Source organism: Streptomyces sp. CB01580, from assembly GCF_001905795.1.
Classification (GTDB): Bacteria; Actinomycetota; Actinomycetes; order Streptomycetales; family Streptomycetaceae; genus Streptomyces.
The window spans coordinates 1-57671 of the sequence record NZ_LIXJ01000039.1; the positions used below are offsets into that span (position 1 = coordinate 1).

A 57671-nucleotide genomic window follows, 5' to 3' on the forward strand; every position below is an offset into this window, starting at 1 on the left:
AGGACCCGGGCCCGGCCTCCGGCCGGACGACGGCGGTGCGGGGAGCAGGACCTAGTGCCGTGACCGGCAAGGTTTGCCCGGAAGGAGCGGCGTCCGGTGCGTGCGATCGCAAGGCGGCCGAAAGCCTTCGTAGCGGGCTACGTGGGCTTTCGGCCAACGCCGCGAGCGTGCGTGCCGGGCGGTGCGACGGGGCAAACCTTGCCGGGAGCGGCACTAGCTACGCAGCTGACATGCAAAGAAACAGTCGCTACCACGGGGCTGTAGGAGGCGTTGATCTGCGGTCCTTCCCAGCGGCTCAGCTCAGCGACCGTGGCTGCCCTTCGCTTGCTGGTCACTACGTAAACGGCTACCGAGCGCCCAAAGCTCGCAGGCCGACCAGAGAGACAGCGACTCAGCCTGCACGGCACCCCGCAGCCGTACGGGAGGAAGAAGCCCTCAGAACTTGCTTTCAATCCGTCCTTTCCGTCCACGTGGGGATGCCCATCAGATGAAGAGGGTGGGACTGTCAGACGTGAGCGCTAGCGTGCGCGGATATGGCTGACATCTTTGAACTCATGCTCACGCTGGACCTGCGCGACGAATTGTCAGAGGAGGAGCTCGCGCGACGTTCCGGCGTGTTGTGTCCCCCAGGGGGACAGCTCTCCCCCTGTTCGCGACGCCGGACCGCTCGCGGAACGCCGTCGCGAATGTCAGCCTGGCTGACGTTTCGCGCCAAAACTGTCGGCCTGGCGGGTCCGTCTCGGCCTCCAGGCGCTCGATGTGCTTGCGGGGCACTTTCAGGTGTCCTTCCCGGGCGTGGAACGGGCGGGCGGCAGCGAGGTTCGCGGCCCACTTCGCGTCCTGCCCCCGCGGCACCGGCCGTCGCACCTCCTCAGCCGGTGCGAGCCCGAGGTGTTCTCCAGCAGCCACTGCTGCGCGGCCACGAGCTGCCGTGCCGCTGCGCGGTCACCCACCGGCGAGGTCCTCGCCCTGAACGGCCGCCGCCCCGCGATCACCGGGGGAGCGCCGCCAGCCTGGACGTGGTTGTGGACGAGGCGGTAGCAGCGCTGCCAGGCGGTGTCCCAGGCCGGGCAGCACCTCGGATCGATCGCGTCGAGCTCGTCCTGCCGTGCCTGGGGCATCGCCCCGGCCGCCGACGGGACGGCGCTACCCGCCGCGCGGACTTCCTCGTTCTCCCGCGCCCGCCGCGCCGCGGCCCGGGTGTTCTTCACCCACTGTCCCGTCTCAAGTGATCTGGCTCCGGGGCGAGCTTGTGACCTGCGGCGACCAGTTCAGCTGAGACGTGGCGATACCGGGAGGCTCAGGTGGTCTGGTCTCGGTCGGATGGACGCTGGGTGTTGTCCCAGCTGATCTGGTTCGGCTCCACTCGCCGCTGATGCGGTCCGAGGCGACCTGGATCAGCGTGTTGCCGCGCGGCTCGGCACGGCCGCGCGCCTCCTTGTCGTAGGTGAAGTGCACCGTCCGGCGCTGGAAGTCGGCCACGGTGGTGTTGTCCAGCTTCATGGGCCGCTACTCGTCCGCTGCCCGGACGGCGGCGTCACGTGCAGCCGGTGCGCTGTCGCTGGTCGGGGCGGCCGGGGGCCCGACCCGGTGGTCGGCAGCCGCCCGGTTCTGGCTGGGGCGCTACAGCTTGCTTGCTTCCCGAACGGTGTGGAGGTGGATCAGGACGTCGTAGGCCCGGCCGATGGCGATCTCGGGCGTGTTGTCGTTCGGGTACTGCGTGCCGAAGCTGTATGTCGAGCGCGGGATGCCCAGCCAGCTGCGGGCGGCGACAGGGGCCTTGCGCAGGTCGGCGTAGTAGTCGCGGTACCGGACCTGGTCGAGCGTGTACTCGTTCGTGCCGGGACCGGCCGGGCCGACGGTGAACTTCTTCCACTCGCCGCCGAGCGCTTGGTCCTTGGAGAGGAAGGAGCCCCGCTCGAAAGTGGTGCCGACGGCCACGTAGTCCGCGCCCAGGATGTCGTGGAGGAACGAGCCCTGGGTCTTCGGGTAGGTCGTGGGATCGGAGGCCGCGTAGCCTGCGTGGTCGTTGTGGGCCGACAGCAGGATCCTGCCGCCGGTGCGCCGCTGCCACCATGCCGTGGTCTCGGCCATCACCTGGTCGCGGTAGCGCTGCATGGCGGTCAACGATCCCTGGTCGCCGGGGTTGACGCTCAGGAAGGTGTAGGTCTGGGCGATGTTGCGTGCGTTCTGCAGAACGAACTCGACGTCCTCGCCGCCCCCGGACCTCTGACGTTGCACAAGGTCCAGCACTTGCTGTGCCTTGGCCGCATTCTGCTGCCGCTCCGCGAGCGGCCGCTCCAGGTAGGCGATGGCGTCGTCGAGCGGGCGCAGACCGGTGAGGAGCTCGTTCAGGCGCGGCATCGACTCCGGATGGGTCCGCCGGACGTAGTCGGTGACGCTGTCGAAGACCCGCTCGTCGAGCCTGGGCGCGCTGATGTCGTCGCCCAGGAAGTGGACCGGGCGGTCGGGGTGTTGGCGGTTGTGGTCGCGCATCCACTGGACGAGGGCCGCGAACTCCTTACGGTCCCAGGGAGATCCGGCCATCACCTCGTGCACGACCTGCCGCGCGTCGCGGTCACCGTCGCCGCGCTGGAGGTAGTCATCGAGGTGATCGGCGAGCTTGAACGACGTGTACTGGCTGTCGGCATCGGAGTGGTGGATCAGCTGCCCAGGGGTGTGCGGGCGTCCCTCGCGGTCGCGCTGCCACAGGGCCATCTCAGTGCATCCAGGACGAGTTGGGTCTCCTTGGAGGTGGAGGCCGACCAGCCGGCGATGTGCGCCGGGAGAAGGTGTCCACAATGAAGGCGACGTAGCCGACCCCGTGGGGGTTGCTGAAGCACGGCGCCGAACACGAATGAAACGAAGATTCCGTGTCTGGCACTCTTGACCATGCATGAAAGATTTGTAACTCTCAATGTCCCTGCGGCCCGCCCGCGCCCCCGCAGCACCCCGCGGCACGGAGACGCGGCCCGATCGAAGAGGTAGACATGAGTTCTTCATCCACGGTGTTCGTGGCGACCAACGACCTGTCCGGATTCACCCGCGGGCGTGCCGCGCCGGGCAACGCGGCCGACGGCGTGCTGCGCCGCGGTGTGGGATGGGTCCCGGCCGATCTCGCGGTGACGGCATTCGGGGAGATCGCGCCGAACCCGTTCGGCGCGACGGGCGACCTGAAGCTGCTGCCGGCCGAGTCCAGCGGCGTGGACATCCCCGCCCGTGGCGATGTGCCGGGGGTACGTCTGTATCTCGCCGACCAGGTGCTGCCGGACGGCACCCCGTGGGACAACTGCCCGCGCACGTTCGCCCGCAGGGCCCTCGACGACTTCCGGCGTGCCACCGGGCTGGAGGTGGTGGCCACCTTCGAGCACGAGTTCATGATCCCCGGACTCGACAGCGGCGCCCCGTTCTCCTTCACCCGGTTCCGGTCCGCCGAGCCGTTCGGCGGCGAACTGGTGGCGCTGCTGGACCGGATGGGACTCGAACCGGAGACGTGGCTGCCGGAGTTCGGCACCGATCAGTTCGAGATCACCCTGCGCCCGGCCGACGGCCTGACCGCCGCGGACCGCGCGGTCGTCCTGCGGGAAGTGGTCCGCGACCTGGCGTCCCGGCACGGACACCGAGCCACGTTCGCGCCGCTGCTGGATCCCGACGGCAGCGGCAACGGCGTGCACGTCCACCTCTCCCTGCGCGACGCGGCGACCGGGCGCCCGGCCCTCTTCGACGCGTCCCGTCCCGGCGGGCTCTCCGAGCTGGGCGGGCGGTTCAGCGCGGGGATCCTCCGGCACGCCCGGGCGCTGCTCTCGTTCACGGCGGGCAGCCCCAGTTCGTATCTGCGGCTGGCGCCCGAGCGCTGGAGCTCCGCCGGGGTCTTCCTGGCCGAGCGCAACCGGGAGGCTCTGCTGCGGATCTGCCCGACGAGCAGTTTGGGCGGTGGCGTCGCGGCCGACCAGTTCAACCTGGAGTACCGTGCCGCGGACGCGACCGCCAACCCGTGGCTGGTTCTCGGAGTACTGGTACGGGCCGGACTGCAGGGAGTGGAGGCGGACTACGCGCAGCCGCGGGTATGGCCCGAGGAGGCCGGGGAAGCGGACCTCGCGGATGTGCCCTCCCTGCCCCGCGGCCTCGCGGAGGCCCTCCTCGAACTCGACAAGGACGACGTGGTGTCCGGCTGGTTCTCCGACGAGCTGCTGGAGACCCACCGCTCGGTGAAGCGGTCGGAACTGGCCGCGGTCTCCGGTCTGGACGAGCGGGACGTGTGCGGGCGGGTCGCCGATGTCTACTGAGCTGCGCCGCCACATCGCCGACCTGCCGCTGGTCGACCACCACGTCCACGCCTCGCTCGCCTCGCCGGTGTCCCGCGGGCAGTTCGAGACGCTGATCACCGAGTCCGACCGCCCCCTCCCGGCCGAGGTCACCCAGTTCGACTCCCAGATCGGGTTCGCGATACGCCGCCACTGCGCACCGCTGCTCGGTCTGCCCCCGCACGCGTCGGCGGACACGTACTGGGCCGCGCGGTCCGAGCGCACCCCGGAGCAGTTGTCGGACCTCTTCCTCGCCGCGGCCGGCGTCTCCGACTGGTTGTTGGACACCGGTTTCAAGAGCGATGAGCTGCTGTCGCCCGGCACGCTCGCCGAGCGCCTGCCCTCCCGGTTCTCCGAGATCGTGCGCTTGGAGACCGTTCTCGAGGACGTCGCTCCGAGGAGCAGCGCCGCGAGCCTCGCCGACGACTTCCGGACGGCGCTCGCCGAGGCCACTGCATCGGCGGTCGGTCTGAAGTCGATCATCGCCTACCGCTACGGCTTCGACTTCGCTCCCGCCCGCCCCTCAGTCCAGGAGGTGGAACGGGCGGCCGGTGCCTGGCTGCGCGATCTGGCGGCGGGTGCCCCCGTCCGCGTGAGCGACCCGGTGCTGCTGCGCATGGCCCTGTGGACGGGCGTGGACACCGGTCTGCCCCTGCAACTGCATGCCGGGTACGGCGACCCCGACCTGGATCTGCGACGGTGCGACCCGCTGCTGCTGATGCCCTGGCTCAAGGAGATCGAGGGCGCCGGAACGGATGTCGTGCTGCTGCACTGCTACCCGTTCCACCGCAACGCGGGGTTCCTCGCCCAGGTGTTTCCCCACGTCTACTTCGACGTCGGTCTCGCGGTGAACTACACCGGTGCCGCGTCCACCTCCGTCGTCGCCGAGAGTCTCGAACTGGCCCCCTTCACCAAGGTGCTGTACTCCTCCGACGCCTGGGGGCCGCCCGAACTCCATCACCTGGGCGCCGTGCTCTGGCGGCGCGGCATGTCCCGGGCGCTCGGCGACTGGGTGGAGGAGGGCGAGTGGGCCGAGGCCGACGCCGCCCGCGTCGCCACGATGATCGGACGTACCAACGCACAGCGTCTCTACGGACTGCCCTATGCCTGACCCGACCACGTACGAAGCCCTGTGGTCCGCCCTGGGCCGGCACCTCCCCGCGGCGCTCGACCTCAGACGCCGACTGCACCGCGAGCCCGACCTGTCCGGTGACGAGGCATCGACCCGGGACATGGTGCTGGCCGCGCTGCCGGGTGCCGGTGCGGCGGTGAAGGCGGCCGAGACCGGTGCCGTGCTGCGCATCGGTGGGCCGGGACCGGCGATCGGTGTGCGCGGGGAGATGGACGCGCTGCCCGTCACCGAGGACACCGATGTCGCATGGGCATCGGCCCGGCCGGGTGTCATGCACGCGTGCGGTCATGACGCCCACCTCGCCGCGCTCGTAGCCGTGGCGGGAGCGCTGGCCGAGACCGGGCCTCCGGTCCCCCTGCTCGCCGTGCTGCAGCCGCGCGAGGAGACCTACCCGTCCGGGGCACGGGACATCGCCACCAGCGGCGTCCTGGACTCCGAGCAGTGCGCCGCGATGGTGGGCGTCCACGTCCAGCCCCTGCTCACCCCGGGCGAGGTGGCATGCACGCCGGGCGGCGTCAACGGTTCGTCCGACGAGTTCGAGATCGTCGTGCGGGGCAGATCCGGACACGCCGCCTATCCCCATCTGACGAACGACGCCCTGCTGGCGATGTCCGAGATCGTTGTCGCGCTCCAGAGCGTGGTGAGCCGGTCCGTCGACCCGATGGCTCCCGCCGTTGTGGGAGTGTCGTCGTTCTCGGCGGGCAACGCCGCGAACGTGATCGCCGGCACGGCGCGGGCGACCGGCACCGTCCGGGCGCTGGCCTCCTCGACCCGGGAACTGATTCACCGGCGGATCACGGAGGTCGCCGAATCCGTCGCACGCGCGCACGCCTGCACCGCGTCGGTGACCATCACCCACGGGGAACCCGTGCTCGACAACGACCCGGCTCTGGTGCGGAGTATTGCGCACGAACTGGACCGCCGGGGGCTTTCGGTCTCCCAGAACCTGCGCTCCCTGGGCTCGGACGACTTCTCGTACTTCTGCGAGCGCGTGCCCTCGGCCATGCTGTTCGTCGGCACGAAGACGTCCGAGCCGTTGCACTCCTCGCGCTTTTTGCCCGATGACGCGGACGTCCATGCCCTCGCCACGGCCTTGATGGCGGGATACCTCGGAACGGCTGCCGCCCTGGAGGACCACGCCGGTGCCCCCGGTGCCCCGGGAGCACCGGCCGGATAGCGGCCCACCAGTGCCACGGCCCCGGGGGCCGGCCGCCGCTGCTGCGCGGACCGGCCCCCGGGCCGTTCGCAGGGTCCGGAAACAGGGAGTGCACGGACCGGGACAGTGAATCCGGCCGTGCCGTTCAGGCGTGGTCGGTCGCCGTCTCGAACCGTTCCATGCGCTCCCTGCCCGCCGCGCCCACGGCGTCCGTCACCGCTGCCACCAGACTCTCGCTCAGGGCCATCGCGGCCACGAGGGAGTCGAACGGCGAGGCGGACTCCACACGTGCCGGGAGGACGACCTTGGCCAGCTTGGCGATGGGAGAGAGCCAGTTGTCCGTCATCAGGCACACGGTGGCGCCCCGGGCCGCCATCCCCTCGCTGAAACGGAGGCTGGACTCGCTGTAGCGGCGGTAGTCGAGGACGAGGAGGACCGTGTTGGCGTCGGCGTCGGCGAGTGCCCTGCGACGCTCCATCTCCTCCTGGCCGATCACGTCGACGTCCTCGCGCAGTTGCCACAGGTGGATGACCAGGTACTCGGCCAGCAGCCGGCTGAACCGGCCCCCGGCCACGCGCACGCTCCGGGCCGGGTCGCCGAGAAGCTTGACGAGGGTGGCGAACTCCGACTCCGGCAGCTCCGCGTACGTGGCCTCCAGCAACTGCGCGAAGGCCCGGTGCGTCTCCGGAAGCACCCCCTTCGCGGAGGCCGGCGCCTTCTCGGCGTACTGCTTCAACGGGGAGCCCAGTTCCCCGTTCAGCTCGTGGACCAGAGAACGCTGGAAAGCCGGGAATCCGGCGAAGCCGAGCCGGGTGACGAACCGGACCACCGTCGCCGAGCTCACACCGGCACCGGCGGCCAGGTCCGCGACGGTGGTGAGGCCGGCCGTGGGGTACTGGGCCAGCACCGCGCGGGCGACCTTGCGTTCGCCGTTGCTGAGTCCGTCCATGGCGGAGAGCAGCAGCTTCCGCACCGACGCGTAACCGCCCGGTATCGTCTCCATTTTTCAAGGCTACCAAGGCAGGGTGCGCTGAAACATTCGTTACATTCAGACCGTGCCGAGGCTGGGACGGCGCACGGGCCGCCCCACGGCGACCACTCATGTAATGGAGGCGGGCCCGCAGGGCGCGTTCTCATGCCCCGGGCCCGCGAGAAGACACCCCCCCACGCAGGAGGCCGGGCCGACGCGTCGTCAGCTCCGCGCCTCATCAAGAACACCGGCCAGGGCGTCCACGAGCACATCGATCTCGTCCTCGGTCGCCACCAGCGGAGGGGCGAACCGCACTGTCGAGCCGTGGGTGTCCTTGGCCAGTACGCCGCGCCGCATGAGGTCCTCGCACGCCTCGCGTCCGGTCATCAGCCCGGGGTCGATGTCGGCACCGGCCCACAGCCCCCTGACCCGCACGGCCAGCAGCCCGGCGCCGATCAGCTCCCGAAGGCGGGCGTCCAGCCGCTTGCCCAGGACGCGGGCGCGCTCCTGGTACTCGCCCGTCGACAGCATCGCGACCACTTCGTGGCCGATCGCGGCCGCCAGGGGATTCCCGCCGAATGTCGAGCCATGGGTGCCGGGGGTGATGACGCCGAGCACGTCGTCGTCGGCGGCCACGGCGGAGACCGGGTAGAGACCGCCGCCCAGGGCCTTGCCGAGGACATAGATGTCCGGGACGACGTCCTCGTGGTCGCAGGCGAAGGTGCGGCCGGTACGGGCCAGGCCGGACTGGATCTCGTCGGCCACCATCAGAACGTTGCGGCGCGTGCACAGCTCGCGCAGGTCCTTCAGGAATCCGGGTGGCGGGAGGACCACGCCGCCCTCGCCCTGCACGGGTTCGAAGAGGACCGCGACCACCGTGTCGTCGATCGCGTCGGCGACCGCCCGGACGTCGCCGTAGGGCACCCGCACGAACCCGGGCGTGAACGGCCCGTAGTGGTCGGTGGCGACCGGGTCGTCGGAGAAGCTGACGACCGTGGTCGTCCGCCCGTGGAAGTTGCCGCTCATCGTGATGACGGTGGCCCGGTCGGCCTCCACCCCCTTCACGACGTAGCCCCACTTGCGGCTCACCTTGATGGCCGTCTCGACCGCCTCGGCGCCGCTGTTCATCGGCAGGACCCGGTCCTTCCCGGTGAGCTGGGCGAGCGCCTCGGCGAACGGGCCGAGCTGGTCGTTGTAGAAGGCCCGGCTGGTCAGGGCGAGCCGGTCGAGCTGCTCATGGGCGCGCCGGAGCAGACGCGGCGGGCGGTGGCCGAAGTTCAGGGCGGAGTAGCCCGCGAGACAGTCGAGATAGCGGCGCCCGTCCACGTCGGTCACCCAGGCGCCGTCCCCGGAGGAGAGCACGACGGGCAGGGGGTGGTAGTTGCGCGCGGCGAAGTGCTCCGTCTGCTCGATATGCTCCCGCGCCATCCGTGAAGGGGCCGGCGCGCCCGTCCCCCTCGCGCTGTCCATGCTCCCGCGCCCCTCGTCGTTCTGGTTCATCCCGGCCTTCGCCTTCCCGGCCGCCTGATCACAAGCGGTCGAAATTGTGGATTCATGCAGTATGGTTGACACCTAACATGAAATATTCATTTCATTCAAGGGGTGAGGTGGCGCGGGAGGGATGTAGGGGGCAGGTGGCTGTGGCAATCGTCGGCGCCGAACCGGAACCGCCCGCTCCCGGCTCACGGTCCGCGTGCGGGCCGCCGTGCCGGCGTGCCGGAGAGCGGTACCGGGAACTCCGGTATCCAGTGGTCGGCGGGCACGCCGGCCGCGCAGGGGGCGGTCCGCCCCGACTGTGGCGCGGCCATGAATGGCGCGTCAACTCGCCCGACAGCAAGGCGTGTTGGGAAACGACGTGTGACCAGCGAGGCGCCCTCGGTCTTCACGTGCGGTCGGACGCGCACGGCCGCCCCCGGGCGATGCCGCCCGCAGGCCCGCGAACGACGCCGCGCCCAAGTCCCTCGATGGGCTGCGGATGTAACGTCTATTGCGAAATTGGCTATTGACACGTGAAACCTATCGCCTGTTTCATTCTGGCCAAGCGGCGAGGCCCGGCACCGAGACGGTCGCGGGCGCCGTACCTCCCGAGCGCGCCAATGGAGGCGTCATGAGCTCCCCCGAAGAAACTTCCCGGTTGAACCGCCTGATGTCCGTCATCGACGGACTGCATGACGAGATGACGGCGAGCCTGCAGGAGCTCGTTCGGATCCCGTCCGTGAGCCCGAAGTACCCCGGAGTCGAGTACAAGGACCATGTCGGCCGCGAAGGTGAGGCCACCGCGCTGCTCACCGACCTCTACCGTCGCGCCGGGGCATCCGTGGATGTCTTTGCCGTGGAGGAGGGACGCGACAACGCCGTCGGTCGGATCGCGGGCAAGGGCGAGGGCAACTCACTGATCTTCAACGGTCATGTGGACGTCGTCCCGGGCGGACATCCGGCCGAGTGGACCAAGGCGCCGCCGTTCTCCGGCGAAGTGATCGGTTCCCGGATGTACGGCCGCGGGACCACCGACCAGAAGTCCGGGCTCGTCGCACAGGCCTATGCCGCGATCGCCCTGCGCGAGGCCGGGATCGAACTCGGTGGAGAGCTGCAACTGCAGTGTGTGGTCGGCGAGGAGACCGGTGACCACGCCTGCGGGACGGGCGCGGTGGTCGAGCGCGGGTACGTCGCGGACGCCGCGGTCGTCTCGGAGCCGAGCGCGCCGCCCACACCGCTGTCGATCGTGGTCGCCAGCCCCGGACTGTTGTGGTTCTCGGTCACGGTCGAGGGCAAGAAGGTGCACGGCTCCATGCGGGGCGCCACCATCCACCCCACCCAGCCCGGCGACTCGATCGGTGTGAACGCCATCGACAAGGTCTTCCTCGTCTACCAGGCGCTGCGTGCGCTCGAGGACGAATGGGCCCACACCCAGCGCCACGACCTCTGGTACAACGGCCACTTCTCCTTGCTGCCCGGTGCCATGCGCGGCGGCCCCGGCGAACTGACCGTCCCGTTCGCCCTGTCCGACTCGGCCACCATCGAGTACGGGGTCATGTATCACCCCGAGCGCTCCGCCGAGGACGTGATGGCCGAGATCCAGGCCGTCATCGACCGTGCGGCGGACGCCGATCCGTGGCTCCGCAACCACCGCCCGCGCTGTGAGTGGAAGCTCAACTGGGACCCGTTCGTCACCTCGCCCGACGACACCATCAGTCAGGCCGTCGCCGGCGCGTACCGGACCGCGGCCCAGGGCACCGACTTCTCCGACCAGCCCTCCTACACCGGGCTCTACGGTGTGTGCGACGCGACCGTGTTCACTCGGACCGGTGTGCCGTCCGTCGTCTTCGGCCCCGGCGACCTGCGCGTCGCCCACGGCAACGACGAGTACGTCGACCTCGACGAGGTCTGGCTCGCGGCCCGCACCTACGCCGTCCTCGCCACCCGCTGGTGCGGCACCGCTTCCCCCGTGTCCTGACCCGGACAGGTCTCCTCCTCGCCCGGCGGCCGCGTCCCCGCCCGTGCGAGGCACCCCGATCATGCGCCCCGGAACACGTTCCGGGGCGCCGAGGCGAACCCCCGCCCGCGAGGCGTCGCTCGCCGCCCTCCGCCGTCCCCCGCCCCGGACCAGAGGCCCACTCATGACCACTGACGTTCCTCGCACACAAAGCTCCGAAGACAGCTTGCCGGAGGCCTACCGCCAGCCGAAGGGAGTGGAGCGGTACGGCGTCGAACCCGTACCGGACGAGCAGCGGACCGTGCGCTGGTACGACCTGTTCCAGATCATCTTCAACGTGATGCTCAACCCCGGCCTGATCCTCATCGGCGGACTCGCGGTGGTCTCGGGGCTCTCGTTCTGGGCCGCGGTCACCGCCCAGGTACTGGGCGTCCTCATCGCCTTCTCCGCCTACACCGTCATGGCCACCGTCGGCGTCGACTACGGCCTGCCCGGGATCGTGTCGACACGGGCGTTCCTCGGCATCGCGGCCTCCCGCTGGCTGGTCTCCCTACTGCGCGCCGTCAGCTCGGCCTTCTGGTTCGCCTTCCAGACCCTGGCCGGCGCCATGGGCATCCTGGCCGTACTCGAAGCGTGGCTGGGGGTGAAGCCGTCGCTCATCGGCGTCAGCCTCGTCTTCGCGGTACTCCAGGCATCCGTCGCCCTCTTCGGATACGGATCCCTCACGTGGCTGTCGAAGGTGGCCTTCCCGATCAAGCTCGTGATTCTCGGGTACCTCTTCTGGCTGCTCGCCAACCACCAGGCGCCGGGATTCGCGCCGAGCGAGGTGTTCTCCTACTCCGGTTCGGCCGGCTGGAAATGGGCTGTGTTCGCGGTATGGGTGAACGCCGTCGCGGCGGCATGGTTCAGCCAGGTGACGGACGCGGCCGACTACTGCCGCTACTCCAAGTCCCGTAAGGACATGTGGATCGGCACCATGGCCGCCGCGCTGCTCGGAACGACCGGATCCGCCTTCTTCGGCGCCTACGCCGCTGCCGCGAGCCTCGGCAGAACGGCGAACGCCTTCGAGGTGATCCCCGGCCTCGGCGTCGGCTCGGTCACGCTGATTCTCGTTCTGGTCGTGCTGGTCCTGGACAACTGGACGGTCAACGTGCTGAACGTCTACACGGGCGGCCTGGCGCTGGCGAACCTCGCCACCCGGCTGGGGCGCTTCTGGTCGACCCTGGTGGTCGCCGCCGCAGGAACGGCACTGGCCGCCTTCCCCGCGCTCATCGACGGGTTCAACGACTCCATGTCGGCGATGGGCAACGTCTTCGCCCCCCTCATCGGCGTGCTCCTGGCCGACTACCTCGTCATCAAGCGGGGCCGCATCGACGTGCCGGCCCTCTTCGACCCCCACGGGCCCTACCGCTACACCGGCGGCGTGAACGTCCTCGCCCTCGCCTGGTCGGCACTCGGCTCCATCGCCTTCTTCGCCCTGCCCGAAACGGTGCTGCCGATCCCCTTGGTGGCGCTCGCCAGCGGAGTCGGTTACGCCCTCACGGCCAGGGTGCTCTCGGCACGGCGGGACGGGACCACGCCCCGCGTGGACGCGCCCGGCGAGCTCGGGCTGCCGACGGGCAGCGCCTGACCGCGTATATCGAGCCGGAGGGCCTCGTGCCGCGCCGCTCGGTGGTGGACGGGAACCCGGTGGCGAAGTCCCGGATCGTGGCGAACCGCCACACCCTTGCCGCCGGCGCCGCCGAGGGGACGAGGCGCGGATCGACGACGGCCGGGCCGCCCCCCGTTACCTAATGGGGAGCGAAGCCAGCGGATCGCTACCCGTTACCCGGTCCAACGAGACCTCGAAAAAGAGCGCGGCCGCTGGCTTCTCCTCGGTGGTGATCAGCCGACGCCCGGTAAGTCATGGGTCTGCCCCTGGAGCCCTGAGTGTGTGGGTACGAGCCGGTTCCGGGCGTCAGTCGACCGCCGCCGAGCACACGACCGTGAGGGTGTCTGGCGCCCTCACGGTCGTTTCCGAGCGGATGATCGAATTTCCGTGGTCCAAGCCCTCCGCAGGGTGCACCTCTCATTTCTCCGGGACGCCTCCGAGCTCCTGCACAGACCGAGGCCCCTGCGGTCAGCTGGGGTCACGAACGACTATAGGGCTGTCCCGTAATCCCCGGTGGATCAGCACGCGGCGTCAGATGCGGTGCATCGCAAGGCGGAGGTGTGTCCACATACTGGACGGATGCGGACGTTCCGACAATGCGGCGAGGTGCCGTAGCTGTCGTCGCGCGCCCGCCACGGACTACGGGACAGCCCTTACCTATCCCTTGCATGGCCGCCCGGCTCATCGACGACGTCTTCGGCACTCTCGACGGGCAGACCGTCGTCGTTCCGGGCACCGGCACCCTCGACATCGTGGCCTCGTCCCTGGCCCGCTCACTCACAGCCGTCCACGAACAACGTCGGGCCCTGGAAGCCCGGATCGGCGAACTGCTGGAGGCTCACCCTCTTTCCCAGGTCCTGACGTTGTTGTTCGGCGTCGGCGTCAGGGCCGCCACACGAGGCTCACACCCCCGTGGGAGTCCGCTCCTGCGCGGCCTCCGGCGACGGGGCGGCGTAGCGCTCGGTCCGGACGAGGGTCACGCACACAGCGGTGGACACCACCAGCAGGGCGATGCTGGCTGCGGTCATGAACGGGGTGAACGGGACCAGCAGCACGGTGCTGACCAGTTCGGCAGCGATCAGAACGAAGAGAACGGCCCTGATGGTGAGCGGCGAGAGCCGGGTGCAGATCCACGCCCCGAGGGGAGCGCCCACGGCCACCACCGGAGCCGCCGCCGTCCAGTACTCCACGACCGGTCCGGTGAAGTCGCGGAGCACGAGGAGATGGGTGAGAAAGGCGGCGATGGACACCACCGTCATCATGATCACGGTCGTCGGGGTGGCGACTGTCTCGGAGACCCGGAAGAGCAGCACCAACAGGAGGAACATCACGCAGTTCTCACCCACCCCTGCCACACCGCTGAGCAACCCACCCGAGAAGCCCGCTGCCAGGACCAAGCCCTTCTCACGAGGGTTCCAGGCCAGAATCTTCGCATTGCGCCGGTAGCCGCGCTGCTTCAGCTGTACCGCCAGGGCGAGGGCCAGCGCCACCAGCAGCATGGTGAACAGCGCCCGTACGACCGGGAGCGGCACATTCGGGGCGATCAACGTAGCGCTCAGCACGACTCCCACCACCCCGGAGGCCGAGCCGTAGAGGATGATCTTCCTTTCGACCGGAGTCCGGCACAGCAGAATCGACAGTGAAGCGGCAGACATGCCGATCGACTGGATGGCAAAGGTGAAGATCCTGGCCTGATCCGGCGGAACGACCAGGACTTTGGTCATCACCGGAAAGGCGATCGCGCCCCCGCCCTCACTGGTCCCGCCGCCCACCAGGGAGCCGAAGACCATCGTCACCGCCACTCGCCAGTTCTCGGCGAGGACGTCGAAGTACTCCGCACCCCACACCAGCGCCCAGACCAGCCAGACCACCCCGGCCAGAGCCGCGTTGACCCCCAGCACCCGACGCACCCTCAAGCGGCCAGTCACAACGATCTCCCCCTCGCTCGACCCTCGCTCCTCAGACGTCGCCGCATCGTAGAGCAAGAAGAACCCCCGCCACCCGTGGAGTCCCACGAGTCAGCACCCTCGAAGAACCCCAGAGGTCTGTCGATCGAACGGTGCAACGAGGGTGGTTGGGGTTACTGACGGGCTGCTGAGAGGCGCCGTCGAAGTGATGTCGAAGATGATGTCGAAGGCGCTGTCACGGGTCTTGGTTCTGTCGGCGATCTTGTGATCCGGACAGCTGGGACTCACCGTGTGAGCAGAACGCGTTTGCGAAGGAGATCGAGGCCGGCCCGGCCGAACATCTGGCGTTTCAGCATCTTGGGGTTGGCGATGAGGCCTTCCACCCGGTTGTGCGTCCACTGGCCTTCGACCGGGTACCGCTCGGCGTCCGACACCGGGTACCGACTGAAGCGTCCGGGCAGCGGGGCGCGGCAAGCGCGGGCGGGAGCCGGGCGAGCGGGTCAGCGGCGATCGGCCGGGACACGCCGCTCCCGTTCCGCGGGCTGAGCGTCGAGCCCGCTCCGTGCGCGGCCGGTGTGGGAGGGTACCCCGCCTGCTTCGGCACCAGCGGGGCCATCACCTCGTACACGCCGAGGAACGGCAGGACCGAACGCATCGCCACCGGGTTCCCGTCGGTGATCAACGACTTCAGTGTGTTCGGACAGCACGACATCGACGCGAGCCACGGGCGCATCTTTGTGGTCTTCGGCCTCGGTGCGGAGATGTCCACCCGGAAGGGGCTGAGCCCGGCGGCGCGAGGTCTTGCGCAGACCGGCACCATCGACCGCAACGGCAGGCTCCGCCCGGTCGGAGACCTCCTCGCGTTCGAGGAGCGGTACAACCCGCACCGCGCGGACGTCAATGCCAACGCGTACGGGATCACACGCGTGCCGGGCGGGACACTGGTGGCGGAGGCCGGCGGCAACGACATCCTGTGGGTGTCGTCCGACAGCGGTTCGGTCCGCATACTCGCCCTGATGCCCGACCAGGTCATCGACGGCAGCCCGTCCGAGTCCGTGCCGTCGGCCATCGTGCGGGGGCCCGATGGCGCCTTCTGCATCAGTGAGTACGGCGGCGAGCCGAATCGGATGGGGAAGGCCCGGATCCGGCGCTCGTGCCCGGTGGAAACCGACCGTCGTGACGAGCGGGTTCACCGGATCATCGATCTCACCTTCGACCGTCAGGGGCGGATGCTGGTGCTCGAACTGGCCGAGCAGGGCTTCTACTCGCCCGACCGGACCGGGCGGCTGGTGCGCATCGAACACAACGGGAAGCGCACGGTCCTGGCCCGCGAGGGCCTGGAGCACCCCGGTGGGGTCACCGTCGCGCCGAACGATGACATCTACCCGACCAACCGGACGACGTCGCTCGGCGAGGCGAACGGGCAACTCCTCCGGCTGCGTCCGGGCCGATCGTGAACCAGGGGCCGTCGGGGACATGTGGGGGCTCCGACGGCCCCCGGACGCGGCCGGTGTCAGGTGCCGCAGTGGCCGCAGCCGTCGTCCGCGCTTCGGCCGTCGCGGTCCTGGTAGTCGTCGTGGTGACGGACCCAGTTCATGATCCCGGCCTCCTCCTGGCGCCCGAGGGGAGTCAGGTCCAGATAATTGAAGGCGCCGACGAGGAGATCGGTGCCACGCGAGTACGTCGAATAGGTGTGAAAAACGCGGGTGCCCTCGCGGAGGAAGACACTCAGGCCGTGCTGCTCGCCGCTCAGGGCCCAGGAGCCGATTCCGGCCTCCCGTAGTTCGTCCTTCGTGCGGAAGTTGAAGAAGACGGGTGCCACGGACTCATCCATGGTGACGTGGAAGTCATAGTTGAATGACGTGCCGTGGGAGGAGAACCATGGAAAGGTCCACCCCATGCGTTCACGGAATTTCGTGATGTTCGCGAGCGGCGCGCGTGACACCACGGCGAAAGACGTCCGGGCCGCATGCAAATGCGCCAAGTGACCGACGTTGTCGGCAAGGAGCGAGCATCCGGTGCAGCCGGCATCCCAGTCGGGTGCCAGCATGAAGTGATAGACGATGAGTTGACAGCGGCCGTCGAACAGATCGACGAGGGTTGCCGTGCCGTTCGGGCCGTCGAAGGCGTACGTCTTGGTGATCTCGACCATCGGCAGGGCCCGGCGTTGTGCGCTGAGCGCGTCCCGTTCCCGGTCGAGCTGTTTCTCCCGCGCCAGCAACTCCTTCCGGGCCGCTAACCACTCTTCCCTCGACACAATCGCCGGACTGTGCATTCCGGACCTCACCTTCGTCGTACCTTCCCAGCAGTCGGAACCCTACCGGAATAGGGGAGGCCGCAGCGGAGGGCGCGCGACGCATTCGCGCCCGGACCCGGCGCCGACGTGTACGGAACCAGAATGAGGGAGCACATTTCGATTGGACAGAGGCCCAGAAGCGCCCGGTACATTCTGCATGGCTTTGCAGTACGAACTCGGATCACTCGACGAGGGGATACTGCGAGGTGACGGCTGGATTACGTGCGCTTCGGTGCCGAATATTGACCCCGCGCTCTCCGACACCAGTCTGGAAGTGCGCGGATTCCCAGGGAGTTCCGGGGATTCGCCCATGAGGGCGCTGCCATGGCCTGCTCCGTTCTGGACGCGTTGCCCGGCAGCAAGGGGCAACGCCTGAGCGGGCTGCTGGCCGGACGCGGCGGCGCGCACCCGTACATGGCCTACGTGGGGATCGGCTGGGCCATGGCGCGGCTCCCCGGGTGTTGCGTCCGGACACGGCGAGCGCGGGCCCGCTCCTGAGGTGGCTCGTTGGGACATGAGGTGGCCCGCTGCACTGTCGAGCGTCTGATGCGCGAGCTCGGCATCCAGGGCGCGGTGCGCGGCAAACGCGTCATCACCACGGTCCCCGGCGACCAGGTCGAGCGCGCTCCCGACCTGGTCGACCGCGACTTCGTCGCCGCCGCCCCGAACCGGTGCTGGGCGGCGGACTTCACCCACGTGAAGACCTGGTCCACGACCGTCTACGTCGCGTTCGTCGTGGACACCTTCTCCCGCCGGATCGTCGGCTGGTCCGCGGCCACCGCGAAGGAGACCGTCTTCGTCCTGGACGCCCTCGAGATGGCCATCTGGCAACGCGATCGCGACCAACAGTCCGTTCGCAGACGTAATCCGCCGAGATCTTGTGGTCGAGGACGCCGTCGAACTCGCTCCCGGCCTCACCGTGCCGGATCAGACCACCGCATCAAACCTGCGCAGCCGTCAACGACAGCCGGCTATGCCTGTCTGTGTCGCGCCCGAGAACACCTTCATCCCGGACGAACTGGGAGCAGAGCGAGCCTTCTACCGCCCCGCCAGCCGCGACAGTCTGACCGCCGCAGTTCAGCATCACATCAGCCTCGCGCGCGGGAGGGCTTCTTCCGGCGTGCTCCTTTCGGGGGCCGGTTCGCGGACGCCCGCGGCCTGCCGAACGGCTCGGGGGCATACCCGTGGTGTGCGCGGCGCCGGCCGTCACGTCCCTCGCCGAACAGGCTCTGCTGCTCAGGGGCTTGATCGCAGAGGGCCCGATCGTCCTGTCCTCGCGGCCGGTCGGAGGTCCGGCCGCGACACCGGAGAGTTCGCGAGGCCCGGCGGGCAGTTGCCACCGACGGCCCGGTTCATTAGCTTCCTGGCATCACGAGGCCCCGTCGTTCCGCGGCCACGCCGCCCTCGTCGGCCATCTGTCCCCCTTCTCCCGGAGGAAGAGCCATGCCCCATATCGCACTGGACAACGACCTCCCCGGAATCAGCGGCCTGATGGCCCACCGTCCCGACACCGGGGGACCGCTGGGCGACCTCGCGAACGCTCTGCTGAGGGCGCCGTCCTCGCCGGCCCCGGGAGAGCGTGAGCTGATCGCGGCGCACGTCTCGCGGCTCAACGGCACCGAGTTCTGCGCCTCCTCGCACGGGGCGTTCGCCGCCGCGCAGCCGGCGGGAGACCAGGAGCCCGTCGGGGCCGTCCTGGCCGACCCCGGCACCGCACCGGTCAGCGGCCGGCTGCGTGCGCTGCTGAGCGTGGCGGCCGAGATCCAGAGCGCCGCCCGAAGGGACGACGCATGAGCACCCGGCGCAGTTGGAGCACGGCAGACGTTCCGGACCGGACCGGCACCACCGCAGTGGTCACCGGCGCGAGTTCCGGCATCGGACTGCACACGGCGGAGGAACTCGCCCGACGGGGCGCCCACGTGGTGCTGGCCGTACGCGATCCGGACCGTGGGGCCGCCGCGGCAGACCGCGTCCGGGCCCGCGTGCCCGCAGCCGCCCTGACGGTCCAGGAGCTGGATCTCGCCGATCTCACCTCCGTGCGGGCCGGGGCGAGGGAGCTGCGCGCGCGGTTCGCCCGGATCGACCTGCTGGTCAACAACGCGGGCGTGATGTGGACCGACCGGGCCCGCACCCCGGACGGACACGAACTCCAGTTCGCCACCAACCATCTCGGTCACTTCGCCCTCACCGGCCTGCTCCTGGACACCTTGCGGGCCGCGCGCGGCGCACGCGTGGTGACGATCAGCAGCTACCTCCACAGGCTGGGGCGCATCGACTTCCGCGACCTCGACGGCGAACGCCGCTACAACCGCTACCGGGCCTACAACCAGTCCAAGCTGGCCAACCTCCTGTTCGCGCTCGAACTCCACCACAGACTGACGGAGTCGGGCTCGGACGTGGCCTCTCTCGCCGCCCACCCCGGGCTGGCCGCGACCGGCCTGGGCCGTGACTTCCCGGCCCCCGTGCGCAGGTTCGGCTCCGTGTTCGCGCCGCTGTTCCTCCAGCCCGCCGCCATGGGGATGCTGCCCGCTCTGCGTGCCGCCACCGACCTCGGGGCGCGGGGCGGCGAGTTCTACGGGCCGCTCGGCGTGACCGAGACACGGGGCGCACCCGGGCTCGTCCGTCCCGGCAGGGCGGCCCGCGACCCGGAGGTCCGGCGCCGCCTGTGGGAGGAGTCCGAGCGGCTCACCGGCGTCCGCCCCTTCTTCTGATCCCGCGACCCGCCCGTGCCCGGGGCCGGTCTCACGCCGGCCCGGCGGGGCGGGGCACGGAGATCCGGCCGCCGATCCGCACCGCGGTGGTCAGGGCGGCGTAGGACGTGAGCTCGATGAGCTCGCGGTCGGTGGGGAACCGGCTCCTGAAGGCCGCGACGTCCTCCGGGAGGGTCTGATACGGCGCGAAGGCGGTCAGCAGGGCGAGCCGGGCGGCGGGCACGTCCTCGGCCGGAAGCGCCGACACGGCCTCGTCGAGCCAGCTTCGGCCGAGCCCCGGGGCGGATCCGTCCCACCGGTCGAGGCACGAGCGCAGCCTCTCCCGTACCGGTCCCGGCACCCACCGCGCCCCCTGGTCCACGGCGGCGACGGCCCGCCCGAAGGCCTCGGCCACGGGAGGGCTGCCCTGTGCCCACTCCAGTCCCGGGGGCAGGGGGGCCGGGGGCAGGAGGTCCAGCGAGCCGCCCGGCGCCAGCGGGCCCGGGGCGACGGGACGCATGGTCAGGGCGGTGGTGCGCATGATGGGGCCGCGCAGGGGCGTCGGCGTCCGGGCGGGCATGGGGGAGTCGGCCAGGAAGAGGCTCACCATGCGGTTGATGTAGTGGAACGTCACCACGACGCCGCAGAGTTCCGGCGCCTGCGCGTACGTGAACGGGAGCGGGGCGCTCCCGGCCGGGTCTCCGGGGGCGTGCCGCCCGGCCGCCGGGGCCCACTCGGCGATCCGGGAGACCGTCCTGTCCGGCGGCAGCGTCCCGAGGACCGCCTGGTGCACACCGACGCAGTACGGGCAGTCGTTGGCGCGGGAGACCTCGGTGGCGACCGTCTCCTTCACCGCGCGGCTCACCCGGCCGTCGACCAGCAGGACCTCACGCAGCATCAGCCACGTCGCAGCCAGCGATGCGGCGGCCGGCGAGTGGAGCGCCACGGGCGGTGCGAGCACCCCGAAGTCCCGCTCCGTCCCTCGGTACACCTGCGCCACCAGGCCCCGGGCGCGGCGCGGGGCGATCACATCCACGTACCGCACCTGCCGCAGGGAACCCCGCAGCACGGCCCGCACGACCGGCCTCATCGCCGCTCCTCCCTCTCCTCCCACGCGGTCTCCCTGCCCCGGGGACCGCTCTTCCCCGGTACGTGCTTCTCGGCGCGTGAAGGACATACCGGCTCGTGGGCCGGGCCCCGGCCCCCCGGCGCGATGTCGTCGGGGCCGAACCCCATCTGCTCCATCAGCAGGCGCACCAGCGCGGTGGCCGCCTCCTGAGCGGTGGACGCGTTGTACGCGGCGGGCGAGGCCGCCGCCGAGTCGAGGACCGGGCCGGCCGGCGGCTCTGTGCCGGGCGCCGCTCGGGCCGGTGTCCGGGACGAGTGGTCGCTGTCGCTCATGGGCTGCCTCCTCACAGGCCGGGCGTCCATCAGTCCGCCGCGCTGACCGTCATCGGCAGTCCGCCGCGCATCCGCAGCGACAGCATGGGCTCGGCGACCGCCCGGTGCCCGGGAACGGTGCGTAGGTCGAGGTCGCGCGTGACCAGCGCGGTCACGAAGACCGCTTCCATCATGCCGAGGTTGCTGCCGACGCAGAAGCGCGGTCCCGCGCCGAAGGGTATGTAGGCGTAGCGGGGGCGGCTGGCCAACGCCTGCGGGGCGAAGCGCTCGGGGTCGAAGCGCTCGGGGTCCTCCCACAGGCGCGGGTTGCGGTGCATGATGTACGGGCAGATCAGGACGTCGGCCTTGGCCGACACGGTGTATCCGCCGACCTCGTCCCGTTGCTGGGCTATCCGGGGCAGGACCCACACCGGCGGGTAGAGCCGCATGGCCTCCTGGACGACCATGGTCGTCCAGGTCAGCCGGTGCAGGTCGTTGACGTCCGGGAGGCGTTCGCCCAGGACGCTCCTGGCCTCCTCGCGGACGGCCGCGCGGACCTCGGGATGACGCTCCAGCAGGTGCAGCGTCCAGCCGAGGGTACTGGCCGTCGTGTCATGCCCCGCGAGCAGCAGGGTGACCAGCTCCTCCCGGAGCTGTCGACGGATCTGCCGGGGCGGTCCGTTCCGCCGCCCGGCGGCCTCGATGATCCGGGACAGCGCGTCGTCGCCGGGCTCGCCATCGGCCATCCGCGCGCTGCGGTCGGCCACCAGCAGGTCCGCCACCCGGTACAGCTCCCGGCGGGCCCGGCGGAAGCGGGCCTGCGGAGGCAGCGGAAGCCAGCCGGGCACCATGCCCTGGGAGACCATCTCCAGCATCGCCTGGTCCTGCACCTCTTCGAAGGCGGGCGCGAGGGTGTCCTGGGAGGAGAGGTCGGAGTCGAGCAGGGTGCGGCCGAGCACACCGAGGGTGAGTCCGGTGACCTCCTGGAGGATGTCGACCGGGCCGCCTCCCTCGTGGGCCCGCAGGAGGGCGACCAGCTTGGCGCCCTCCTCCGCGACCGCGTCCGCCCGCCGGTTGACGCGCCCCGGCTTGAACGCGGGTTGCACCGCCTGGCGCTGGGCCCGCCACACCTCGCCGTCGCTGGTCAGCAGGCCGTCGCCCAAAACCCGGCGGGACTGCACGAGGCCGATGCCCTTGTGGTAGTTGGCGCTGTTGTCGGCGAGGACGTGTTTGGCGTAGTCGGGCCGGTTGAAGATGTAGAGGTTCTTGGGCCCCATGGAGACCCGCACGGCGTCTCCCAGGGCGGCCGCGTCCTTCATCATCCCCAGGCGGTCCACCGCGAACTTCCTCAGCAGCCCCGGCAGGGCGCTGACCGGCGGGCCCGGCGGGTCGATCCTCATGCCACCTGGCCTTCGCCGTGTTCGGGGGCGAACCGGCGGAAGCGGCCGCCGGAGAACAGCAGGGCCTCACGGAACGGCCAGCGCACCGCCGAGAGCACCTCGCCGACGAAGATCGTGTGGTCCCCGCCCTCGTACAACTTCCTCTTCTCGCACTCCAGATGTGCCACGGCGCCGGCGATCAGCGGTGCGCCGGACTTTCGGCCGGGCTGCCAGCCGACGGCGTCGAACTGGCCGGCTCCGACGGGACGCGAGTGGTCGGCGAAATGGCGTGCCACGGCCTCCTGCCCGACATCGAGCACCGACACCGAGAACGTCTGCGAACGGTCCAGAGTGCCGTGCATCACCGCGTCCTTGCCGACGCAGACCAGCACCAGAGGCGGGGTGAGGGAGACGGAGGTGAACGCGTTGGCCGTCATGCCCCGCGGGGCGTCCCCGCCGACGGTCACCACGGTGACCCCGGTGGGGAAGGCGCCGAACGCGCCCCGCAGTTGTTTGTGGTCCTCCAGGTCGACGAGCTCCATGGACGGAACGGTGGTCGGACTCATGTCTGCCTCCCTGCCAGCGGCCGGACCCGGCCGCGCAAAGCGCCGGCGCTCGTGCCAGCGGATCGGGGATCGGTGCGGTTACCGGGGGCGGCGGCCGGGAGCCGGTGCGTGCGGCGCCTCCTCCGGCCGGTCATGACCGGGTCCTGGCGGCGGCCCGGGGCGCGGTGCCGTCCGGGCTCTCGGCGAGGAAGGCGAGGACCGCCGGTTCCAGGGCGTCGCGCAACGCCGTGACGAAGGTGGCGATACGCAGCCCGCCCGCGGTGAGGACCACCCAGTCGGCCCGGTCCTGCGGCGCCAGGGTGAGGGGCACCCCGGCCATCAGCCCGGCCTTCCTGAGGCATTCGACGGCGCCCCACACACGCGTCGCCGCGGTGTCGGGGGTCTCGCCCGTCTGCTTGGCCACCTGAGCGGCCAGCTCGGCGTGCTCGCCGAGCAGCCCCGCCCATGCGGCGGCGCCTCGGACGCGGACCGCCTCGATGTCGCAGGCCACGGTCCGCGCAGCGGCGACCCCGAGGGTCACGCCCAGGCCGTGGGCGGCCGAGATCCGCCGGTCGTCGGCGAGTTCGGGACGTCCATCGGGCCGGTAGCGCACCTCGGCGCTCTCGCCCAGTGCCCGCTGAACGGTTCGTGCGGTGGCCGCGCGGCGCTCGTCGGTGCACTCCTTCGCGCCGGGCAGGTCCGGTTCGACGGCGATGTCGAGGTGAGTGCCGAGCACCTCCTCCACCGTCCGCTCCAGGTAGGAGCCGAGCAGCGGGGCGACCCACGGCCCGGAGCCATCCGTCTTGCGGACGGCGTGCAGGGTGAGCCCCTCCCACCGTTCGACGACCGCGCCGTCGGCAGTGCGTACCGCGATGTCGTACACATAGGTGTCGCCGTCCCGGTGGCGCTCGGTGGCGCAGTAGCGCACCTCCTGCGGCAGGTCGCCGCCGGCGGCCATCGGGTACAGCCGTTCGATACCGGACGGCAGCAGGGTCGCGTCGGGGACGCACACCTGGTTCCCGTGCATCAGCGCGTCCCGCATCCCCGGGTCGGCCAGCAGCAGGGTGTCCGGCAGGAAGCCGGCGAACCAGCCGGACGGCGCGGCGACCGCCACGTCGGCGTCGACGTGCCGGGCGGCGGCCCGGTGGAAGCGGCGCAGCCGCTGGAAGCGCTCGCCCTGGAAGAGGACACCGCCGTACAGGTCGGCCGCCGGGTCCAGCGGGGCGGCCGGGACGCCCCCGCCCACCTGAGCCGGGGGCCCGTCCGGGATCGCGGCGCCGGAGTAGACCAGCCGGGCCCGGAAGTGCTCGGCGACGAAGCCGGTGTCCTCCGCGTGGATGGCCACGTCCACCGTGTCGGTGTCGGTGACGGTGGCCGCGATCCGGATGCGGGTGGTCCCCGCGGGCGGCACCACGATGGGCCGCAAGAACCGCGCCCCTTCGATGACCGGTACGTCGCCGCGTCCGGTGAGCGCGGACGCCACCTGGACCATGGCCTCCATGCCGATCACGGCGGGCATCAGCAGGGTGTCGTCCAGGAGGTGATCGGCGAGGTAGAGATCGGTACCGGCGTTCAGTTCGGCCTCGGTGACGAGTTCGACGCCGTGGTAGCGCACCAGTGGGTTCCCGGTGAACCGCAGCAACGGCATCGGCGGGAGGTCGCGGCGTACCGTTCCGATGCCCTCGGTACGTCCGCTGATCACCGTTACCACGGGGGCGTCCGGGTCCGAGATCAGCCGCAGCAGGATCTCGACGCCCTGGTCGGGTGAGACCGGGACGATGCCCTCGCGGGACAGGGACTCGACGACGGAGAGCTTCTCGCCCATGCCGATTCCGGACCACACGGACCATTCCATGCACAGGGCACGGCAGTCCGGGTGGTCGCGGGCGACCTTCTCGGTGAGGTCGGCCAGCCATTCGTTGGCGGTGGCGTAGTGCGCCTCGCCGCGCAGTCCGGCCCGGCCGATGATGCTGCCGAAGGTGACGAGGAGTTTCAGGTTCTCCTCGCCGACGGCGTCCAGGACGGTGCGCAGCCCGTCGACCTTGGGGGCGAACGTGGTGTGGAAGTCGTCCATGCCGAGGCCAGTGAGGGAGGCGGGCTCGTTGCGGCCCGCCCCATGGAGCACGGCGGTGACGGGGCCGAGCGCGTCGGTGAGTTCGGCGACGGCCGCGGCGACGCCCGCCGGGTCGGTGACATCGGCGGCGGCGTAGCGCACGGTGGCCCCGCTGTCCGCCATCCGCCGCAGGTTCGCGGCGAGGTCCTCGTCCAGGGCAGGGTCCGACCGGCCGAGAACAGCCAGCTTGACGCCGGTCTGCCGGGTCACGGCCAGGGCGCACTCGGCGGTGATGCCCTTGCCGCCGCCGGTGACGAGCAGGACGTCGGAGTCCTTCAGGACCTGCTCGGTACGCTCGGCGCGGACCGGCAGGGCACGCAGTACCGGGACACGGCGGGTGCCGTCCGCGGCGAGATGGACCTCGCTGAAGCGGGTGGTCGCGGCGACCTCGGCGGCCACCCGGTCCGCGGCGCCGTCGGCCACCGGGGTGTGGACGACGGTGGTCCGCAGGTGGGGCGCCTCCAGGTGGAGGGTCTTGGCCAGTCCGGCCGCGCCCCGGCCGTGCTGCACCAGGACGAAGCGGCGCTCGCGGTCGCCGGCGAGGGCGGCCCTGGCGCCGTTCAGCGCGTGCTCGATCTGCTCCCGGGAGCAGGCGGGTGGCAGGCAGACCAGCACCCCGGAGCCCACCGCGGCGTTCTCCAGGGCGCTTCGCACATCCTGGGCGAAGGGGTGGTCCTGGGCGGTGAACAGCTCCCAGGTTCCGTTGCCCTCGCCCAGGACGGGCGGGGACAGCGGAACCTCGTCGAGCTCGACGGCGAAGGGACGGGCCCATGCGGCGGCGCCCGCCACGACGGGGGCGGGGGCGGGGACGGCGCCGCCCGTCTCGGCGAGCGTGGTGAGCGCCTCGGCCAGTTCGGCCAACGTGGCGGTGGCGAAGTTGGTCGGTACATGGGCGGCGGTGAGGCCGAGCTGGACGGCGGCCTGGTTGACGATCTGGCCGACCGTGATCGAGCTCATGTGCAGGTCGTCCAGGAGGCTGCTGTTGTCGTCGACCAGCTCGGGCGGCAGCTCCGCCCGTTCGGCGACCAGGGCGCGCAGCACGTCGAGCGCCGGCACCCCGGCCGAGCCGCCGGCCTCTGCGGTGACGCCGTCGCCGGCGTCCTCGGCCTGGGGGCCGCGTGTGGCGGGCAGGGCGACGTCGGGCGCCTGCTCGCAGGGGTTGGCCAGGAAGCTGAACTCGGCGCCGACCTCCAGCGGCCGGGTCAGCCGGTCGTTGAAGAGCCGTTCGTGGATGAGCGGGGCGCCCAGCACATAGGCGGCGCCGACGACCTGGAGCAGTCCGCGCAGGGACTCGTCGTCGGTGTTGAGGGCGACAGCCGGTACGTCGGCGGTGGCCGCCGCCATGCCGGCGAGCACCCGGCCGGGGCCGACCTCGACGAACAGGTCGACGTCGCGGGCGGCCGACCGCACCGCCTGGGTGAACAGCACCGGGTCGGTGATCTGCTGTTGCAGCAGCTTGGACAGGTCGGTGTCGCTCTCCAGTGCTCCGCCGGTGACGGTGGAGACGACCCGGCGGTTCACCTCGTCCAGGCGCACCCCGGCGAGCCAGTCGCCGAAGGCGTCGGCGGCCGGAGCGACCAGGGGCGAGTGGAAGGCGTGCGAGACCGCGAGGCCGGTGCAGGCGACACCGGCCCGGCCGGCCCGTTCGGTGACAGCGGCGATGGCGTCGACGGTTCCGGCGACGACGGTCTGTTGGGGGCCGTTGTAGCCGGAGATGACGACGGGCAGCTCTTCGATGAGTTCCCCGGCCTGCTCGGGGGTGGCGGCCAGCGAGGCCATGGTGCCCGAGGCGCTGTGCGCGGCCATGGCCGCTCCCCGGACCCGGGCCGCCGCCAGCAGGGTGGTGGAGTCCAGGGCGCCCGCCCAGTGCAGGGCGGAGAGTTCGCCGAGGCTGTGGCCGACGGCGACGTCGGCCTCGATGCCGAGCGCGTCCAGGACGCGCAGTCCGGCGGTGGAGCCGGTGACGATGCGGGGCTGGGCCACGTCCGTGGCGACCATGTCGCCGGTGGTGGGCAGCTCGGCCCGCCGGTACACGTCGGCGGCCTCGGTGAAGCGGCGGGCGAGCGCGCCACCGCCGGTCGAGGTGCCCGAGCCCTGGCCCGGGAAGAGGAAGCCGATGCGGGCGGTGTCCCTCGCCCGGCCGAGGAAGGCACGGCCGTCGGGGGAGAGCGCGATGTCTCCGTCCGTGTCCGGCGTCTCGGCCAGCCGTCGCAGCCGCAGTTCGGCATCCTCCGGTGAGGTGACGACGGCGGCCGCCCGATAGGGGAGTTCGCGCAGTTCGCGCTGGAGGACGGCGGCCAGGTCGGCGAGCTGGGCGTAGGAGACCTTGGCGGCGAAGTCGGCTACTTGGGTGAGGCGTTCCTTGAGCGCCTGCGGTGACGCGGCGTCCAGGAGCAGCAGTTCGGCGTCCTGGAGCGAGTTGGCCAGGGTGGTGGCGCGGCGGCTGGTGGTCCGGCGTCCCACGGGGGCGGCCTTGTCGAGGACGACATGGGTGTTGATCCCGCCGAATCCCATGGCGGTGATCCCGGCGCGCAGCGGTGTGCCGCTGGGCCAGGCCTCCGCCTTGCGCAGTACCCGCAGGTTGGCCGACTCGTCGGTGAGCAGCTCGTGCGGGTCGACGCAGCCGATGGCGGGCGGCAGCATCTCGGCGTCCAGGGCCATCGTGGCCTTGATCAGTCCGGCGATTCCGGCGGCGGCCTTGGTGTGGCCGATCATGCCCTTGATGGAGCTGATGACGGCGGTGGGGGCGTGGGGGTCGGCCTGGGCGCGGGCGCCCATGATCGCCCTGAGCTCGGTCGCGTCGCCGACGGCGGTGCCGGTGCCGTGGCCCTCGAAGAGCGGGACGGTGTCGATGCCGAAGCCGGCCCGTTCGTAGGCGCGGGCCATGGCGAGCTGGTAGCCGCTGACCTCGGGGCGGGTGATGCCGCCCTGTCCGTCGGAGGAGATGCCCCAGCCGGCGATCGAGGCGTAGATACGGTGTCCCGCGGCGAGGGCGTCCTCCTCGCGCATCAGGACGACCATGCCGCAGCCCTCGCCGGGCCAGAAGCCGTTGGAGCCCCGGTCGTAGAGCCGCATCTCTTTTCTGGCGAGCGCTCCGGTCTTGGCGAAGCCGATGATCTCGAAGGGGTCGAGGGACAGGTCGACGCCTCCGGCGACGGCGATGTCGAGGTCCCCGTTCAGCAGGGAGGCGGAGGCGGTGGTGACCGACAGGAGCGAGGACGAGCACGCGCCGTCGACGGTGTATCCGCCGCCGTTGAGGTCGAAGTGGTTGCAGATCCGGCCGGCGATGGTGTTGGACAGGCCGCCCGCGAGGGTGTCCTCGTCGATGGCGGGGAACGGCTTCTTGTAGGCGTCCTCCACTCCTTCGAGGAACTCGCCGAGGCGCTCGTCGCTCCACTCCTGCCCCTTGAGGGCGTCGGCCAGCACCCGGCGTACGTAGGGCCAGCGCAGCCGCATCACGTTGGCGCGGGCGAACTCACCGGTGAGGGTGTTGCCGACGACGACGCCGGTGCGCTCCTTGGGGAGCCCCTCCCCGGCCGGGAAGCCCGCGTCGGCCAGCGCCCGGGTGGCGGTGTCGAGCGCGAGCCAGTGCGTGAGGTCGGTGGAGCGGTAGGTGCTGCCCGCGATGCGGTGGGCGATGCGGTCGAACTCCCACCCCTCCAGCACGGCGGCGTTACGGGCGTAGAACTTGTCGGGGACGGTGGGGTCCGGGTCGTAGTAGTCGTCCAGGCGCATCCGCACGTCGGGCAGCCGGCGGAAGGCCCGCCGCCCGGCGACCGCGTTCTCCCAGAGTTCGCGCGGGGTGGTGGCGTCGGGGTAGCTGCAGGACACGCCGACGATCGCGATTCGGCTCATACGGGCACCGCCGCCTTCTTCTTCTGCTGCGCCGCCGCTCGCATGGACGCGCACTTGCCGTGGAAGCAGGTGCCGTCCCGGCACGGGTCACCGGTGCGGACCGCCGCGACCGCGGCCGCGTCCACGGGAGCGGGGGCGGGAGCGGTCGCGGGAGCCGGTACGGCGGCGAGCTGCTCCGCGGGCTCCGCCGGGGTCTGCTGTGCCGGGGCCCGTTGCGCCGGTTGGGCCACGGCCGGACGCTGCTTGGCGAGGAAGTGGAGACCCCACAGGAAACCGCCGCGGATGAGGCACACCAGGGCGGTGGCGAAGAAGATGCCGTACGCGATGCCGAGCCCGGTCAGCAGTCCGTACATCGCCGCGACGCCCGCGCCGAAGGCGATCTGGGAGGACCGCTTGGAGGGCGAGGTACCGGGGTCGGTGACCATGTAGTTCGTGAAGAGGATGAACGCTGTCCCGGTCATCATGCCCAGTGCCGAGGGGATGGCGGTTCCCAGGAGGAGGCCGCGGACGACGGCCTGGAGCGCGAAGCCGATCAGCCAGGCGCCGATCAGCCACATACGGCCCGTCAGTTTGGCGTTCAGCATGGTGCCGAGGACCAGGACGACCGCGGGCAGGGCCCAGTCGCCGGGGCCGTGCAGGTACTCCGTGAAGTGGTAGGGCGGGGCGATGCTGGCCCAGGGGAAGAGCAGCAGGATCACCGCGATGCCGAAGTTCGACGGGTTCATGTAGTGCCGCATGCGGCCCTTGAGCGGGGCGCGGAGCACCCACTTGGTGCCGACGGCGACGATGACGCCGAAGACCATGACCCACACGCGGTCGTTGACGTACGTGAGCATGTTGACGGCGAGGCCGGTGATGTGCGCGGGGAAGAGGAATTCCACCATGCCCTTGAACCCGCGGCCCGCGAAGCGGGGTGCGCGCTTCTCACCGCGGGCGCTGACGGCCTCCAGCGCGATCTCCACCACGTAGGCGGTGAAGACTGCGATGAACGGCCACAGCCAGGGCTGTTCGAAGCCGAGGACGGTGTATCCGAGGATGTTGAGGACGGAGATCGAGATCGCGAACCGGCGAAGTGCGGTGACGACCTTCACGTCGTGCCGGGGCGCGGCGGCCCCGGGCGTTGCGGTTGCGGCAGACACGGTCACTTCTCCTTGGCATCGGCGCCGAGCTGGAGCGAGTGCCAGCCGGGGGTCAACTCGAGGTCCTGGTCGCGCACCTGGCCGGTGCGGTCACGCCAGGTCAGATGGGTCTGCATCGGTCCCTCGGCCTTCCGGCCGAGTCCGATGTGCACGTCCTGGCTGCGCTTACCGGAGTGGCCGCTGCCGCCGTCGACGCGGCCCAGGCGGGTGCTGCCGTCGGGCAGGGTCACGGTGACCTGCGCGCCGATCACGGGCGAACCGGCCGCGTCGGTGAGTTTGAGCCCCAGGAAGCCGCCGGGGTCCGGGCTCACGTTGTGGTAGAAGACGGGGTCTTCCCACTGGCGGGCGACGACCATGTCGAGGCGTCCGTCACCGTCGGCGTCGCCGGTGGCGATGCCCCGGCTGGGCACGGGCACGGCCATGCCGAGCTGTTCGGACAGGTCGCTGTATGCCTTGCCGTCCTTGTTCTTCGCGAAGAAGCGCATGTGCTGGTTGCCGGCGAGGTCGTCGCCCTCCTGCATGTTGGGCCAGAAGTAGGGGTGTTTGACCAGCTCGTCGTTGGCGGTGGCGAGTTCCTGGAGCTGTGCCCAGCGGTTGCGCTTGCCCTTGACGAAGCCGACGGCCTGGGCGATCTCCTGGACGCCGTCGTTGTCGAAGTCGCCCATCTTCACGTCCCAGCCCCATCCGGACCAGGCGAGGTGGAGCGGGGCGCTCTCGTCCTTGTACGGGGCGACGCCGTCCCGGAATTGGGATCGCAGCTCGGCCTTGTCCTTGGCCGTCGCCATGAAGGCGAAGTTCGACTCCTGGATACCGAACGACGTGGTGATGTTGGAGACGAACGCGTCGTACATGCCGTCGTTGTCCAGGTCGGCGAAGTCGATGCCCATGCCCTTGAAGGAGGTGCGGCCGATCTCCTTGGACTTGGGGATGGTCGCCGTGTGCTCGGCCTTGACCTCGCGGAACTTGAACTTTCCGGGCTTCGACTCGTTGTGGAGGAGCGCGGAGGTCCCGAAGTCGTGTCCGAGGTACAGCTCGGGAAGCTGGTCGCCGTCCAGGTCCATGGCGGAGGCCGCGAGCGTCCAGCCCCGGTCGATGCCCTCGGGCAGGACGCCCTCCACTTGTTCGTAGCCGGTCGGGGTCCAGCGGAAGAAGTGGCCGCCGCCGCCGTTCTGGGCGTGCGACAGCGAGTCGTTCATCGTCACCCCACCGTCCACGGTGTCGTCCAGGACGGGGCTGTCGGGGAAGTAGTTGCCGATGTAGATGTCGTTGTGTCCGTCGCCGTCGAAGTCGGCGACGGCCGCGGCGTTGGAGTTCCACAGCGGCCCGGTGTAGACGCTGCCGCCGTTGCCCGGGACCAGCTCGACGGGTTCGAAGCGCTCCGCGGTCATCGGCAGCGGGTCCTGCCCGGTCCCCTTCTTCGCCTGGAAGATGACCGGGGTGCGACCCCAGTAGTAGACGAGAAGGTCGGTCAGGCCGTCCTCGTTGAAGTCGCCGGGGACACAGCCGATCGGAGCCATGCTGTCGCTCTTGGGCAGCGGCGCCGGGTCGAGCACGAACGGGGCGTACGAGGGACTCGGCCGTCCGGGCACCGGCGCGGGTGTGATCACGACCTGGTCGATCTGCGGGTCGGTGATGCACAGGTCGTTGGGCAGCCCGTCACCGTTGATGTCGCTCATGGCGACGCCCGAGCCCACCGAGGAGATCCACGCCTCGATGTGCTTGTACGCCTTGTTCACCTTGCGTACGCTCTGCCTTTTGTATCCCCCCGGCATGGCTATCGCCAGCGGCTCGAATGAGAAATTCTTCGCCAGTTCAGCTTTTTCGGAGGCGCTGGATTCGCTCGGATTCACCGCGTAGAAAGTGCCGACCATGAGGATCAGTGCGATGAGCCCGGGGGTCTGCTTCCGCAGCCAGGTAATTGGATGTGTCATGCGACGGCGCCTTTCTATGTGTGCGGAACGGAACTGATGGCGGCGGCGATGTGCCGCCGCCAGGTCTCGAAGGCCGGGATCTCCCCGCCTTCGCAGCCAGCGGGCCTCGAATCGATGCACACCCGCGCCGCTTCCTCGGGGGTACGGCCGCCGCACAGGACCCGGGCGGCGAGGTGGGTGTGGGCGGTCGTCGTCCCCGCCCGTTCCCGGGCCTCGCAGGCGAACGCGGAGCCCTGAACGAGACTCGGCCGGTGCGTACCCGCGTGCTCGGCGAAGCGCAGCAGCTCGTCCTCGTCGGCGCAGCCCGCATAGGTGCAGGCGAGCCCGGCGCCGGCGTACATGTCGCCGTGACGGTGGGCGGGATAGGCGTCGATCAGCTCGGCGACGACGTCGGGGTCGGCGCCGCCGACGAACCACAGGGCGCGGCCGATGCCCTGGTCGATGACGCGGGCGCTGTAGGCGTCCGGCCCTCCCTTCCAGCTGAAGGGGTGTTCCAGGGCCGGGTTGCGGACGTAGGCGTCGGTCTTGAAGTACGCCTGGTGGAAGCCGTACCCGTCCAGGATCAGCCAGCGCAGCACCGGGTCGGTACCGCTCACGTCGGGCCACATGAACCTCGGCAGTCTGGCCATCGCCCAGCCGACGCCGACGTAGATCATGTAGTTGTGGTGCCGGCCCCTGCCCTCCAGGATTCCGGTCAGCCGCTTGTCGCCGCCCGTCAGCGAGTCGAGCATGACGGCGCCCATTCCGGCGCCCTCGTACGCGAACCCGCGGAAGGCCCGGGGAACCGTCTCCAGCCACTCGGCCGCCTGGTCCGCGGAGCGTGCCTCGACCGCGTAGGCGTATCCCTGGAGGAAGCTCGTCCCGACAGTTTCCAGCTGTTGTTTCGCCTCCGCGTTCTTGACATGGAACTTGCGTGTTTCCATTTTCGTTTCCCGGAAATTGGGCGTGAGGACTCGGCGCCTCAGCGCACGCAAGATGGACACCCGAAAAACCGCCCCTCGATCCTTTGCCTGAATTTACCGTTCGTTAGACGAAGATATTCGATACGGGTACCCGTGCGGCTACTCCAGGAATGCTCAACGGGTATGCGCGACAAGTTGTGCACGCACCGCGCGGCGCCAGAGTTCATAGGTCGGGACATCGCCTGCCGCACCCGGCGCGGGCGCGGCGTCGTCGGCGAGCGCGGCCGCGGCCTCGACGGTGATCCCGGCCAGCGCGTGCAGCGCGGTCCGGGTGTGCTCGGGCACGGTGGCGGAGAAGTGGCGGGCCTTCGCCGCGAAGACGGAGCCCTGCGCCACATGGCCGCTCAGCTCCCCGGCCTCGGCGCGCAGCGCGGTTAGTTCGTCGGCCGTGGAGCAGCCCGCGAAGGTGGCGGCGAGTCCCACGCCCGCCCACAGATCCGGCTCACGTTCGGAGGCGAACCTGCGCACGGCGGCGCTGACCTGCCCGACGTGCGCACCGTGGATGAACCACAGGGCGCGGCCGATGCCCTGGTCCACCGCCCGCCGGAAGTAGTCCGGGCGCCCCTCCCACGCGTAGGGGGTGTCCAGACGCTGGTCGTCGACCCAGCGGGCGGGGTCGAAGTAGGCACGGTCGAAGCCGTATCCGTCGACGGCGAGCCAGCTCATCGGCGGGTAGAACTCCTCGCCGTCGAGGTCGTCGGGCATGACCTTCTTCCACAGCGGCCGGGGCAGCTTGGCCATGGCGAAGCCGATGCCGATGTAGTTGAGGAAGATGTGCCGCCGCCCGGCGCCCTGGAGCAGTTCCCGGGTGCGCCCGCCGCGGCCGGGCAGCGAGTCCCGGATGACCGAGGCCATGGTCGCGCCCTCGTACGCGAAGCCCTGCACCTCCCGGTCGACCAGCGACAGTCGCCGCTCGGTCTCCCACAGGTCCTTGGACTCGATGCCCCATTCGAAGCCGGTCACCACGGTCTGCGGGATGGTCTCCAGTTGCCTGGTGGCAGCGGTCTCGGCCACCGGGAAGCCGCGTCCGGCGAAGCTCACGTCACGCAGGGACGGAGCCATCAGAAGTCTGCGCAGAGAACCCGTTGCCGTTGCCACGCGGTGCCTCCTCGGCCGGCCACCAGGCGGTGGCGAGGGTCTTATCGTCGGACGGCGGCGAAGAGCCGGGCATCTTCGGGAATGCGCATATGTCGTGCGCCCGGTCGTGACCGGGCGGCGGGGCCGGATGCCGTCAGGCCGCCCAGGGCGCGATCGGGTACCAGGGGATGATCTCGCGGCGCGCGAGCATCCTGACGTCCCAGTAGAGGAAGGTGAAGACGCCCGCGACGATCAGGGTCACCGCCGTCACGGCGGCCATCCGGCCCGGCCTGGCCGTCAGCCAGACGGACAGCCGCCCACCGGCGAAGTAGGCCATGAGGAAGAAGAGCACCGCGACGATCACCACGTTGCCCATCGACTGCAGCACGAACGCCGCCGCCCCGTAGAGGGGGTTGCCGCTCTCGGCCGCGTCACGGAAGAGCTGACGGAAGAGCGGATACGGCCGCCCGATGAGGAAGCCGCCGACCAGCACGCCCATGAAGACCTGCTGGACGTGGGGGAAGCGGCGGGCCGCCTTGGCGAACGGGTCACGGGTGTATCCCAGCGAGCTGAGCCCCAGGTAGAACATGGCCAGCCCGATCGCCCCGAACGTGACCATCGACTGGACCGAACGCCCCGACAGCACACCCGGAGCGGGCTGGGCATCGGAGAACTGCGGCATCGACGTACCCACCAGACCGACCACCGCGCCGTACACCGCCGAGACCACGGCCATTCCCAGGAAGAGCCAGCCGAGCGGCCTCAGCGCCTGGACGGCCCGGCCGGCGCGGCTGTTCACGGTGCTCAGCATCGGGGCGACCGTGCCGAACACCGCGATGTTGCATGCGGTGAACGTCCCGGCGAGACCGGACGTGAAGGCGAAGGCCGTCCCGGCCGCCACCGAGGCGAGCGGGGACGTCTCCGGATCACGACCGAGAATCGACCTGGCGATAGTGCCGCCGACCGTCTTGTCGACGAACTCGGCCGACCAGATCACGGTCAGCAGAAATCCGGCGACGATACTGACGACCAGCAGGAGGCCGCGCCGCCGCACCTCTCTCGCGCCGGTGCCGACGCCGCTCCCACGAACCGGTAATTCATCGATGTCTGCCACAACGGATCTCCTTGTCGGCTGTCGGATGCGGCGACAGCGTAAAAGGGGATGGAGAGCGTTTCGTTCTTCCCGGTTGCCGGATATCCGGGACGGCGGACGGAAGGGGACGGAGCGGGGGACGGGTACGCGGTGGCGGACCGAATCGAGAAACGGAGGAGTCGGTCACGGGCGACGCCCTCAGGAGCATGGATGCGTCTGCCGATCGGACGACTCGCGAGGATGTGCCCGTGCCCCATGTCACGATCAGCAACGACGAGCCCGGCATCCGCGGTCCGATGGCCCAGCGTCCGGACACCGCCGCGCCGCTCGACCAACTCGCCGACGTACTGCCGCGGGAGCCGGCCTCCTTGAGCCGCGGGGAGCGCGAGCTGATCGCGGCGTACGTCTCCCACCTGAACAGCACGCCCTCCCGCGCCGGAACGCACGGCGCGGCCCCTGTACCAGGACCGCGCACCGGGCATGTCCGTCGGCGCCTCAGCCTCCGCTCGTGGGGACCGAGGCCGACACCCGCGCGGCGTACGGTTCCAGGGCCAGCCGCAGGGCGTCGGGCACCCTGGTGGGGCGGGTGTCGCCGTTGGGGCCGCGCATGCAGGCCACCCGTTGCCGGCCGCGGGCCACCAGGTTCTCGGTGTCCTCGTGCAGCCGCAGATAGTCGAAGGTGAAGACGAGCTGGGTCTCGGTCAGCTCCTCCAGGCGCATTCGGATCGCGAGCTGGTCGAAGGCGGTGATCTCGGCGAAGAACTCGCAGCCCACCGAGACGGTGAACAGTTTCAGGTCGTCGCGGATGTCGTCGAGCACTTCGGGGGCCATGTCCAGCAGGAACATCTCCCGGCACCGGCCTTGCCAGCGGACGTAGTTGACGTAGTAGACGTTGCCGACCAGGTTGGTCTCCTCGAATCCGACGAGATGGCGCAGTTCGTAATAGGGCCGCACGTCGGCCATCGGCTTTCCCTTTCCTTCGTCATCAGGGCAGGCGTCACCGGTCGCGCCTGTCTCTCTTCGCGCGGGACGGCGACGCCCCCTGCGCGTTCCGCGGATCCACCGGGCCCGGCCCGATTCATGGAGGACCCACAGACACGATTGGGGATCGCCCAACGGGCGGCATCTCCCGGCTTGCTCAGGGATCTCGGGTCCGGACACCGGGCCACGTAGAAGTGCGGTCGATGGAATCCAGAGCAATCCGGGAGTGGTACGCCACCGAGGTGGCGGGCGAGCATCGAGACAGCCCCGAGCCGGGCGGCCGCGCAACCGCGATCGGCCGCTCGTACCGTACGACGGCGGCCGCACCGGGCGACGGCGGGCCGCTGACGGCCAAGCCCGGTCCGGTGACGTCGTTCCACGCGGCCCACTGGCACCCGTCGTCGCGCACCTGACAGATGAACGGAGCCGGACTCGTACCCGCCCGGTTCCCTCGGCATCGTGCCCACATCACGGAGGCAAGGAATCCGATGAACTCCACTGACACCACGACCACGACCACGGCCGACGAGCGGGAGCAGGACGTCGCAGGCCTGCCGGAGCGCATCATGGCGGCGTGGGCGGCTCATGACGCCGCCGCCTTCGCGGACATCTTCACCGAGAACGCCAGCATGGTGATGCCCGGCGTCCACTGCCAGGGCAGGGAGGCCATCCGTTCGTTCATGGCGGCCGCCTTCGACGGCCCGTTCAAGGGCACCCAGGTCACCGGCGCGCCGGTCGCCGTGAACTTCCTCGGCGACGAAGCGGCCGTCCTGGTCACCGAGGGCGGTGTCCGCGCACCCGGCGAGGACACGCTCCGGCCCGAGCGCAGGGTACGCGCGTCCTGGGTCGCGGTACGGGGCGAGGACGGCGTGTGGTCCCTGGCGGCGTACCAGAACAGTCCGTTCGACGCGTCCTGACGAACGTCCGCCGCAGACGACGAGAAGGCGGGGGCCGCCCGGACACACCATCCGGGCGGCCCCGTCGGTGCGTCCGGGGCGCCGGGCCGACGGGCGGGCCGTGCCCGGACACCGGGCTCTGGGCACGCCGAAAGGTCCGGCCGAGAAGGGCATGCTGCGCCCGGCGGCGAACGCCTGGAGGGCGGGAACCGGCGGTCGCCGTCAGAAGACAGTGGGAGGGGCCATGGCCAGGACCCGGGGACCGATCCGGCGCATGCCGCCGGCGCCGAACCGACCGAGGTCCCGGTCGCCCGACGCGGCTCCGGCCCCGAAGGCATTACGGCGGCGCTCGCACCCGGAGGTCATCCGACGGGCTGCACCGGGTTGTTCTCGAAGGCGGCCGACCGTACCTGCTGGAGCGCCATCAGCACCGGCGGATCGAGAACCCGCACGCCTCGCAGCGGGAATTCGACGACGGCATGCGCCGCTCGCGAACGGATTTCCAGGGGACCGAGAGATCCCACATGGACCGGCAGCCCGTCCGTCAGCGCCTCATGCGCGGTGGCGGGTACGGAGTGGCCCAGCAAATACCACACGCCGGGCGGCACGTTCTTCATCTCGAACGGTCCGGGCGTAAGGAGAACCGTGCAGCTAATGGGCCGGCCCTCCGGCACTCTCGTCGGGAAGATGCCCAGGAAAATAAGGCCTAATTCGGCGACGGTCGGCGCAGTGACGAAACCCCGCACCGACTCTCCGGCGCCCATGTTTCTTGCGACGTTTATCTGCGTCGCGTATCCACCGAACTGCCGGTACAGCGAAGGCGGAAGTCCGACGCTGTTCGTGAAGCGTGAGCTGAACGTTCCGACGCTGCTGTATCCGACGCTGCAGCTGATGTCCGTGACCGTCATGCCGGTGGTTAACAGCAGCCGCTTGGCCTCCTGTATCCGCAGCGCGGAGAGGAAACGTTTCGGTGAAATCCCGGTGAGCCGATGGAATTCGCGAGAGAAGTGAAATTTGCTGTACATGGCGAATCTAGCCATGTCATCGATGCTCAGGGGCTCCGAGAGCTTGTTCCGCATGATGCGGATCGACTGCTCCACGGCCCTCTCGATCCCTGACACTGTGCACTGTGCACTGTGCATTCTGTCCTCCGAAGCCGAGACGGATGCCGATCGGTCACGCCTGTGAGCCGATCGTTTCACGCCAGGTGAAGTCGGTCGGCTCCGCGACATTATTAGCGACCGGTAAGGGGCCGGGCAACCACGAAATCGATGTTTGCCACGAATGACCCATGGGCATATGCGGAATCCTTTAGGCGCGGAGTTACAGCAATGGCGGAGATGCTTTGATCATCCCCGCGGCGGAGGATCAGTGCACGGAGAGAGGCTTCCGGCATGCCGAGTCGCCGCCGAGTTCACATCGGGCCCGCACACCGAAATGGAGAAGGAATGCCTTCCATTCAACCGATGTTAAATCAGGACAAAGTCAGCACGTTGGAGGCCTTCGCCGACACCATAGTTCCCGGTGCGAAACGCAACGACGAGGACCGGGCTGTGGCCGGCGTCGTACCCGGTCCCGGCGCGGTGGCGGCCGGCGCCCTCGAACTGCTCCGGACCGCTGCCACCGGGCTCTCGGACTCCCTGGACGACTTCGCCGACGCCCTCAACGCACACGCCCGGCTGCACGCTGCCGGGGAACCGGCCGAGCCGGACCCCGCGGTGCCGCCCTTCGTCGCACTGTCCTACGCCGAGCGCACCCGCCTGGTGACCGTCCTGACCGCCCCCGGCCACCCCGAACGCGACCTGTGGGTCAGTCTCGCCCTGTTCAGCAACATGGCCTTCGATACCGGTGCCCACCTGCACACCGCCGACGCGATCGCCGCCGGGCACCCGGGGCTGGCCGCCCTGGGCTTCGCACCCCCGTCCCACGACGGGCAGTGGCGCTTCGCCGAATTCTCCTACGGTCGCCCTCTCGCCCGGCTCCACCCCGACACCACACCCTCCGGGAGCCTGGCGTGAACGCTACCGAGCAGACCGACGTGCTGATCGTGGGCAGCGGATTCGGCGGAGCCATCTCCGCCTACCACCTGGCCGCGGGCGGGGCGAAGGTGACCGTGCTGGAGAGGGGCCCGTGGCTGGAATCCAACGACTTCGAGCACGACTTCCTCCTCGGTTCCTCCTATACCCGGATCTTCGATTTCACCGTCGGCGACGGTATGAGCCTGCTCGGCGGCAACTGCGTCGGCGGAGGCAGCGTCGTCTACTTCGCAGCGATGCCCCGCGCGCCCCGCTTCGTCTTCGACCGCACCGGAAGCATCGGCCGCCGGATGTGGCCGGCCGCGATCAGCCGCGACACCCTCGACCCCTGGTACGACGTGGTCAGCGAGGCGCTGCCGGTATCCACCCAGAGCTGGCAGGACGTCAGCTACGCCGGCGGTCTGTTCGCCGCGGCCTGCGACCACGCCGGGCGGACCGCCAACCCCGTCCCCACCGCCGTGGACAACTCCAAGTGCACCAACTGCAACTGGATGATGGCCGGCTGCCGGTTCGACGCGAAACGCTCACTCCTGCTGAACTACCTGCCCGCGGCACGAGCCCACGGCGCCGAGGTGCGGCCGCTCCACGAGGTGCAGAAGCTCACCCGCACCGACAGCGGCGGCTACCGGGTGCACTACAACACCATCGACGACACGGACTACCGGCTGACCAACGGCAGCGGCGTCATCGACGCCAAGATCGTCATCCTGGCCGCGGGGGCCGGCGCCACCCCGGTCATCCTGCAGCGCTCCGCCGGCGACCTCGGCGGGATGCCGCACGCCGTCGGACGCTACTTCTCCGGCAACGGCGAGCGGCTCAACAACGCCGTGATCAACGAAGAGCGCGCCCGGGACCTCCTGGGCCTGGACCGTGGCGACGGCACCGCCTATCTCGCCAACCAGATCGGCAAGGGCCCGGTCGTGGCGAGCTGGGACAACCTCGACGGCAACCTGCCCGAGCACTCCCGGTTCTCGCTCGAACAGCTCTACTTCCCGCCAGGCTTCGGCACCATCCTCGCCCAGGTCCCCGACGCCAAGGGCCCTAGCTGGTTCGGTGCGGAGAAGACCGAGATGGTCCGGCGCTGGCGCTCCTGGCTGACCATCTTCACGATGGTCGAGGACGACAACGAGGGCGTCTTCGGCCCGCCGCCGCCGACCGGGAACGCCGTCCGGATCTCCCAGCAGATGCTCGGCCGAGGCCCCATCTCCTACCGGCCCACCGCCAACACCCTGCGCGGCTGGGACGAGTCCGACGCGGTCGTCAAGGACATCCTGGAACGCGACGGACTGGCCCGCGTGATGCCCTGGACCAACGACGTGGTGGGCGCCTACACCGTCCACCCGCTCGCCTCCTGCCGCATCGGCGACGACCCGCACACGTCCGCCCTGGACGACCGGCACGAACTGCGCGGCCACCCCGGCATCTTCGTGACGGACGGCTCCGCGGTACCGGGCGCCCTCACCGTCAATCCGGCGCTCACCATCTCCGCACTGGCCGAACGCGCCATCCCAGGGATCGTCCGGGCGGCCCGCGACCGGGGCGTCGACGTCACCTACGGCGCCCCCACCCCGGACGGCGGCGTCTCCGGCCGGGCCGGCGTCCGCCCGCAGCTTCCCTTCCTCACCCGCGAATAGCGCGGACCCGGACGGCGGGCAGCAGAGCGAGCCGTATCCGCCCACCGCTGTGCTCTCCCGGAGGGCCGGGAGAGCACAGCGGAAGATGACGGGATATGAGCGGGAGTTCTATGTTTCTTCCATGATGGCCGCTGAGAGCGAATTCGCGAAAATAATGGGCTGCCGAGTCTGTGGCGGCAACCTGCAGAAGTTCATCGACTTCGGACGCCAACCCGTCTCCAACGCCTTCGTGGATCCCGCCGACCTGACCGGTGAGGTGTTCTACGACCTCGCGATGGGGCAGTGCTCCACCTGCACCATGGTCCAGCAGTTGAACGAGGTCCCCCGGGACGTCATGTTCCATTCCGGATACCCCTATCGCTCGTCCGAGTCGCGGCTCATTCGAGAACATTTCGAGCGGACCGCCCTGGAGTTTCTGGACGGGCAGCTCGGCAGCCGTACACCCTTTGTCGTGGAAATCGGCTGCAACGACGGTGTCATGCTGGAGACCCTCCGCAGGCAGGGAGTGCGGCACCTCGGGGTCGACCCGTCGGCGGGGGCGGCCGAGGTCGCCCGGGAGCGGGGGAGCGAGGTGAGGGTCGATTTCTTCGACGAGGCGTCCGCGGCCGCCATCCGCTTCGAGAAGGGGCCCGCCGACCTGATCTTCTCCGCCAACACGATCAGCCACCTCGCCTACTTCGACTCCGTGCTGAAGGGCGTCGACGTGCTGCTCGCCCCCGACGGGGTGCTCGTCTTCGAGGACCGCTATCTGGGGGACATCGTCGAGCGCACCGCGTTCGACCAGATCTATGACGAGCACTACTACCTGCTCAGCGCGCGCTCGATGCGGGCCACCGCCGACCGCTTCGGTTTCGAGCTGGTGGACGCGGTGCGGCTGCCGGTGCACGGCGGCTCCCTGCGGTACACCCTGGCCCGGCCCGGCACCCGCGAGGTGCGGGCGTCCGTCCAGGAGCTGCTGGCCGACGAGGAGCGGCAGGGTCTGGGCGACATCGCGACGCTGCGCCGGTTCGCCGACACCGCGGAGCACGTCTGCCAGGACTTGGTGGGGCTCCTGCGCGAGCTGCGCGCCGACGGGCGCAGCATCGCCGGGTACGGCGCGACCTCGAAGAGCGCCACGATCCTCAACCACTGCGGCATCGGCCCGGACCTCATCCCGTACATCTGCGATTCGACGCAGGTCAAACAGCACCTGGTGACTCCTGGTTCGCACATTCCGGTGCGTCCGCCCGAGGTGTTCGCCGACCCGTATCCGGAGTACGCGGTGCTCTTCGCCTGGAACCACGAGAAGGAGATCATGGCGAAGGAGCGGCAGTTCGCGGAGCAGGGCGGCAAGTGGATCCTGTACGTGCCGGGCGTGCACATCGTGTAGGGCGGAACGGCGTGCGGAATCCGGTCCTGCGGGGATCGTGCCGCATTCTCGGAGATGCGGATTTCTCTCCCCTCTCGCGACCATGGTGAAATAGAGGGAGGAGATCGTCTCCATGAAGGCTCTGGTTTTGGCTGGCGGATCGGGATCCCGATTACGACCCTTGAGCAATTTCATGCCAAAACAGCTTGTGCCGGTCGCGAACAAGCCGGTTCTCGAATACGTTCTGGAGAATATACGGAGCCTCGGCATCACCGACATCGGGATGGTGGTGGGCGATCGGGAGCCCGAAATCCGCCGGGCCATCGGCGACGGTTCCCGGTTCGGCGCCGCCATCACCTATCTGCGACAGGACCGACCCTACGGTCTGGCGCACTGTGTGACGCTCGCCCGCCGCTTCCTGGGCGACGACGACTTCGCGATGTTCCTCGGTGACAATCTGCTGCCGGACGGGGTCGACCGGATCGCGTCGGAGTTCCGGCGGGAGCGGCCCGCGGCTCATGTAGTCGTGCACAGGGTCGACGATCCGCGGGACTTCGGCGTGGTGGAACTCGATGCCAGGGGCCGGGTGCGGAAGCTGGTCGAGAAGCCCCGGCGACCACGCAGCGATCTCGCGCTGATCGGCGTGTACTTCTTCACCCCCGCCGTGCACCGGGCCGTCGCCTCCATCGGGCCGAGCCCGCGTGGCGAGCTGGAGATCACCGATGCAATCCAGTGGATGCTGAGCCACGGCTCGGAGATCGGCTGCAGCGAGTACCACGGGTACTGGAAGGACACCGGCCGCGCCGAAGACCTCCTGGAGGCCAACCGCCGGATCCTCGGGGACCTGCGCGGCGGCATGGAGGGGAGCGCGGACAAAGCCAGTGTGCTGCGCGGTCAGGTGAGGGTCGGTCCCGGCGCCCGCGTCGTGCGGTCCCTCATCGAAGGGCCGGCGGTCATCGGTGCGGGCGCCCTGGTCGAGGACAGCCGCATCGGTCCCTTCACCGCCGTCGGCGTGAACTCCCGGCTGCACACGGTCGATCTGGCCGACGCGATCGTGCTGGACGACACCACGCTGGAGGGCCTTGCCCGGGCGCGGGGCGCGCTGTTCGGCCCCTTCGCCGTCATGACCGCGGGCCTGCCGCTCCCTGCGGCAGTGTCCCGGCCCGCCGCGAAAGGGGTAAGAGGATGAGGCTGCTGGTGACGGGTGGCGCGGGATCCATCGAGTCCCCGCTGCTGCCCAACTCCCCTACGCGGCGTCCAAGGCCGCCTCCGACCTGCTGGCCCGCTCGTACCACCGGTCCTTCGGCCTGGATGTCTCCCTCACCCGCTGCACCGACGACTACGGCCCTGACCAGCATCCGGAGAAGCTCAATCCCGCTGTTCATCACCAATCTCCGGTACCACGGGCACACCGACTGGTGGAAGGAGGCCAAGCATCGGGCTCGGTGACCGGGATCCGGTGACGCGGCGCGGCGGCGGGGAGATGTCTGCCCGCCGCCTTCCGGCTGCCCGGCCGCCGTGCGCGAGGACGAGCCGTTCGAGCCGGCGGACACATGGCCGCGCCCGGCCCGCCGGCGTGGAGGCCGGTGGGCCGGGCGCGGTGGTCACACCCCGGAGTTCCTGTACGGACGATCAGGTTCGCGGCGTCGTCCGAGGCCGGGCCGGAAGAGGCCGGCTCACAAGTAGAGGGTGTTGGGTTCCAGGCCGCAGAGAACCCGCCCGTAGAGCTCGGCGTTGGTGTTCGGATGCATCAGGGCGTGGAGGTTGACCGCCTGAACGTCGCGCTGGAACCGCTGGATCGGGACGTCCCGGCGGATCGACGAGGCCCCGCTGGCCGTGTTGAGGATGTCCACGGCCTCCTTCGCCAGTCGGCACACCGCGCCCATGTCGGCGCGTGCCCTGGCCCGTTCCAGCAGCGTCCACTCGGCCCCCTCGGCCGCCTTGGCGTCCACCTGAGCGGTGAGGCGGTGGGCGTGGAACTCCGCCTCGTCGATCCTGATCGCCGCGTCCGCGACCTGGAGGTGCGTCAGCGCGGCATCGCTCTGCCGCTCGTAGGAGGTGTAGGTGATCTTCCGCTCGGGCAGCCGCTGGAGGAACGCGTCCATGGCGCCCTTGGCCATCCCGACGACGGGGCCCACCGACGAAGCGGCGGCGACCGGCAGCAGCGGGGCCCGGTAGATCGACTGGCCCGCGTTGGCCTGGGAGGCGGACTGGCCCTGGAACACCGCGCCCAGCGGCAGCACCCGCTCCTCCGGGACGAACACCCCCTCGGCGACCGTGGTGACGCTGCCCGTGCCCTTCAGCCCCGCCGTGTACCAGTCGTCGATGACGGTCAGGTCCTCCATCGGCACGAGCGCCATGACGGGCATGGGCTCGCTGTCCGCACGGATCAGGACCGCGACGATGAGCTGCCAGTGGGCGTGCAGGGCCCCGGTGATGAACCCCCACCGCCCGTCGACCACGATGCCGCCGTCCGCCGGGGCGGCCGTCGCCGTCGGGCTCAGGGTCCCGCAGATCCGTACGTCGGGGGTGGAGAAGACCTCCGCCTGCGCCCCGTCGGGGAACAGCCCCGCCATCCAGGTCGGGATCCAGTACACGGACGCCGTCCAGGCGGCGGAGCCGTCGGCCCGGCCGAGCTCCACCGCCACCTCGTACAGGGTGCGGGTGTCGGACTGGTGACCGCCGTACTGAGCGGGCGCCCGCATGCGGAAGAGGCCGGCGTCGGTCAGGACCTGGATGGACTTGTCATGGATTCGCCGGTTCTCCTCCGACCAGTCGGCGTGCTCGCGCAGCGTGGAGGCCGACTCCGTCGCGTTGCGGACCAGTTGTTCTCGTGTCGTCGTCTGAGCCGTCAGCACCGTGTCCTCTTTCTCGGGTGAAGAGATCCGGATGAAGCGCTTCGAGCATGGCAACGGGGCCCGCACCCGCACATCTTCAGGATTGCGTAGTGGCACTTCCGACCGTGCTGGGCTCCGACTTGCCGGCCGTCTCGTCGGCCGTGCCGTCGGGCTGCTGTTCACTCTCCGCGCTGGGGCGTACGTGCCGCAGCACCACGACGGAGAGCACGGCGAAGGCGACCATGGCGACGGCGGCCGAGACGGCGACGATGTGCAGCCCGCCGGTGAAAGCCTCACGGGCGACGGACAGCAGGTCTTCCCCCACGGCCCCGGGGAGATCGGCGGCGGCCTGCGAAGCGCCCGAGAGGCTGTCGCGCGCGGTGTCGGCGGTGCCCGCCGGAACGTCGGCGGGCATGTTGTCGTCCATCCGGCCTCGGTAGACGGCCGCGCCGACGCTGCCCAGGACGGCGATGCCCATCGCGATGCCGAACTCGCCGTTCGTCTCCGACATCGCCGCGGCCGAGCCGGTCTTCTCGGGAGGTGCGGAGCCCACGACCAGTTCGGTGCTCAGCACGCCCATCGGGCTGGTGCCCGCGAACGCGATGGCGTATCCGGTCACCACCAGGGCGATGCCGCCCTTGTCGTCGACCTGGGTGATCAGCAGCAGGCCGACCGCCGTCACCAGCAGGCCGATGGCGATGGCGTAGGCCGGCCGGATGCGGCGCGCCAGGTTGGGCGCGGCCAGGTTGCCGACGATCGCCAGGGCGAAGGACGGCACCAGCCACAGCCCCGCCTCCAGCGGGGAGAGCCCCGCCACCTGCTGGAGGTACAGGGAGACGAGCAGCGTCACGCCGCCCATGGTGGCGGAGCACAGCAGGGCGACGCCGAGGGCGGAGCTGAGCGTGCGGTTCCGGAACAGCCGCAGGTCCAGCAGCGGGCTGGCCAGCTTGCGCTGCCGCTGGACGAACACGACGCCGATGACGACACCGGCGAGGAGGGGCAGCAGCATCGTCGCCGCGAATCCGTCGGTGGCCAGCTTCTTGGCCGCGTAGATGACCGGCAGGATCGTGGCGAGGGAGAGCACGACGCTCGGCAGGTCGGTCCTGCCCGCCGTCGGGTCGCGGTGCTCGGGCAGCAGCAGCGGGCCGAGGATCAGCAGCAGCACCATGACCGGCACGCCCAGCAGGAACACCGAACCCCACCAGAAGCGGTCGAGCAGCGCGCCACCGGCGACCGGGCCGAGCGCCATGCCGCCCATGAAGCAGCTCATCCAGACGCCGATGGCCGTGCCCCGCTGCTTGGGGTCGTGGAACATGTTGCCGATCAACGCCAGCAGGGACGGCATCAGCGTCGCCCCCGAGATGCCGAGGACCGCGCGGGCGGCGATCAGGGTGTTGGGGCTGTCGGCGTAGGCGGCGAGGGCCGATGCGACGCCGAAGGCCGCGGCGCCGAACAGCAGCAGCTTGCGCCGCCCGATGCGGTCGCCGAGGTTGCCCCAGGTGATCAGGAACCCGGCGATCATGAAGCCGTAGATGTCCATGATCCAGAGCTGCTGGGTGGCGCTGGCGCCCAGGTCCGCGCTCAGGTGGGGGAGGGCCAGGTTCAGCACGCTGACGTCCAGGGACAGCAGGAGCGTGGGCAGGGCCAGAACGCCCAGGCCGATCCACTCCCGCCGCCCCGCCCTCGCGGGAGCCTCGCTGGTCGTGTTCGTATCCATCACTGAACCTTCCGTCTACTCCGTCAGGGGACCGAGCGGGGGCCCGGCAGTTTGTGGAGGCACCGGGCAGACGCCGGGGGAATTCGCGGCTGCCCGATGCCCCTCCCACTCTGCCCAGCAGCGCTTTCGGAGCACTGTCGGACGGCATTCGCTCCCCTGTCGGACGGCACGCGATACCGTTGCGCATGCGTTTCGGTGTGTTGGGCCCGCTCTCGGTACTGACCGAGGACCATCGTCCGGTCAGGATTCCCGAGCAGAAGATCCGTGCTCTGCTGGCCGATCTGCTGGCCCACGGCGGGCGCCCCGTTTCCACCGACCGGCTGGTGCACGATCTGTGGGGCGACGCCCCTCCGGCCAACCCGGTGGGCGCGCTGCAGATCAAGATCTCCCGGTTGCGCCGGGTGCTGGAAGAGGCCGAGCCCGGCGGCAAGAACCTGCTGGTGTCGCTCGCGACCGGATACGCGCTGGAGGCCCCCGGCGACGCGGTGGACGCCAGCCGGTTCGAGACGCTGGTCGAACGGGCCCGGACGGCTCCGGAGCCGCGGGGACGCGCGGCCCTGCTGACCGAGGCGCTCGGGCTGTGGCGGGGGGCGGCGTTCGCCGACTTCGACGATCAGCCCTTCCTCCAGCCTGCGATCACCCGTCTGAGCGAACAGCGCCTGTCGGCCTGCGAGGACCAGGCCGAGGCCCGGCTGGCGCTGGCCGAGCACCAGGCCCTGACCGGGGAGCTCGGTGAACTGGTGGGCCGGTATCCGCTCCGGGAGAGGCTGCGGGCCTCGTACATGCTCGCCCTCTACCGATCGGGGCAGCAGGCCGAGGCGCTGGCGACGTACGAGGAACTGCAGCGGCTGCTCGTCGAGGAGATGGGGCTCGACCCGGGCGCCGAGCTGGTCGGTCTGCACGGGGCGATCCTGCGGCAGGACCCGGCGCTCACCCCGATGCCCGGTTCCGGCCCCGGCAGCGCCCCGGTGACGCATGCGGGCAGCAACCTGCCCTCCCCGATCACCGTGCTGATCGGCCGGGACACGGCCGTCGCCGAGGTACGCGCCCTTCTCGGGGCGGGCCGTCTGGTCTCGCTCATCGGGCCCGGCGGAGTGGGCAAGACCCGGCTCGCCCTGGAGACCGCGAGCCGGTCCGTCGGCACGTTCCCCGACGGGGTGTGGCTGGTGGAACTGGCCCCGCTGGCGCGCTCCGGCGTCCCTGAGCAGGCGGAGCCGGCGACCGAGGCGGTGGCCCAGGCGGTGATGGCGGTACTGGGGGTGCACGAGGCCGCCGCTGCGGACCCCGGGGCCGCCGGGGGAGGCAGGACACCGGCCGGGCAGCTCGCGGACTATCTGCGGACGAAGCAGGTCCTGCTGGTCCTCGACAACTGCGAGCACCTGATCGAGGCCACCGCGGCGCTGACCGAGACCCTGCTGCTGGCCGCGCCCGGCCTGCGGATCCTGGCGACGAGCCGGGAGCCGCTCCAGCTCGCGGGCGAGGCCCGATGGCCCGTGCCCCCGCTGGAGCTGCCCGACCCCGCGGACGACGCACGCCCGGAGGCGCTGGAGCGGTCCAGCGCCGTACAGCTCTTCGTGGCCCGCGCCCGCGACATCGTGCCCGGATTCTCGCTGACCGCGGACAACGCCCGCGCGGTCTCCACGGTCTGTCGCAGACTCGACGGCATCCCGCTCGCCCTGGAGCTCGCCGCCACCCGGATCCGTGCTCTGGGCGTAGGGGGCCTGCTCGCCCGGCTCGACGACCGATTCCGGCTGCTGGCCGCCGGGTGCCGGGGGGCCGCCCCGCGTCAGCAGACGCTCCGCGCGGTGATCGACTGGAGCTGGGAGCTGCTGACCGAGCCCGAGCGCATCGTGCTGCGCAGGCTGGCCGTCCAGGTGGACGGCTGCACGCTGGAGGCGGCCGAGGCCGTGTGCGGCGGCGAGGACGTGGCGGCCCGGGACGTGCTGGACCTGCTGGCGCGGCTGGTGGACCGCTCCCTGGTGGTGGCCGTGGAGCGTGCGGGCGGCCACCGCTACCGGCTGCTGGAGTCCGTCGCCGAGTACTGCCGCGAGAAACTGCGGGAGGCCGGGGACACCGAGCCGGTGCGGCGTCACCGGCGCTACTACCGGGAGCTCGCCGAACGGGCCGGGCCGCACCTGTACACCGCGGACCAGCAGGGGTGGCTGGACCTCCTCGACACGGAGCGCGGAAACCTGCGCAGCGCGCTCACCGGCGTGATCCGGGACGCGGCCGAGAACCGGGCGGGCGCCAGGGACGCGGCCCTGCGGTTCGCGAGTTCACTGGCCTGGTACTGGTTCCTGCGCGGGCGGCTCCGCGAGGGCATGCGACAGCTCGGCGCGGCCCTGGACGCGACGGCCCCGGACGGCGGGGAGACGGAGCCCGTGCCGGGCGCCGTCCGCGCGGTGGCCTTGGCCTGGCAGGCCGGTTTCACGGTGCTGTCCGGGGACGCGGCGGACGACGGACCCAGGCGGCGGGCGGCACAGGCGCTGGACCGGGGGGACGACGAGCCCGCCGACCGGGCGCGGGCGCGCTGGTTCCTCGGCTTCATCGAGTGCGACTTCGGCGATCTATCGGTCAGTGAGGAACTCGTCGGCGCGGCGCTGGCCGCCTTCGACGGGCTCGGCGACCGGTGGGGCACGGCGGCGGCGCTGGGGACCCGCGCCAAGCACGCGATGGTGCGCGGGGATCTGGCCTCGCTCCGACGGGACGGCGAACGCAGTGCGGCGCTCTTCCGGGACATCGGCGACCGCTGGGGGTACCTCCAGGCGACGGACTCCCTGGGTAACCTGGCCGAGATCGCCGGCCGTTACGAGGAGGCCACCGAACTGCACTGGACCGGGCTGCGCACCGCGCAGGAGCTGGGCCTGTGGTCGGAGGTTTCCAGCAGGCTCTCCTGGCTCGGCCGGGTGGCGATGCTCACCGGCGAGTTCGAGCAGGCCAGGGAGCTTCACGAGCGGGCGATCCGGCTCGCCAGGGAGCACAGCTTCAAACCGGGGGAGATCTTCGGGGAGATGGGGCTCGGGATCGCGGCCCGCAAGGCGGGAAAGCTGGAGATGGCCGAGACACATCTGCGGCGAGTGCTCGACTGGATGCCGCAGGAGCGGTCGGGACTGGGCAACACCCTGCCGCTGGCGCTGATCCTGCCCGAGCTGGGGTTCATCGCGGAGGCGCGGGGCGACACCCGGGCCGCGCTGGCCCTGCACCTGGAAGGCCTTGACGTCGCACGGCAGTTGGCGGGGGACCCCCGGGGGGTGGTGATCGCGCTGGTGGGACTGGCCGGAGTGCACGCGCAGCTTGGCCGCCACCGCGATGCCGCGCGGCTGCTGGGTGCGGCGGCCGAGGCCGGGGAGGCGACGAACGCTCCGCCGGCGCCGGCGGAGCGGGGCGATGTCGAGCGCATCACAGCGAAGGTCCGTGGCGCCCTCGGCGACAGGGCCTACCGGGACGCGTACGCGGACGGCCGCCGGGCCGACCTCGACGAGCTGAGGTCGGTGGCCGGGGACCTGCCCTCTCAGCCCTGAGCCGGCGGATCCCCGGCGGCCCGGCACTCCCGTACGGCGGCGGTGAACTCCCTGACGACGGTGTGCACCTCGTCCTCCCGCAGCGCCTGGTGCAGCGGCAGCAGCAGCGTGGTGGACCAGGCCTCGTCGGTGCCCGGCAGGACGGGGGGCGGCCCTCCGTAGCGGTAGAGCGGGGCGTGGTGCAGCGGCATGTAGCGGAAGGTCGTGTAGATGCCGCGCTCCAGCAGCGTCTTGGCGACCCGGTCGCGGATGTCCTCGGCGAACTGGACCCAGTAGAAGTAGTGGGTACTGCGGTGCCCCGCGGGCGGACGGGGCGGCAGCCGCACCCCGTCGAGTCCGGCGAGCCCGGTGTCGTACACCTCGGTGAGGGCCGAGCGCCGGGCGACGAATCCCGCGAGGCGGCGCAACTGTACCTGCCCGATGGCGGCCGTCATGTCATTGCCGATCAGGCGGCGCCCCAGGTGTTCCACGTCCAGCCCCCACCACCGGTCGGCGCCCTGGGCCGCGGTGGTGAAGGCGCTGCGGTCGGCCAGTCCGTGGTAGGCCAGCCGGTGGGCCTTCCGGGCGAGGTCGGGATCCCGTACGTAGATCATGCCGCCGTCCCCGGTGGTGATGATCTTCCGGGAGTCCAAGCTCCACACCGTGAAGTCCCCGAACGTCCCGCACATCCGGCCGTCGACGCTGGAGGCGATGGAGCAGGCGGCGTCCTCGACCAGTGGTATGCCCCGGGCGCGGCACAGCTCCGCGATCGCGGCGATGTCGCCGGGCAGGCCGCCGTAGTGCAGCACCATCACCGCTTTGGTACGGGGGGTCAGCACGCGCTCGATGTCGGCGGCAGTGGGGTTGAGCGTGCGGGGGTCGACGTCGCAGAAGACCGGACGGGCGCCGGTGGCGGCGACCGCGTTGGCATTGGCGACGAAGGCGGCCGACGGCATGACCACCTCGTCGCCCGGCCCGAGTCCGAGCAGCTCCGCCGCGAGGAACAGCCCGGAAGTCGCGGAGTTGATGAACACGAGGTGCCGGGGGTCCAGTGCGAGGTGCTGGGCGAAGCTCTTCTCGAACTCCTCGCACCGCGGCCCGTATCCCAGCCAGTTCCCGTCGAACACCTCGCGGACCGCTGCGAGTTCCTCCTCGCCGAGGCTCGGCTGGGACACGTTGATCATTTATTGCTCCTCTGGGCGGTCAGATTCTCCAGTACGGGAACGGTGTCGTGCGGGCTCGGCATCGCCAGGTGTTCCTCGCGCAGCCGCGCCGCTCCCTCCCGGAAGGACGGCTCCTCCAGGACACGGCTGATCTGTGCGCGCATCGCCGTCGAGGACGGGCTGGCGATGTCGAGGACCAGTCCGGCGCCCCGGGCGAGCACCTGGCGTACGGAGACGGGGGACGCGGCATGCTTCGTCGCGCCCATGCCTTCGTCCCCCTGGACCGCCTGGACGTCCGCTTCGGGGGTGTCGGTGATGAGCTGCGGCACGTTCAGGGACGCCGCCGCCGAGTAGGTGGCGAGGCCACCGTGGTGGATGAGGGCGGAGCACGTCGGCACGAGCTGGTCCAGCGGCAGGTAGTCGACGGTGCGGACGTTGTCGGGGAGCCGGGTGACCCCGGCGAGCTGTTTGGCGTTCAGGGTGGCGACGACCTCGATGTCGAGCGTCGACACCGCGTCGAGCAGTTCGGGGACGTGGTCCCAGCCGCCCTCCAGGTACTTGCGCCAGGACAGTCCCAGGGACAGGCCCACCCGGGGCCGCTCCGGCGCCGGGTGGAGCCAGTGGGGCATGACGGTCTGGCCGGAGAACGGGACCCACCGGACGCGGACCGTCGGTGTGCTCACCGGGATGCTCATCGCCTCGGACAGGGTGCTGACGGTCCACTGGCCGCGTATCAGTTCGTCGTCGAGGCGCTGGCCGTAGCGCTCGGCGACCGGGCCGAGGGTGCGGGTCAGCGGATCGTCGCCGGGGGCGGCGCCCGCGGCCGTCCGTGCCGCGAGTCTGTCGACCGACCAACCCCACCAGTCCGGCGCCGTGATGAGGCGGGCGTGCGCCGAGCCGCAGTCGCGGGCCGCGACTGCGGCTCCGGGGAAGCACGGGTCCCACAACACCAGGTCGGGACGCCAGCTCCGGGTGAACGCGACGAGGGCGTCCATGGCCGGGCGCGGCTCCCCCGGAGGGGCGTCGTAGGGGTGGAAGTCCCACATGGCCGGCAACATGAACTGGCTGAAGGTGTCCCAGAGCTCGCGGTCGGCGGCGTCGAGATCGAGCTCGTCGGTGACGCGTGCGACCTTCGCGCGCTCGTCGGTGTAGGCCCTTCCCGGTCCTGCGGGAACGGGCATGTCGTGCGGGTTTCCGAGCGGTACGGCGGTGAGGCCGGTGGCCGCGATGGTCTCGGAGATCTCCGGGTGGGCCGCGACACAGACCTCGTGGCCCGCGCTTCTGAGCGCCCAGGCGAGGGGTACCACGGGGTAGAGGTGCGAGGGGTTGGGCCAGACGGTGAACAGGACGCGCATCAGGGGCCTCCCTGGGCAGGCTCGTGGCTCATGGGCTCAGCAGGTGATGGAGACGACCGGGCTCGGCTTGTTGAACATCATGTTCGGGTCGAACTGGACCGCCCGGTAGGTGTGGGTGCCGCTTCCCTTGCAGAGCCATTCGGCCGATGCGGTGCCGCCCGCGGGGATGACGTTCTCGGTGACGGAGTGCCACTCCGACCGGCCCGCGTCGTAGCGCATCAGCCAGAAGGTGGTCGGGGTGCCGCAGGCGTTGCGCGCCGAGCTGAGAATCCGGAATCCGCTGGAGCTCTTGTGCGGTGTCTCCGGCGCGCTGATGCACTCGCGGGGCGATGTGGGCGGAGCGGGGGGCGCGGGCGGCGCGGTCCGGTCCGTCCTGAGGGCGTTCATGGTGGTCTGCTCCAGGGTGTTGCCCCGGGAGTCGGTGAGCTGGGCGCGCAGCGAAATGCTCTTCGCCCCGCTCGGGCGGGGCACCATCGCCCGCGACTTTCCCGCCTTGTCACGCACCACGGGCACCTGCCGCCAGGAGTCGCCCTGGTCGGTGGAGACGCTGATGCGCAACGTGCTCACCTGGCCGGTGCCCGCTCCGGGGTGCGGCTCGGCCGACAGCGGCAGTGCGATGTTCTTTCCCCCCACGGGGTTGTTGTACAGGTCGACCCGGGGGAAGTACCTGACCACCCACAGCGGCAGCGGCGCCGCCTCGCCGGTGGTGTCGGACGTGAAGGTCCATACCGACTTCACCTGGTTCGACAGCCGGAACAGGGATCGCCGGTCGGCGGTGCTCTCGATGCGGAACCCGGCCTTGCCCGGGGGCACCTGTGCGTTGAGCTGTCCGCCGTCCGACTCGCCGACCAGCTTGCCGTCGCGGTAGAGCTTGACCGAGGCGCTGTCGGTCAGCGAGCCCGCCCGGTGGTCGTCCTGGTCGGTGAAGAGGGGGACGCCCGCCCACATCCTGTCGCCGTCGCGGCCCGCGTGGTCGGGACGGAAGAGGAAGGGGGCGAACACGGCGGCGTTCCATCGCTCCGTGGTGCGTTCGCCGGCTCGGTACGCCCGGTAGTCGGATCCCATGGCCGTCGCGTACACGGGGAACCCGTCGGCTCCGGTGATCTGTTCGCCGAACGCCCCGGACCACTGGGTGTCGCGGGTGTCCAGGTAGTGGGTGACCCTGGCGGGCAGATCGAAGGGGAGCATGGTCCCGGACACCGCGGCGAAGCCCGGGGCCATGCCGAAGAAGCCCTTCACACCGCGCCGCTCGGCGGTCTGGGTGTTGTGCGCCGCGTCCACCCGGGCCAGCTCCGCGTCATGGACCGTGCGCGCGAAGCCCGTGAAGAACCCGCCGTGCTTGGTGTTGAGCAGGTGGTAGCTGTACGGGGTGTTCTTGAAGTCGCCGGCCGGCCCGGGGACGCCCCAGGTCGAGGAGAGGCCCGACGTCATCTCCCCGTCGGCGACCGAGGGCCCTTGCTGGGCGGTGTAGAGCCGCCCGAAAGTCGTGGATCCCAGCGAGACGCTGAAGACGCTGTCGCCGAACCGGCGTTCGATCCCGACGTCGACCGCGGCCGGCCTCGCTCCCTTGCGGGCGACGGTCGTCGTCACCGGTTCGGTGGTGCGGGCGTCGGCCGTGATCCGGGTGTCCCGGGTCAGATCGAGCAGGGGGCGGACGATCCGGTGCCAGTCGGCGTTCCGGTCGACGATGTCGGAGACCAGCATGTAGCGGCCGGGGGGCAGGCGGAGGTCCGCGGTGCCGTCCTCGTCGTGGAGGAATTCGCGTACGGGTACGTTCAGGCCGATCACCATCGTCTCGGCGTCGGCTGCGGGAGCGCCGTCCCTGCCGAGGTGTCTCACCGTGAGCGCGCGGGTGACTCCCATCCGGGCGGACGGGCTGCTGTCGGCCTCGAAGCCGCCGCCGCCCGCCGCGCCGACGGTGCTGTCGGTGCCGCGCAAACTCTTCCAGAAGCTCGCCAGTTTCGCGGTGGGCACCCGGCGCTCGGTGCCGTCCACGGTCAGCGGCAGTTCCGTGGCCCGGTCGTCGTGCTCGGCCTTCACCAGCGCCGTGACGTCGAAGAGCCGCCGGTCGACCCGGCCCTCCCGCACCAGGTGCCGGGCGTCCTCCGGTACGACGTACTGGTGCCCGTCGATCCGGTAGCTGCTGAACCGCACTCCCTCGCGGCCTGCCGCCCGCTCGACGTCGGCCCTGGGTTCCCCCGCCCCGGACACCCGCACCCGGTCACCGGTGATCAGGGTGACGGTGCGCGCGTGGTCGTCGGTGACGCGATCGCTCTTCTGGTCCGCCCCGTTCGCCGGGGCGGCGGGCGCCGCCCCGATGCCGAGCAGCGCTGCCGTGACCAGGCCGATCAAGCCGGTCCGTATCAACGTACCTCCCAAGTGACGGGTGTTCGAGGTGTCCGAGATCCATCGCCATGGTGGTGCGCGCGCGCCCTGCTCGGCATCTCCTGGAATGCGGTGCGCAATCCAGGAGATGCAAGCCGTGAACGAGGGACGCGAGGGTCTGAGCACGAGACGCGAAACAGAAGGAGGTGCCCCTCGATGACCAGCCGCGCCAGGAACCGTGCCGTGGTGCTCGGCGGGAGCATGGCCGGGATCCTCGCCGCCCGGGTGCTCGCCGAGTTCTACTCGGACGTGGTGGTGATCGACCGTGACAAGGTGGTCGGCGTCCACGAGCCCCGCCGTGGCACCCCGCACGCCCGTCACGCCCATGGCCTGCACGCCCGCGGCCAGCTGATCCTGGAGGAGCTCTTCCCCGGCTTCACCGAGGACCTGGCCGCCGCCGGGGTGCCGGTCGGCGACCTCGGGGAGATGCGGTGGTTCTTCAACGCGCGCCGCCTGCGGCCGGCCAGAACCGGGCTGAAGTCGCTGACGCCGCCCCGGCCCTATCTGGAGGGATGTGTACGGGAGCGGGTCGGGGCCCTGCCCAACGTGGTGTTCCGGGAGGAACACCAGATCCTCGGGCTGAACGCGACCCCGGCCCGTGACCGGGTGACCGGGGTGCGCATCCTGCGGACCGCGAGCGGCGTCGAGGAGGAACTGGAGGCGGACCTGGTGGTCGACGCCACGGGCCGAGGCTCGCGCACTCCGGTCTGGTTGGAGGAGTTCGGGTACCGGCGGCCCGATGAGGAGCGGGTCAAGGTGGACCTGGCGTACACCACCCGGCACTACAGGACCGAGCCCGGGATGTTCGACGGAGTCCAGTCGATCAACCCGGTGGCCTCGCCCGACCACCCGCGCGGCGCGTTCTTCGGCCAGGTCGGCCCGGACCGGTGCATCCTGTCGCTGACCGGCATCCTGGGCGACCAGCCGCCCACCGAGCCCGACGCGTTCCTGGAGTTCGTACGGTCCCTGCCCGTGCCGGACGTGTACGACGCGGTCCGTGGTGCCGAGCCGCTCGACGATCCGGTGTCCTTCCGGTTCCCGGCGAGCGTGCGGCGGCGTTACGAGCGGCTGTCCCGCTTCCCCGACGGCCTGCTCGTCATGGGCGATGCCTCGTGCAGCTTCAATCCGGTCTATGGCCAAGGCATGAGCGTCGCCGCGATCGAGACGATGGCGCTGCGCGACCGGCTCCGGCTCGACGGGCCCGTGGCGCCCCGGCTGTTCCACCGGGACGTGTCCCGCGCCATCGACATCCCCTGGGACGTCTCGGCGGGCGGTGATCTCGCCTTCCCCGGGGTCGAGGGACGCCGCACGCTGAAGGTGAACATGGGCAACGCGTACATGGCGCGGGTGCAGTACGCGGCGACCAAGGACGAACGGCTGGCCGACGGCATGATGCGGGTGGCCGGACTCATCGATCCGCCGCAGTCCCTGATGCGCCCGGCCACCGTCCTGCGGGTCCTGCGCCATGCCACGCGGCGTCCGCCGAAGGCGCCGGCGCGGCCGGCGGCCGCCGATCCGGTGGCGCCGGGGCACACCAGTTGAACCGCTCAGGAGAGGGATCACCTTGTTCGCCCAGCAACTCGCCCTGATCTACGACCTGGTGTACAAGGCCCGGGGCCAGGACTTCCGGGTCGAGTCGGAGCTGGTGACCGAGATCGTCCGGGCCCGCCACCCCTCGGCGGCCTCGCTGCTCGATGTGGGCTGCGGCACCGGCGAGCACCTGCTGACGCTCTGCCGGAGGTTCGGCCATGTGGAGGGGATCGACCTGTCGGAGCCGATGGTCGAGGTCGCCCGGGACAAGCTCCCCGGGACGGTTCTCCATGTGGCGGACATGCGCGACTTCAGCCTGGGGCGCACCTTCGACGTGGTGATCTCGCTCTCCACCGCGGTCGCCTACCTTCCCTCTCCGCGGGACCTGGCGACGGCGCTCCGGCAGATGGTCCGGCATCTCGCGCCGGGAGGCGTGTTGATCGTGGAGCCCTGGTATTTCCCCGATACGTTCCTCGACGGGCACATCGCCGCCGATGTGGTCCGGGGCGACGGGCGCACCGTGTCGCGGGTCTCGCACACCCGGCGGTTCCCGGGGTCGGCCCGGGTGGACAGCCACTACGTGGTCGCCGACCCGCACGGCATCGAACATTTCACCGAGAGCCATGTCTTCGGCCTGTGGACCCAGGGGCAGTATCTGGACGCGCTCGCCGGCGCGGGCTGCACGGCGGAGTACCTTCCGGACGTGCAGTCGGGGCGGGGGCTGTTCGTGGCGGAGCGCGGACTGCGCTGAGGACGCCGCCTGCCCGGCCCGGAGCAGCTCCGGACCGGGCAGGCGGCGGCGTCCTCAGCGCAGTCCGCGCGCGAACTTCCGTACGTCGGCCACGAAGGCCGCCGGCTGCTCGAGCGAGGCGAAGTGACCGCCACGCTCGACCTCGGTCCAGTGGGTGATGGCCGGATACTGGCGCTCGGCGATGCTCCGTACCGGCGCGAAGTCGGGCTGGAGGACCAGGACGCCCATGGGTACGGGCACCGGCTCCGGCAGGACTCCCGGCGTGAAGACGCCCTGCATGTACGCACGCGCCTCGTAGAACAGATGCGCGGAGGACCCTGCGGTGGCCGTCAGCCAGAAGAACATGACGTTGGTGAGCAGCGTGTCGCGGTCCACCGCGTCCTCGGGGGCCTTGTCCGAGTCGGTCCACTCCATGAACTTCTCGACGATCCAGGCGAGCTGGCCGACCGGGGAGTCGGTGAGGCCGTAGGACACCGTCTGGGGACGGGTGGCCTGCAGCTTCATGTAGCCGGAGAGTTCCTGGTC

The 57671-nt window shown here is 70.6% G+C and carries 43 protein-coding genes and 6 pseudogenes (1 of these 49 running past the window's edge); 22 read left to right on the forward strand and 27 right to left on the reverse strand.

The features are described from left to right. Nucleotides 1-776: 776 nt before the first annotated feature. The 4 genes and pseudogenes from AMK22_RS33815 to AMK22_RS41535 form a co-directional block, all read right to left on the reverse strand. Nucleotides 777-1211, reverse strand: coding sequence for a hypothetical protein (locus AMK22_RS33815; protein WP_073791255.1), 435 nt, complete (start codon nt 1209-1211; stop codon nt 777-779). 13 nt (nt 1212-1224) lie between these two features. Then, complete coding sequence (locus AMK22_RS33820; protein WP_073791256.1) at nt 1225-1503, reverse strand: hypothetical protein; 279 nt, start codon at nt 1501-1503, stop codon at nt 1225-1227. Between the two features lie 120 nt (nt 1504-1623). Next, nucleotides 1624-2565, reverse strand: a pseudogene (locus AMK22_RS33825) (erythromycin esterase family protein); the annotation flags it as partial. A gap of 42 nt (nt 2566-2607) precedes the next feature. After that, a pseudogene (locus tag AMK22_RS41535) lies at nt 2608-2815 on the reverse strand (DDE-type integrase/transposase/recombinase); the annotation flags it as partial. A gap of 175 nt (nt 2816-2990) precedes the next feature. Between AMK22_RS41535 and AMK22_RS33830 the strand changes: the two are divergent. From AMK22_RS33830 to AMK22_RS33840, 3 genes are read left to right on the forward strand one after another with little or no spacing between them, the layout of a single operon-like run. Continuing rightward, on the forward strand, nt 2991-4286 hold the full coding sequence (locus AMK22_RS33830) for a glutamine synthetase family protein (RefSeq protein ID WP_073791258.1): 1296 nt from the start codon (nt 2991-2993) through the stop codon (nt 4284-4286). Then, entirely contained in the window at nt 4276-5415 is a 1140-nt protein-coding gene (locus tag AMK22_RS33835) for an amidohydrolase family protein (RefSeq protein WP_073791259.1), read from the forward strand. Before AMK22_RS33830 ends, AMK22_RS33835 begins: the two co-directional genes overlap by 11 nt. Then, on the forward strand, nt 5408-6613 hold the full coding sequence (locus AMK22_RS33840; protein ID WP_073791261.1) for a M20 metallopeptidase family protein: 1206 nt from the start codon (nt 5408-5410) through the stop codon (nt 6611-6613). Before AMK22_RS33835 ends, AMK22_RS33840 begins: the two co-directional genes overlap by 8 nt. A 124-nt stretch (nt 6614-6737) precedes the next feature. On the opposite strand, the gene AMK22_RS33845 is transcribed toward AMK22_RS33840, so the two are convergent. Continuing rightward, nucleotides 6738-7595, reverse strand: coding sequence for a MurR/RpiR family transcriptional regulator (locus AMK22_RS33845; protein WP_079186554.1), 858 nt, complete (start codon nt 7593-7595; stop codon nt 6738-6740). A 189-nt stretch (nt 7596-7784) separates the two neighbouring features. Further along, a complete protein-coding gene (gene rocD, locus AMK22_RS33850) occupies nt 7785-8990 on the reverse strand; it encodes an ornithine--oxo-acid transaminase (protein WP_073791262.1) in 1206 nt (401 codons plus the stop codon). A 679-nt stretch (nt 8991-9669) separates the two neighbouring features. On the opposite strand from rocD, the gene AMK22_RS33855 reads away from it, so the two are divergent. The 3 genes and pseudogenes from AMK22_RS33855 to AMK22_RS33865 form a co-directional block, all read left to right on the forward strand. Further along, complete coding sequence (locus AMK22_RS33855) at nt 9670-11016, forward strand: M20 family metallopeptidase (protein WP_079186555.1); 1347 nt, start codon at nt 9670-9672, stop codon at nt 11014-11016. 205 nt (nt 11017-11221) lie between these two features. Continuing rightward, the gene (locus tag AMK22_RS33860) at nt 11222-12625 is read left to right on the forward strand and encodes a purine-cytosine permease family protein (protein ID WP_158072116.1); all 1404 of its coding nucleotides are present in this window, start codon (nt 11222-11224) and stop codon (nt 12623-12625) included. A 683-nt stretch (nt 12626-13308) separates the two neighbouring features. Further along, nucleotides 13309-13539, forward strand: a pseudogene (locus AMK22_RS33865) (IS110 family transposase); the annotation flags it as partial. Between the two features lie 9 nt (nt 13540-13548). Here the strand turns inward: AMK22_RS33865 and AMK22_RS33870 are convergent. After that, the gene (locus AMK22_RS33870) at nt 13549-14574 is read right to left on the reverse strand and encodes a sulfite exporter TauE/SafE family protein (protein ID WP_242434278.1); all 1026 of its coding nucleotides are present in this window, start codon (nt 14572-14574) and stop codon (nt 13549-13551) included. A gap of 263 nt (nt 14575-14837) precedes the next feature. Beyond that, nucleotides 14838-14987, reverse strand: a complete 150-nt coding sequence (locus tag AMK22_RS39780) for a hypothetical protein (protein ID WP_158072117.1) — start codon at nt 14985-14987, stop codon at nt 14838-14840. On the opposite strand from AMK22_RS39780, the gene AMK22_RS33875 reads away from it, so the two are divergent. Then, nucleotides 14943-16010 carry a ScyD/ScyE family protein gene (locus tag AMK22_RS33875; protein WP_274535464.1) on the forward strand — a complete coding sequence of 356 codons (1068 nt, stop codon included), beginning with the start codon at nt 14943-14945 and terminating at the stop codon, nt 16008-16010. The two genes, AMK22_RS39780 and AMK22_RS33875, sit on opposite strands and share 45 nt — an antisense overlap. Nucleotides 16011-16066: 56 nt before the next feature. On the opposite strand, the gene AMK22_RS33880 is transcribed toward AMK22_RS33875, so the two are convergent. Beyond that, nucleotides 16067-16828 carry a DUF899 domain-containing protein gene (locus AMK22_RS33880; protein ID WP_073791268.1) on the reverse strand — a complete coding sequence of 254 codons (762 nt, stop codon included), beginning with the start codon at nt 16826-16828 and terminating at the stop codon, nt 16067-16069. Nucleotides 16829-17131: 303 nt separating this feature from the next. On the opposite strand from AMK22_RS33880, the pseudogene AMK22_RS33885 reads away from it, so the two are divergent. From AMK22_RS33885 to AMK22_RS33900, 4 genes and pseudogenes are all read left to right on the forward strand, one after another. After that, nucleotides 17132-17358: pseudogene (locus AMK22_RS33885) on the forward strand (DUF1702 family protein); the annotation flags it as partial. A 37-nt stretch (nt 17359-17395) separates the two neighbouring features. After that, nucleotides 17396-18097 (forward strand): DDE-type integrase/transposase/recombinase, encoded by a 702-nt coding sequence (locus tag AMK22_RS42515; RefSeq protein WP_443333337.1) that lies wholly within the window; start codon nt 17396-17398, stop codon nt 18095-18097. Between the two features lie 195 nt (nt 18098-18292). Continuing rightward, nucleotides 18293-18628, forward strand: a pseudogene (locus tag AMK22_RS33895) (carboxymuconolactone decarboxylase family protein); the annotation flags it as partial. A gap of 11 nt (nt 18629-18639) precedes the next feature. After that, nucleotides 18640-19560: an oxidoreductase gene (locus tag AMK22_RS33900; RefSeq protein WP_073791270.1), complete on the forward strand. Its 921-nt coding sequence runs from the start codon at nt 18640-18642 to the stop codon at nt 19558-19560. A 31-nt stretch (nt 19561-19591) separates the two neighbouring features. On the opposite strand, the gene AMK22_RS33905 is transcribed toward AMK22_RS33900, so the two are convergent. From AMK22_RS33905 to AMK22_RS33950, 10 genes are all read right to left on the reverse strand, one after another. Then, nucleotides 19592-20629 carry a carboxymuconolactone decarboxylase family protein gene (locus AMK22_RS33905; RefSeq protein ID WP_073791272.1) on the reverse strand — a complete coding sequence of 346 codons (1038 nt, stop codon included), beginning with the start codon at nt 20627-20629 and terminating at the stop codon, nt 19592-19594. Beyond that, nucleotides 20626-20940 carry a hypothetical protein gene (locus AMK22_RS33910; RefSeq protein ID WP_073791273.1) on the reverse strand — a complete coding sequence of 105 codons (315 nt, stop codon included), beginning with the start codon at nt 20938-20940 and terminating at the stop codon, nt 20626-20628. The genes AMK22_RS33905 and AMK22_RS33910 overlap by 4 nt, the downstream gene beginning before the upstream one ends. Before the next feature lie 29 nt (nt 20941-20969). After that, a complete protein-coding gene (locus AMK22_RS33915) occupies nt 20970-22319 on the reverse strand; it encodes a cytochrome P450 (RefSeq protein WP_073791275.1) in 1350 nt (449 codons plus the stop codon). Next, nucleotides 22316-22864 carry an NADH-dependent FAD reductase SgcE6 gene (gene sgcE6 / locus AMK22_RS33920; protein ID WP_073791277.1) on the reverse strand — a complete coding sequence of 183 codons (549 nt, stop codon included), beginning with the start codon at nt 22862-22864 and terminating at the stop codon, nt 22316-22318. Before sgcE6 ends, AMK22_RS33915 begins: the two co-directional genes overlap by 4 nt. Before the next feature lie 130 nt (nt 22865-22994). After that, a complete protein-coding gene (locus AMK22_RS33925; protein WP_073791278.1) occupies nt 22995-28811 on the reverse strand; it encodes a type I polyketide synthase in 5817 nt (1938 codons plus the stop codon). Then, nucleotides 28808-29950 carry an enediyne biosynthesis protein gene (locus AMK22_RS33930; protein WP_073791280.1) on the reverse strand — a complete coding sequence of 381 codons (1143 nt, stop codon included), beginning with the start codon at nt 29948-29950 and terminating at the stop codon, nt 28808-28810. The genes AMK22_RS33925 and AMK22_RS33930 overlap by 4 nt, the downstream gene beginning before the upstream one ends. A gap of 2 nt (nt 29951-29952) precedes the next feature. Next, entirely contained in the window at nt 29953-31881 is a 1929-nt protein-coding gene (locus tag AMK22_RS33935; RefSeq protein ID WP_079186558.1) for a CRTAC1 family protein, read from the reverse strand. A 14-nt stretch (nt 31882-31895) separates the two neighbouring features. Further along, nucleotides 31896-32864, reverse strand: a complete 969-nt coding sequence (locus tag AMK22_RS33940) for a DUF1702 family protein (RefSeq protein WP_073791283.1) — start codon at nt 32862-32864, stop codon at nt 31896-31898. A gap of 93 nt (nt 32865-32957) precedes the next feature. Then, nucleotides 32958-33941, reverse strand: a complete 984-nt coding sequence (locus AMK22_RS33945; RefSeq protein WP_073791285.1) for a DUF1702 family protein — start codon at nt 33939-33941, stop codon at nt 32958-32960. A gap of 133 nt (nt 33942-34074) precedes the next feature. Then, nucleotides 34075-35034, reverse strand: coding sequence for a hypothetical protein (locus tag AMK22_RS33950; protein ID WP_199883387.1), 960 nt, complete (start codon nt 35032-35034; stop codon nt 34075-34077). A gap of 227 nt (nt 35035-35261) precedes the next feature. On the opposite strand from AMK22_RS33950, the pseudogene AMK22_RS41540 reads away from it, so the two are divergent. Beyond that, a pseudogene (locus AMK22_RS41540) lies at nt 35262-35465 on the forward strand (carboxymuconolactone decarboxylase family protein); the annotation flags it as partial. A gap of 43 nt (nt 35466-35508) precedes the next feature. On the opposite strand, the gene AMK22_RS33960 reads toward AMK22_RS41540, so the two are convergent. Beyond that, a complete protein-coding gene (locus AMK22_RS33960) occupies nt 35509-35976 on the reverse strand; it encodes an acyl-CoA thioesterase (protein ID WP_199883388.1) in 468 nt (155 codons plus the stop codon). Nucleotides 35977-36197: 221 nt separating this feature from the next. On the opposite strand from AMK22_RS33960, the gene AMK22_RS39285 reads away from it, so the two are divergent. Both AMK22_RS39285 and AMK22_RS33965 read left to right on the forward strand, forming a co-directional pair. Beyond that, nucleotides 36198-36407, forward strand: coding sequence for a hypothetical protein (locus tag AMK22_RS39285; protein WP_143203638.1), 210 nt, complete (start codon nt 36198-36200; stop codon nt 36405-36407). A 75-nt stretch (nt 36408-36482) separates the two neighbouring features. Then, nucleotides 36483-36911, forward strand: a complete 429-nt coding sequence (locus AMK22_RS33965; protein ID WP_073791287.1) for an SgcJ/EcaC family oxidoreductase — start codon at nt 36483-36485, stop codon at nt 36909-36911. Between the two features lie 341 nt (nt 36912-37252). Here AMK22_RS33965 and AMK22_RS33970 read toward each other — a convergent pair whose 3' ends face one another. Then, a complete protein-coding gene (locus AMK22_RS33970) occupies nt 37253-37969 on the reverse strand; it encodes a helix-turn-helix transcriptional regulator (RefSeq protein WP_073791316.1) in 717 nt (238 codons plus the stop codon). Nucleotides 37970-38338: 369 nt separating this feature from the next. On the opposite strand from AMK22_RS33970, the gene AMK22_RS33975 reads away from it, so the two are divergent. The 5 genes from AMK22_RS33975 to AMK22_RS42520 all read left to right on the forward strand — a co-directional run bounded on the left by AMK22_RS33975 (nt 38339) and on the right by AMK22_RS42520 (nt 43371). Beyond that, on the forward strand, nt 38339-38908 hold the full coding sequence (locus tag AMK22_RS33975; RefSeq protein WP_073791297.1) for a DUF5987 family protein: 570 nt from the start codon (nt 38339-38341) through the stop codon (nt 38906-38908). Next, nucleotides 38905-40560 (forward strand): FAD-dependent oxidoreductase, encoded by a 1656-nt coding sequence (locus AMK22_RS33980; RefSeq protein WP_073791298.1) that lies wholly within the window; start codon nt 38905-38907, stop codon nt 40558-40560. Before AMK22_RS33975 ends, AMK22_RS33980 begins: the two co-directional genes overlap by 4 nt. 121 nt (nt 40561-40681) lie before the next feature. Further along, the gene (locus tag AMK22_RS33985; RefSeq protein ID WP_107430705.1) at nt 40682-41929 is read left to right on the forward strand and encodes a class I SAM-dependent methyltransferase; all 1248 of its coding nucleotides are present in this window, start codon (nt 40682-40684) and stop codon (nt 41927-41929) included. A gap of 112 nt (nt 41930-42041) precedes the next feature. Then, nucleotides 42042-43097: a glucose-1-phosphate thymidylyltransferase gene (locus tag AMK22_RS33990; RefSeq protein WP_073791299.1), complete on the forward strand. Its 1056-nt coding sequence runs from the start codon at nt 42042-42044 to the stop codon at nt 43095-43097. An 88-nt stretch (nt 43098-43185) separates the two neighbouring features. Then, on the forward strand, nt 43186-43371 hold the full coding sequence (locus AMK22_RS42520; protein ID WP_443333338.1) for a hypothetical protein: 186 nt from the start codon (nt 43186-43188) through the stop codon (nt 43369-43371). A gap of 213 nt (nt 43372-43584) precedes the next feature. Here AMK22_RS42520 and AMK22_RS34000 read toward each other — a convergent pair whose 3' ends face one another. Then, entirely contained in the window at nt 43585-44766 is a 1182-nt protein-coding gene (locus tag AMK22_RS34000; protein WP_073791300.1) for an acyl-CoA dehydrogenase family protein, read from the reverse strand. Between the two features lie 76 nt (nt 44767-44842). Next, nucleotides 44843-46462: an MFS transporter gene (locus tag AMK22_RS34005; RefSeq protein ID WP_073791301.1), complete on the reverse strand. Its 1620-nt coding sequence runs from the start codon at nt 46460-46462 to the stop codon at nt 44843-44845. 185 nt (nt 46463-46647) lie between these two features. Here AMK22_RS34005 and AMK22_RS34010 point away from each other — a divergent pair, with 185 nt between their 5' ends. Next, nucleotides 46648-49983, forward strand: coding sequence for a BTAD domain-containing putative transcriptional regulator (locus AMK22_RS34010; protein WP_073791302.1), 3336 nt, complete (start codon nt 46648-46650; stop codon nt 49981-49983). On the opposite strand, the gene AMK22_RS34015 is transcribed toward AMK22_RS34010, so the two are convergent. From AMK22_RS34015 to AMK22_RS41550, 3 genes are read right to left on the reverse strand one after another with little or no spacing between them, the layout of a single operon-like run. Further along, entirely contained in the window at nt 49974-51146 is a 1173-nt protein-coding gene (locus AMK22_RS34015; protein WP_073791303.1) for a DegT/DnrJ/EryC1/StrS family aminotransferase, read from the reverse strand. The genes AMK22_RS34010 and AMK22_RS34015 overlap by 10 nt on opposite strands. Further along, a complete protein-coding gene (locus tag AMK22_RS34020; protein ID WP_073791304.1) occupies nt 51143-52480 on the reverse strand; it encodes a nucleotide disphospho-sugar-binding domain-containing protein in 1338 nt (445 codons plus the stop codon). The genes AMK22_RS34015 and AMK22_RS34020 overlap by 4 nt, the downstream gene beginning before the upstream one ends. Nucleotides 52481-52516: 36 nt before the next feature. Next, a complete protein-coding gene (locus AMK22_RS41550) occupies nt 52517-54847 on the reverse strand; it encodes a peptidase S8 (RefSeq protein ID WP_242434280.1) in 2331 nt (776 codons plus the stop codon). A gap of 174 nt (nt 54848-55021) precedes the next feature. Here AMK22_RS41550 and AMK22_RS34030 point away from each other — a divergent pair, with 174 nt between their 5' ends. Next, nucleotides 55022-56407, forward strand: coding sequence for an FAD-dependent oxidoreductase (locus tag AMK22_RS34030; RefSeq protein WP_073791305.1), 1386 nt, complete (start codon nt 55022-55024; stop codon nt 56405-56407). A gap of 22 nt (nt 56408-56429) precedes the next feature. Beyond that, on the forward strand, nt 56430-57146 hold the full coding sequence (locus AMK22_RS34035; protein WP_073791306.1) for a class I SAM-dependent methyltransferase: 717 nt from the start codon (nt 56430-56432) through the stop codon (nt 57144-57146). A gap of 54 nt (nt 57147-57200) precedes the next feature. Here AMK22_RS34035 and AMK22_RS34040 read toward each other — a convergent pair whose 3' ends face one another. After that, nucleotides 57201-57671: the final stretch of an epoxide hydrolase family protein gene (locus AMK22_RS34040; RefSeq protein WP_073791307.1), read on the reverse strand. Its footprint extends 684 nt past the window's final position; only the last 471 of its 1155 coding nucleotides appear in the window; its start codon lies beyond the right edge, outside the window; it ends in the stop codon at nt 57201-57203.

Coding starts and splice junctions, on each gene's coding strand:
- AMK22_RS33820 (WP_073791256.1), bottom strand. CDS start 1,503: ATGAAGCTGGACAACACCACCGTGGCCGACTTCCAGCGCCGGACGGTG.
- AMK22_RS33830 (WP_073791258.1), top strand. CDS start 2,991: ATGAGTTCTTCATCCACGGTGTTCGTGGCGACCAACGACCTGTCCGGA.
- AMK22_RS33835 (WP_073791259.1), top strand. CDS start 4,276: ATGTCTACTGAGCTGCGCCGCCACATCGCCGACCTGCCGCTGGTCGAC.
- AMK22_RS33840 (WP_073791261.1), top strand. CDS start 5,408: ATGCCTGACCCGACCACGTACGAAGCCCTGTGGTCCGCCCTGGGCCGG.
- AMK22_RS33845 (WP_079186554.1), bottom strand. CDS start 7,595: ATGGAGACGATACCGGGCGGTTACGCGTCGGTGCGGAAGCTGCTGCTC.
- rocD (WP_073791262.1), bottom strand. CDS start 8,990: ATGGCGCGGGAGCATATCGAGCAGACGGAGCACTTCGCCGCGCGCAAC.
- AMK22_RS33855 (WP_079186555.1), top strand. CDS start 9,670: ATGAGCTCCCCCGAAGAAACTTCCCGGTTGAACCGCCTGATGTCCGTC.
- AMK22_RS33880 (WP_073791268.1), bottom strand. CDS start 16,828: ATGCACAGTCCGGCGATTGTGTCGAGGGAAGAGTGGTTAGCGGCCCGG.
- AMK22_RS42515 (WP_443333337.1), top strand. CDS start 17,396: ATGCGCGAGCTCGGCATCCAGGGCGCGGTGCGCGGCAAACGCGTCATC.
- AMK22_RS33900 (WP_073791270.1), top strand. CDS start 18,640: ATGAGCACCCGGCGCAGTTGGAGCACGGCAGACGTTCCGGACCGGACC.
- AMK22_RS33905 (WP_073791272.1), bottom strand. CDS start 20,629: ATGAGGCCGGTCGTGCGGGCCGTGCTGCGGGGTTCCCTGCGGCAGGTG.
- AMK22_RS33910 (WP_073791273.1), bottom strand. CDS start 20,940: ATGAGCGACAGCGACCACTCGTCCCGGACACCGGCCCGAGCGGCGCCC.
- AMK22_RS33915 (WP_073791275.1), bottom strand. CDS start 22,319: ATGAGGATCGACCCGCCGGGCCCGCCGGTCAGCGCCCTGCCGGGGCTG.
- sgcE6 (WP_073791277.1), bottom strand. CDS start 22,864: ATGAGTCCGACCACCGTTCCGTCCATGGAGCTCGTCGACCTGGAGGAC.
- AMK22_RS33925 (WP_073791278.1), bottom strand. CDS start 28,811: ATGAGCCGAATCGCGATCGTCGGCGTGTCCTGCAGCTACCCCGACGCC.
- AMK22_RS33935 (WP_079186558.1), bottom strand. CDS start 31,881: ATGACACATCCAATTACCTGGCTGCGGAAGCAGACCCCCGGGCTCATC.
- AMK22_RS33960 (WP_199883388.1), bottom strand. CDS start 35,976: ATGGCCGACGTGCGGCCCTATTACGAACTGCGCCATCTCGTCGGATTC.
- AMK22_RS39285 (WP_143203638.1), top strand. CDS start 36,198: ATGGAATCCAGAGCAATCCGGGAGTGGTACGCCACCGAGGTGGCGGGC.
- AMK22_RS33965 (WP_073791287.1), top strand. CDS start 36,483: ATGAACTCCACTGACACCACGACCACGACCACGGCCGACGAGCGGGAG.
- AMK22_RS33970 (WP_073791316.1), bottom strand. CDS start 37,969: ATGCGGAACAAGCTCTCGGAGCCCCTGAGCATCGATGACATGGCTAGA.
- AMK22_RS33975 (WP_073791297.1), top strand. CDS start 38,339: ATGCCTTCCATTCAACCGATGTTAAATCAGGACAAAGTCAGCACGTTG.
- AMK22_RS33985 (WP_107430705.1), top strand. CDS start 40,682: ATGATGGCCGCTGAGAGCGAATTCGCGAAAATAATGGGCTGCCGAGTC.
- AMK22_RS33990 (WP_073791299.1), top strand. CDS start 42,042: ATGAAGGCTCTGGTTTTGGCTGGCGGATCGGGATCCCGATTACGACCC.
- AMK22_RS34005 (WP_073791301.1), bottom strand. CDS start 46,462: ATGGATACGAACACGACCAGCGAGGCTCCCGCGAGGGCGGGGCGGCGG.
- AMK22_RS34010 (WP_073791302.1), top strand. CDS start 46,648: ATGCGTTTCGGTGTGTTGGGCCCGCTCTCGGTACTGACCGAGGACCAT.
- AMK22_RS34015 (WP_073791303.1), bottom strand. CDS start 51,146: ATGATCAACGTGTCCCAGCCGAGCCTCGGCGAGGAGGAACTCGCAGCG.
- AMK22_RS34020 (WP_073791304.1), bottom strand. CDS start 52,480: ATGCGCGTCCTGTTCACCGTCTGGCCCAACCCCTCGCACCTCTACCCC.
- AMK22_RS34030 (WP_073791305.1), top strand. CDS start 55,022: ATGACCAGCCGCGCCAGGAACCGTGCCGTGGTGCTCGGCGGGAGCATG.